The following is a 56475-nucleotide window of genomic DNA, read 5'->3' as shown; positions in this document are numbered from 1 at the left end:
CTTTCCCGACTGGTGGAAGCTGCCGCCCCCGGCCGGAGGTGAAGCCGGATGGCGCCACATCGCGGAGGTCATCGAGCGCTATGACCCGCATTGCCGGGGGGTCCTGCTGCTCGGCCTCGACGCCTCGCTGGCCGAACTGGGCGCCTCGTTCGAGACGGCCCGCCGCCAGAAATGGTGCAAGGGCTTCGCGGTGGGGCGCAGCATCTTCCGCGCCGCCGCCGACGAGTGGTTCGCCGGGCGGAGCGACGACGCCGCGGCGACGGCCATGATCGCCGCCAGCTACAGGCAGGTGGTCGACCTGTGGCGCGCCGCCGGCGCCTGACCTCTCGGTCGGCACCGACCCATGGAAAAGGGGCTCCCGGTCGCCCGGGAGCCCCTTTCGTTTGATCTGGCTGTCGCGTCTATCCGAGGAAGGTCTTCGGAATCCACAGCGTGATCGACGGCACGTAGGTAACCAGCGCCAACGCGGTCAGCATGATGAGATAGAAGGGCCAGAGCTCCTTGACCACCTTCTCCATGGTCAGGCCGCTGACCGCACACCCCACGAACAGCGTCGAGCCGACCGGCGGGGTGATCAGGCCGATGCCGAGGTTGACCATCATCAGGATGCCGAAATGCACCGGGTCGATGCCGAAAGTGGCAATCACCGGCAGCAGGATCGGCGTGCAGATGAGGATCAGGGGCGCCATGTCCATCAGGGTTCCCAGGACCAGGAACATGACGTTGATGAGCATGAGGATGACGTACTTGTTCTCGGACACCGTCAGGAAGGCCTGGGTGATGGCGCGGGGAATCTGCATCATCGCCATCAGGTAGCCGAAACCGGCGGCGAACCCGATGAGGATCATCACCATGCCGACCGTCTTGACGACCCGGTGCACCAGTTGCGGCATGTCGCTCCACTTGTAGTCGCGATAGACGAACATGGTGACGCAAAAGGCGTAAACGCAGGCTACGGAAGCCGATTCCGTGGCGGTGAAGATGCCGGACAGGATGCCGCCCAGGATGATGACGACGGTGAACAGCGCCCACAGGCCATCGCCGACGATGCGCAGCGCCTGGCGGATCGGAACCAGTTCGCCCTTCGGGTAGCCCCGGCGGTGCGCGAAGAACAGGCAGAGCGACATCAGCAAGGTGCCAAGCAGCAGGCCGGGGCCGATGCCGCCTAGGAACAAGGCCGCGATCGACACCGTGCCGCCGGTGGCGAATGAGTAGATGACGGCGTTGTGCGAGGGCGGAATGAGGATTGCCTGTACCGAGCCCGTGACCGTCACGCAGGTGGCGAAAACGCGGGGATAGCCGGCCTTTTCCATTTCCGGGATCATCACCGAGCCGATCGAAGCGGTGTCGGCGATGGCCGAGCCGGACAGGCAGCCGAAGAAAGTGGAGGCCAGAACGTTGACCAGCGACAGGCCGCCGCGGATGAACCCGACGAAAATGCGGGCCAGGTTGACCAGCCGCATGGCGAGCCCGCCTTCCGCCATGATGGCGCCGGCCAGCACGAAGAAGGGAATGGCGAGCAGCGAGAATTCGTCGACGCCATCCGAAATCTTCAACACCACCGCCTCGAGGGGCAGGTCGATGTAGACCGCGCCGGCGACGGCCGCCATGCCGAGGGCATAGGCGATCGGAACGCCGATGGTGACGAGGATTGCAAAAGTACCGAGAAGAACGAGAGGCTCCATGACCGGGTCCGATTCAATCGCCGCTTGCCGGCGTGTGGGTGGGCGAGGCGGAAGGAAAGAATTTACCTGTCCACATGCGTTCGACGATGAACAGGAACGTGATCAGGCCGCCGACGGGCAACGGCACGTAGGTGAGCCCGACCCGGATGGACGGGAATTCCGCGATGAAGTTGCCCCACGTCGCTTCACAAAGCAGGATACCGTAATAGAGGATGAACAGATTGAAGCAGACCATGAGGACCTCGGTCACCCATGCAATGGCCTTCCGCTGGACGTCCGATGCCACGTTGACAAGCAGCATCACGGAAATATGGACGCCTGCCCGATAACAGACGGCGCCGGCGAAGAACGTGAACACGATCATGACCATGATGGCGAGCGGCTCCGGCCAGCTCAGCCCCCTGTTCATGACGTAGCGCATGAACACGTTGATCGGAATGATCGTCGTCAGGACGACCAGGGACAGGCCGGCGATCCACATGCACACCGAGTAAAGCCTGTCCATGGCGGCGATATAGGCTTGCTTCATCAGAGATCTCTTCGTCGCTTTCGCAGACTGCCGGCACGAGGCCCCATCGGGCCCCGTGCCGGCCATTGAAGGTTCAGTCCGTTACTTAACCGCGTTGATGCGCTCGATCATCTTCGCATACTTGGCGCCGTACTTGTCCCACACGGGCTTCACAGCCGCCTGGAACGGAGCCTTGTCTTTGATGTAGTTGACCTCGACGCCGGGCGTCGATTTCATCTTTTCCATCGCCTCTTTGACCTTCTTGTCCCAGAGGACGCGCTCTTCCATCTGGGCTTCGCGGCCGAGCTTCTTCATCAGCTTCTGCTCGTCGGGCGTGAGCGTGTTCCACACCTTCTTCGAGAAGACGAGGATCTCGGGGATCATCAGGTGCTGAGTGAAGGAGTAGTACTTGGCGACGCTGATCAGGTTGAACGAGACATAGGACGGTTCGTTGTTCTCGGCGCCTTCGACGACGCCGGTGGCGATGCCGTTGTAGACTTCGGGCATGCCCATGGCGACGCCGGTGCCACCCAGCGAGTTCATGGTGTCCACATAGAGCGGATTGCCCATCATGCGGATCTTCAGGCCCTTCAAGTCTTCGGGCTTGTTGATCGGGCGGACTTTGTTGAACACCGAGCGGGTGCCGGCGTCCATCCAGCACAGGCCGATCAGGTTGGCCTTCGGATCGGCGGTGATCTTGTCCAGAAGCTCGGTGCCGATCTCGCCGTCGATGACCTTGCGCATGTGCGCTTCGTCGCGGAACACGAAGGGCAGGTTGAAGACGTTGACTTCGTCAACGATCGGACCGACGGGGCCGACCGAAACGCGGGTCATCGCCAGGGCGCCGAGCTGCACCTGCTCGAGGGCTTCCTTCTCGCCGCCGAGCTGCATCGCCGGGAACATCTGGACCTTGTACTTGCCCTTGGTCGCGGCTTCGAGCTTCTTGCCCAGGCTGACAACCGCCTCAACCGTCGGATACCCGAACGGATGAACGTCGCTGGCCTTCAGGATCGTCTCCGCAGAAGCCGTCGACGCCGAACCGACCATCATGGCCGCGGCGATCGCCGGAACGAAAAGTTTTCTCATCTCCATAGATGACCTCCCATTTGCCAAGTCGAAAGTAATGGAGCAGCCTCTCCGCTCCCAGGCGTTATGCCTTAACCAATCTTCTTCTTAATATGCGTGGTCTACAAGGCGATGGAATTCGGGATTGCGTCGGGCGGGCCAAGAACCTCCCTCGACGGGGCGTGTGCCTCATTCCAGCGCAATGTTCCTTATTGTCCTTCCCCGCCGCCCGGATGGCGGCACGCTTTCCCTGTCTTCATTAGGCGCCGGAAAATCCGCCGCCGCTCCCTCGATGGGCCGCCATTTTTTTGCCGGTCAGCCCTAAAGCCACAGTTCCATATCAGGAACTTTGTTCTGTATTTTTAACCTTGGCGAAAACCCGTCCCCGCGTCAAGCGTTTCCCTTGCCGCCGGCCATTCCCGCAAAATCGTCGATGGTGCAGGAATCCGCGCGAAACCACAGGGCGCGCGTCCGACGCCCCGCCGGCCGCTCCCTGGCCACCCCATCTCTTTTTCGCATTGTGCGCTCCAGCTTCCGCAGAAAGGGGAAAAGGCCGTGCCATCCCCACCGGAACGAGATATATTGGCCCTACCACTCTACCAATCGATAAAAATCCCCGCAACGGAAATATGAACGGGTATAAACGGGCAAAAGCCGCGCAGTCTAGGGGAGCATCCATGGCGTTCCAGGCCATCGAACCGCAACGCATGTACCAGCAAATCGCCAATCAGGTCGCCGGCCTGATTCAGGAAGGCCAGTTCAAGCCGGGCGAGCGGCTGCCCCCCGAACGCGACCTCGCCAAGGAATTCGGCGTCAGCCGCAACGTCGTGCGCGAGGCCATGGTCGCGCTGGAGTTGTCCGGGCTGATCGAGGTGCGCATCGGCGCCGGGACCTTCGTGCAGTCGAACCGCGAACGGCCGGTCCGATTCGCGCCGCTCCGCCAGGATGACATCGGACCGGGGCCGTTCGAACTGCTGTCGGCGCGCCGGGTGGTCGAGGGCGAAATCGCCTTCATCGCCGCTCGGACGGCCACCGACGAGCAACTGGCCAACATCCGCGAGGCCCTGATCCGCATGGAGCGGGACCCGATCCCCTACCGCATCAGCCGCAACTGGGACCGCATCTTCCATGGTCGGATCGCCGCCGCCACCAACAACACGGTGCTGGTGTCCATCGTCGACACCATGTGGAAGGCGATGCTCGACCCGATGTTCGAGATCTTTTCCGAGCACAGCCGGCTGCCGGAATACCACCGCATGACCCTGGACGACCACCGCGCCATCCTGGCGGCGCTCGACCAGCGCGACTCGGCCGGCGCCCGCCGGGCCATGGACGACCATCTGATGCATGTCGAAGGGGTGTTGTCGCAGGCCGACGAGTTGGCCATCGCCGGCGACCGCAAGCCGGCCTGACTGGCCGGCCGCGGGCGGGCTGCGATGCCCGCCCGGGTCGGCAAGGCCTAGAGCTTGTAGGCCTTCTTCGGCAGATTGTAGGCGAGGTCGACCGCCACCTCGCGGGCCTCGTCCTCGTGCAGGCGATGATCCGCCACCAATTCGGCCAGATAGGCGCAATCGACGCGGCGCGCCACGTCGTGCCGCGACGGGATGCCGAGGAACGCCCGGGTATCGTCGTTGAAGCCGACGGTGTTGTAGAAGCCGGCAGTTTCGGTGACGTTGCGCCGGAAGCGCATCATGCCCTCCGGGCTGTCGAAGAACCACCACGGCGGCCCCAGGCGCAGGCAAGGATAGGTGCCGGCCAGCGGCGCCATCTCGCGGCTTTGGGCCGATTCGTCCAGCATGAACAGGATGATGGTCAGCTTGGCTTCGTTGCCGAAGCGATCGAGCAGCGGCTTCAGGGCCCGCGTGTACTCGGTCGCGGTCGGGATGTCCGCCCCCATGTCCCGCCCGAAGGTCTTCAACAGGTAGGGGTTGTGGTTGCGCGACGAGCCGGGATGGATCTGCATCACCAGGCCGTCGTCGAGGCTCATGCGGGCCATCTCGGTCAGCATCTGGGCACGGAACAGCTCGGCTTCCTTGGCCGTGAGCTTGCCCTTGAGGACCTTGGCGTACAGCGCTTCGCAGTCCTTCTTGCCAAGGTCGGCGGTCTGTGCCGTCGGATGGCCGTGGTCGGTCGACGTGCAGCCCACGGTCTTGAAGTAGGCGCGGCGCGAAGCCAGAGCCTTGAGATAGCCGTTCCAGGTGGCGATGTTCTCGCCGCTGACGGCGCCCAGGCGGGCCAGGTTGGCGGCGAAGCCGTCGAATTCGGGATCGACCACCGGGTCGGGCCGGAAGGCGGGGACGACCCGGCCCTTCCATTTGCTCTGCTTGATCTTCTTGTGGTGCTTGAGGTCGTCGAGCGGCGAGTCGGTGGTCGACATCGCTTCGATGTTGAACCGCTCGTAGAGGGCCCGCGGCTTGAATTCGGGTTTCTTCAGGCTGGCCTGGATGGTGTCGAAAATCTTGTCGGCGGTGTCCGGCGCCAGCGCCTTTTCGATGCCGAACACCTCCTTGAACACGTGATCGGTCCACATGCGGGTCGGCGTGCCGCGGAAAAGATAGTAGTTCTCGGCGAACAGCCGCCAGATCTTGCGGGAGTCCTTTTCCACCTTCTTCTTGCCGCTCTTGGGCGCGATGCCCAGCGATTCCAGCGGGATGCCGACGCTGTAGAGCATGCGGAAGATGTAGTGGTCGGGCACGATGAACAGCGTCGCCGGATCGGGAAACGGCGTGTCGTCGGCGAACCACTGGGGGTTGGTGTGCCCGTGCGGGCTGATGATCGGCAGGTTCTTGACCTCGGCGTACAGCCGCCGGGCCACGGCGCGGGCCGTCTTGTCCGCCGGGAACAGGCGGTCTTCGTGAAGAACGAGGGGTTTGGCCATGGTTTGTCTCCTCCTCCCCTGGCGCCGCCGGCCGCGGCGTAGCGTGTGCGGGCCAGCCAGTGGCCCAACCAATCTTCTGGCGGTTTACACCAAGCCAGCGGGCCGAGGCAAGCCGTGCCCGATCACTGTTTGACCGGGCGGCCCGTCTTCAGCGATTGCGCCGCCGCGTCGGCCAGCAGCAGGGAACGCAACCCGTCCTCGACGCCGGCCATGGGCGTCGCCTTTTTTTCCAGGCAATCGAGGAAATGATCGAGTTCGATGCGGTAGGCGTCGGCATAGCGTTCGAGGAAGAAAAACATCGGCTTGTCGGTCATGACGCCGGTGCCGTCGGAAACCTCGACGGTGGTGTCGGTGCGGTTGCCGGCACGCAGCATGCCGCCGGCGCCGAAGACCTCGATGCGCTGGTCGTAGCCGTAGACGGCGCGGCGGCTGTTGGTGATCTGGCAGATGGCGCCGCTCGCCGTGGTCAGCGTCACCGCCGCGGTGTCGACATCGCCCAGCTTGCCGATGGCCGGATCGACCAGGCAGCTGCCGACGGCGAAAACCTCGGTCGGTTCTTCGGCCAGCAGCCAGCGGGCCATGTCGAGGTCGTGGATCATCATGTCGCGGAACAGCCCGCCCGACACCTTGATATAGCTGGCCGGCGGCGGACCCGGATCGCGGCTGGTGATGATGACCTGTTCCACCTTGCCGATGCGCCCGGCGCGAAGCGCCTTGTGCAGCGCCGAGAAGTTGGGATCGAAGCGCCGGTTGAAAGCGACGAAGAACAGCACGCCGGCCTTCTCGACCGCCCGCACCACCTCCTTCACCCGGGCCGAGTCGAGGTCCACCGGCTTTTCGCAGAACACCGCCTTGCCGGCCGTGCACGCCGCCTCGACCAGGGGTTTGTGGGTGTCGGTCGAGGACGCGACGATGACGGCGTCGACGTCGGCGTCGGCGAACACCGTTTCGGCATCGGCCACCACCGCGCCATGGGCCTTGGCCAAGGCCTGGGCCGCCGCCTCATCGACGTCGACGACGTACTTCAGCCGGGCGCGCGCGCTGCGCGCCACGTTGGAGGCGTGGATCTTGCCGATGCGGCCGGCACCGAACTGGGACAGGGTAATCATCGCTTCCACACCCCGGCGGTTGCGCCGGGTCCCCTAAGGATGTTTGCGGCTTGTTGCCTCGAATAAAAAACAATATTCTACTCTTCGAAAAATTGGAAAAAAATTTTCAGCGCGTCGGCGACAGGGAAAATGGGGCGGCCCGCGACGACGCCAAGGAGGCCTTCGCGATGACCACCGAGCGATTGACCATGGCCCAGGCCCTGGTGCGCTATCTGGCCGCCCAGCGGGTCGAGATCGACGGCGAGGAAGTGCCGCTGTTTGCCGGCGTCTTCGCCATTTTCGGGCACGGCAATGTGGCCGCCCTCGGCGAGGCGCTTTATGCCGCCCGCGACCGGCTGCCCACCTATCGCGCCCACAACGAGCAGGCCATGGCCCTGACCGCCGTCGCCTACGCCAAGGCCATGAACCGCCGGCGCCTGATGGCCTGCACCACCTCGATCGGACCGGGCGCCACCAACATGGTGACCGCCGCCGCCGTCGCCCACGTCAACCGCCTGCCGGTGCTGCTGCTGCCGGGCGACGTCTTCGCGGCGCGCCGGCCCGACCCGGTGCTGCAACAGGTGGAAAGCTTCGCCGACGCCACGGTGTCGGTGAACGACTGTTTCAGGCCGGTGTCGCGCTACTGGGACCGCATCACCCGGCCCGAGCAGATCCTGACCAGCCTGCCGGCGGCGATCGAGGTCCTGACCGATCCCGCCGCCTGCGGGCCGGTGACCCTGGCGCTGCCCCAGGACGTGCAGGCCATGGCCTTCGACTATCCGCAGAAATTCTTCGCGCCGCGCCTGCGCCGGCTGCGCCGTCCGGGCGCCGACGAGGGGGAACTGGCGGCCGCCGTCCAGGCCCTGCGCCGCGCCAAGCGCCCGCTGATCGTCGCCGGCGGCGGCGTCCATTACTCGCTGGCCACCGAGGCGTTGGCAACGTTTGCCGAGCGCTGCGGCCTGCCGGTCGCCGAGACCCAGGCCGGCAAGGGGGCGCTGGCGTGGGACCACCCCAACCAGGCCGGCGCCATCGGCGTCACCGGGGCGTCCGCCGCCAACACCCTGGCCGCCGAGGCCGACCTGGTGCTGGCGATCGGTACCCGGCTTGCCGACTTCACGACGGCGTCGCATTCGCTGTTCGCCGACCCCGAGGCCGTCCTGGTGCAGCTCAACGTGCAGGCGTTCGACGCCATCAAGCATGGCGCCCTGCCGCTGGTGGCCGACGCCCGGCGCGGCCTGGAGGCCCTGGGGGCGAACGTGGGCGACTGGCGGGCGCCTTCGGCCTGGACGGCCCGCGCCCGCGATCTCGCCAAGGACTGGAACATGGCGGTCGAGCGCGCCACCCGGGCCACCAACGCGCCGCTGCCCTCCGACGCCCAGGTGCTGGGCGCCGCCAATCGGGCGGCCGGCCGGCGCGATGTCGTGGTGTGCGCGGCCGGCGGCCTGCCCGGCGAACTGCACAAGCTGTGGCGCACGCCCGAGGCCGGCGGCTATCACCTGGAATACGGCTACAGCTGCATGGGCTACGAGATCGCCGGCGGCCTGGGCGTCAAGATGGCCGACCCGACGCGCGAGGTGTTCGTGCTGGTGGGCGACGGCAGCTACCTGATGATGAATTCCGAGATCGCCACCTCGGTGCTGATGGGCCGGAAGCTGATCGTCGTCGTCCTCGACAACCGAGGCTTCGGGTGCATCAACCGGCTTCAGAAAAGCGTCGGCGGCGAAAGCTTCAACAACCTGTTCTCATCGGTGCGCGCCGACGGCGAGGTGCCCGCCATCGACTTCGCCGCCCATGCCGCCAGCCTGGGCGCCCTTTCGGAAAAGGTGGCCGGGCTGGCCGATCTGGAGGCGGCGCTGGAGCGCGCCAAGGACGCGGAGAAGACAACCGTCATCGTCATCGAGACCGATCCCGTCGCCACCACCGCCGAGGGCGGGGCCTGGTGGGACGTGGCGGTCCCTGAGGTTTCCGAGCGGCCGCAGGTGCGCTCGGCGCGCGAAGCCTACGTGGCCGCGATACGGAAGCAACGAACGGGAGGATGAGGGAATGGGCGTGCGCATCGGCATCAATCCGCTGACCTGGACCAACGACGACATGCCGGAGCTGGGCGGCGAGACGCCGCTGGAGGTATGTCTGAGCGAAACACGCCAGGCCGGCTACGCGGGCATCGAGCTCGGCAACAAGTTCCCGCGCCAAGCCGACACGTTGAGGCCGATCCTAGCCCGCCACGGCCTCGCCCTCGTCTCCGGCTGGTACAGCGGCCGCCTGCTGACCCGCAGCGTCGCCGACGAAAAGAAGGAGGTGGAGGACCACCTCAGCCTGCTGGCCGCCATGGGCTGCGGCGTCATGGTGTTCGCCGAGGTCTCGGGCTGCATCCATGGCGAGCGCAAGACGCCGCTGTCGCGCCGTCCGATGCTGGCCGCCGCCGACTGGCCGGCCTTCGGCAAGCGGCTGACCGAGATGGCCAAGTATCTGGCCGGGCGCGGCCTGCGCATGGCCTTTCACCACCACATGGGCACCGTGGTGCAAAGCGCCGAGGACGTGGCCCGCTTGATGGAGCACACCGGCGATGAGGTGGGGCTGCTGCTCGACACCGGGCATTTGACCTTTGCCGGGGCCGATCCCGTGCGCATCGCCACCGACTACGCGGCCCGCGTCAACCACGTGCACTGCAAGGACATCCGTGCCGACGTGCTGGCCCGCGTGCGGGCCGAGGACTGGAGCTTCCTCAATGCCGTGCTGGCCGGAACCTTCACGGTTCCCGGCGACGGCTGCGTCGATTACGCCGCCGTGCTGGCGCCCATCGCCAAGGCCGGCTACGCCGGCTGGCTGGTGGTCGAGGCCGAGCAGGACCCGGCGAAGGCCCATCCGCTCACCTACGCCCGCATGGGCTTCGAGTATCTGAAGAAGACGGCTCCCGCCGCCGGCTTGGCGACCTAGCCGCCCGCCACCCCGTTCTGCCCTTTTTCCGGTCAACAGCTGTGCTTTTGGGCGGCTTTTGCCGTTTCCGAAGCGGTCGACCGCCGACGGACGTCGTCGCGCCAGCCCACCACCCGCGATTGACGGCCGCCCATCCCACCGGGGAACAACCATGTTGCGAAACTGTCATAATTCCAATCGGCGATTGCCCGCTAGGATGGCGCGGAACTTGCGATCCGAAGGCCGGAAAAAGGAAACGTCCCATGCTCTTCAAGAAAAGCGACCCCGGTAACGATTATACAACCCAAAGTGACGACCTGCGCACGGCCGGCGCTTCCGGCACCGCGGCGATGGAATGCCTCAAGGCCGTCGCCGAGGGCGACTACGGGCGTCGGCCGCCGGGCAGCGACGCGTTGTCCGTCCTGGTCGACACGGTGGCCGGCAGGCTGGCCGGGCAAGGCGCGCTTCAACTGGCCCGCACCGTCGAATCGTCGATGCAGGCCAGCAACGCCATGACCGCCGTCTCGTTTGCCGCTGGCGACATGCGCGAGATCGACGAGCGGACGCGAGACATTTCCGCCGCCACCGCCGAGATGGTCGCCACCATCAGCCACATCTCCGAAGCGAGTGCTTCGAGCGCCGGCCTGGCCGCCGAAACCGATGAAGGGGTTCGGGCCGGTTTGTCCTCGGTCAAGGCCGCCACCGCAGAGATGGACAGCATTTCCCGGTCGGTCGCGCAGGCCGCCGACAAGGTGGGCACCCTCGCCGGCACCTCCCAGCAAATCGGGGAGATTCTGGGCGTCATCCAGGCGATCGCCAAGCAGACCAACCTGCTGGCGCTGAACGCCACCATCGAGGCGGCGCGCGCCGGGCAGGCCGGCAAGGGGTTCGCCATCGTCGCCAGCGAAGTGAAAAGCCTGGCCCACCAGACCGCCCAGGCCACCGACGACATCCGCGAACAGATCATCTCCATCCGCGCCGTGATGGAGGAAATCACCCAATCGATGACGGCGACCGGCGCCACCGTCGAGAAGGGACAAGCCGCCATCGCCGATGTCGGGACCAAAATGGATGCTGTGGCCGATGCTATCGAGGCGGTAAGCGCGCGCATCGGCGAGACAGCTTCGGCCGCCACGGAGCAGACGGCGGCCATGGAGGAAATCTCGCGGACCGTCCACGAAATCGCCGCGATGAGCGAACGGGGTCGGCGCCACGCCGAGGGGGCGCTCGACGCCGTCGCCGCCTCGGAGAAGGTGGTCAACGACCAGTTCGCCGACCTGGAGCGTCTCAACCTGCGCCACGCCATCCTGTACCGCGCCCAGTCCGACCACTTCCTATGGAAGAAGAACCTCGCGGAAATCCTGGTCGGCCGCAGCCGCAAGGCGGCATCCTCGCTGTCCAGCCATCACGAGTGCCGCCTCGGCAAATGGTACGAAGGCATGCAAGACGCCGCCTATACCCGGCACCCGGCGTTCACCAAGCTGGAAGATCCGCACCGGCAGGTCCACCAGCACGGCAAAAAGGCCGCCGAACTGTTCCTGGCCGGCGACCGCGTCGCCGCATTGGTGGAATTTGACAAGGTCGAAAAGGCGTCGGCCGAAGTGGTCGGCCTGCTGCGCGCCATGCTCGACGACCTGGCCCGCGAGGAGGAGGTTCCCGTCAGTCGATGAAACGGCCGAAGCGCACCGCCGTCTGGCCTGGGAACAGGCGGCGCGACGGCATGACCATCACGCAATTGTCATAGGGCGTGCAGATTTCCTCCTCGCCGTCCCAGCCGATGACGGTGCCCGCCTGGGCGACGACCTCGAGCCCGAGGAAGGGCTGGGCGAAGCGGAAGGCCTGGGTCTTGATGGTCACCGGTGCCGTCACCTGGATCACCTTCTGCGGCGCCGACGGCGCGGCGGGCAGGAAGCGCAAGGCGAAGTCGCGCTTGATCATGTCGAGCGACAGCAGGAAACGGAGCGTGATTTCGCGGGCCACCTCGACACTCTTCTTCTCCCAGTGCTGGCCGCATTCGACCAGCAGGGCGTTCTTGGGGCTGCCCTCGTCGGCGAAGGCGCCATAGTCGCGCAGGCGCCGGCCGGCGGCGTGGCCGGCGTCGCTCATCACGTATTCCGGGCAGCCGAGGGTGCGCGCGAAGCGGCGGCCCTTGGCGGTGGGTCCGCACAGCATCAGGGGCGCCGTCGGGTGCTGCATGGAGTGGAGGTCGAGCAGGAAGTCGACCTGGTCGATGACGGGGCGGATCTCGCGGGCCCGTCTCAACTCGACGCTGTCGCGCGGACCGTCCAGCACGGCGGCATCCCATACCCGGTTGAAATCCTCGTCGACCCAGCGCGATGCCTCCGGCTTCCCGGGATCGAAGGTGGCGAAGGCGGCGACGTTGAGGAAGCCCAGGGTCAGCTTGCCGCGCAGCGGGCGCACCTCGTTGCGCAGCAGGAAGTCGAGCGTGATCGGCCCGCACAGTTCGTTGCCGTGGACCAGCGCGGCGACCATCACATGCGGCCCGAGGCGGCCGCTGTCCAACGTGGTGATGTAGTCGATCCCGGTGTTGCCCTTCCTGTAGGAGGCAATGTCCGGGGCCGAAATTTCGACGGGGTACGGTTGGCTTTGCGTCATGGTTTCCCTTTTCCTCCTGTTCCCCAGCCGCCGCCTCGTCCTACAGGGTTTCGCGGACGCAGAAATCGGCGACGGCGCGCATGAAGGCCTCGCCGCGGGCGACCTCGTCAAGGGTGATGAATTCGTCGGGCTTGTGGGCCTGGTCGATGTCGCCCGGTCCGCAGATCACCGTCGGGATGCCGGCCTCGGTGGCGAACAGGCCGCCCTCGGTGCCGAAGGCGACGCGTCCCGTGCGGGGATTGCCGGCAAAACGCGTGGCAAGGCGAACCACCGGGGCATCGGCCGCGGTATCGAGGCCGGGGAAGGCGCCGATTTCCTGCCAGGAAAAGCCGGTCTTGGGATCGATCGCCTTCATCAGCGGCTCCAGCGTCCGCTCGGCGTAATCCCTGACCTCGGCCAGCAGGACCTCGGGGTCGTCAGCCGGCAGCACCCGGAACTCGAACTCGAACCAGCAGTCGCGCGGCACGATGTTGAGCGCGGTACCCCCCGCGATGCGCCCGACGTGGGCGGTGGTGTGCGGGATGTCGTAGGCGCCGTCGCGGGCGCCGTCGCGCTCCAGCCGGCGGGCCAGCCCCTTGATGAAGGCGATCAGTTCGGCGGCGTATTCGACGGCGTTCACCCCCATCGGCGCCAGCGACGAGTGGCATTCATGGCCGCGCACCGTGACGCGCAGGCTCTTCTTGCCCTTGTGGCCGGTCATCACCGTCATGCGGGTCGGTTCGCCGACGATGCAGAACGCCGGTTTCACCGGCATGCGGTTGATGACCTCGAGCATCGGCCGCACGCCGATGCAGCCCACTTCCTCGTCGTAGGAGAAGGCCAGATGGATCGGCGTCTTGAGGTTGGCGGCCAGGAACATCGGCACATGGGCCAGCACGATGCCGAGAAAGCCCTTCATGTCGACGCAACCCCGACCGTAAAGCCGCCCGTCGCGCACCACGGCGGCGAAGGGATCGGACGACCATGCCTCGCCGTCGACCGGGACCACGTCGGTATGGCCCGAGAGCACGATGCCGGGCCGTCCGGCCGGGCCCACCGTGGCCAGCAGGCAGGCCTTGCCCTCCTCGTCGCCGGGAATGATCCGGCCCTCGACGCCAAGCCCGGCGAGATAGGCGTGGATGAAATCGATAATGTCCCGGTTGGGGTTGCGGCTGACGGTGTTGAAGGCGACCAGGCGGCGGATCATGTCGACGGAAAGGACGTCGGCGGAGCGAAGGTTGTTCATGGGAGCGGCTTCATGTTGTTGTTGGTCGAAACAGGCCTCTGCGGCGACTATACCGGCCGCACCAGGGTGAAACCAGCCCCGTCCGGGCCGAATCGCCCGGCTTGGCGATTCGCGGCAGCGCCATCCCGACACGGCAACGGCGGGCCATCCGCCCCGTCAAAAATTGGGCATTTTTCTGTCTCCCCGCCCAATTTTTGTCCGGCCGCCGAGAAAATATTAAAAAAAAGGCACCCGGAACGCGCGAATCGGGACAAGGCAATTGCAAAACCGGTCCCGTCCCGTCACCGTTCAGGATGTCGGGACGGGAAGCGAGACTGGCCCGGGAATTGATTGTTCCTATTGGGAGGCAAATGCTATGCGAAAACTGTTAGGCGCCATCACCGCCGCGGCAGCCGTCGCCCTGGCGGGGTTGGCCTATGCGGCTGATCTCAAGGTCGGGATCATGGCCGAGCCCAACTCGATGGACCCGCACTACCATACCCTCAGCCCCAACAACATGATGGCGACCGCGGTGTTCGACACCCTGGTCTATCAGGACGAGTTCCAGAACAAGGTCCCGGGACTCGCCGAATCCTGGAAGCAGCTTGCCCCGAACGTGTGGGAGTTCAATCTGCGCAAGGGCGTGAAGTGGCATGACGGCTCGCCGTTCACGGCGGCCGACGTCAAGTTCACCATGGGCCGCGCCGGCAACGTGCCGAACAGCCCCGGCTCGTTCGGCGTCTACACCAAGCTCCTCACCGACGTCGAGATCGTCGACGATTACACCGTCCGCTTGAAGACCAAGAACGCGTTCCCGCTCATGCCCGACTTCATGAGCGTCCTCTACATCGTCTCCAAGAAGTCCGGCGAAGGCGCCACCACCAACGACTACAACTCCGGCAAGGCGATGGTCGGCACCGGCCCCTACAAGTTCGTCGAGTGGGTCAAGGGCGACCGCATCGTCTACACCAAGAACCCCGGCTACTGGGGCCCGAAACCCGAGTGGGACAAGGTCACCGTCAAGCCGCTCACCAATACCACGGCGCGCGTCGCCGCCCTGCTGGCGGGTGACGTCGACTTCATCGAGTTCCCGTCGACCACCGACATGGCGGCCCTCAAGAAGAATCCGAAGATCACGCTGGCCCAGATCGGCTCGAACCGCCTGATCTACCTGCACCTCGATTCGGATCGCGACAAGAGCCCGTTCGTCACCGATGCCGCCGGCAAGCCGATGGACAAAAACCCGCTCAAGGATGTGCGGGTGCGCCGGGCCCTGTCGCTCGCCATCGACCGCAAGGCGATCGCCGACAAGGTCATGGAAGGCCTTTCGGTCCCCGCGGGCCAGCTCATGCCGTCGAACGTCTACGCGACGGTTCCCGACCTCAAGGCCGATCCCTACGATACCAAGAAGGCCAAGGCCCTGCTGGCCGAGGCCGGCTATCCCAACGGCTTCGGCCTCACCCTCCATGGCCCCAACGACCGCTACGTCAACGACGAGAAGGTCAGCCAGGCCGTCGCCCAGATGCTGAGCCGGGTCGGCGTCAAGACCAAGGTCGAGACCATGCCGTCGAACATCTTCTTCCAGAAGGGTTCGGCCCTGGAGTACAGCCTGTTGCTGGTCGGCTGGTCGTCGGGCACCGGTGAGCCGTCGAATCCGTTGAGGGCGCTGCTGCAGACCTACGACAAGGCCAAGGGTACCGGCTCCACCAACCGCGGCCGCTACTCCAACCCGGCATTCGACATTCTCGTCGACAAGGCGGTGAGCGCGTCGACGCGCGAGGAATGGGCCAAGGGCACGCAGGAAGCGACCAAGGTCGTCATGAACGACCTCGGCCTCATTCCCTTGCACTTCCAGGTCAACGTGTGGGCCATGCGCAAGGGGCTGACCTATAAGGCGCGGGCCGACGAGTATACGATGATCCAGAGCATCCACACCGCCAAGAAATAGCCGTCTCGGCGTTTCGAACAGCGTGGCGACCGTGCGTTCCTCCCCCCAGCCGACCGGCCGGCCGGGAGGGGCGCACGGTTCGCCCGAGCCAAGGCCACCCCCCGACCGGACGCGGCCGATTCGCCGGGTTTCCGCCCCCGGAACTCCGGCGATGACGGACGGCCGGCCGCGGATTGAGCAGGGGCCTGCCTTTCTGCCTAAATCTTGACCCGCACCCGTCAGACATGATCAAAAATGAGTCTGAAGATGGGCGGAATTGGGACAAGCCGATTGAAAAACGGATTCCGTTCCGTCATCGTTTGGAAACGTCGAGACGGGGGCGAGCGTCAAACAGAAGACAAATGGGCAACCCGTCTTCGGTTTCGGTTTTTCCCGTCATGGTGCGGCCCCGGCGACACGGGCCGCGGATCGTTTGTTTCTGCTGGGAGGCTTTTTGCGATGCGTAAAATGATTGGCATGGCAGTTGCGGCTGCCGCCATCGCGCTGGCAGGTTCGGCCTACGCCGCCGACATCAAGGTCGGCCTGTCGTCCGAACCGACGTCGATGGACCCGCACTACCACAACGTCGGCCCCAACAACATGCTGTCGAACGCGGTGTTCGACAAGCTGGTGGCCCAGGACGCGGCTCAGAACAAGGTTCCGGGCCTCGCCGAATCCTGGAAGCAATTGGCGCCCAACGTGTGGGAGTTCAAGCTGCGCCAGGGCGTGAAGTGGCATGACGGCTCGCCGTTCACGGCCGCGGACGTCAAGTTCACCATGAGCCGGGCCGGCAACGTGCCCAACAGCCCGTCGTCCTTCAAGCTGTTCACGGGTGTCCTGAGCGAGGTCGAGGTCGTCGACGATTACACCGTGCGCATGAAGACCAAGGACGCCTTCCCGCTTATGCCCGAGTACATGAGCGTCCTCATCGTCGTCTCCAAGAAGCACGGTGAGAACGCCACCACCAACGACTACAATTCCGGCAAGGCGATGATCGGCACCGGCCCCTACAAGTTCGTCGAGTGGGTCAAGGGCGACCGCATCGTCTACACCAAGAATCCGGACTACTGGGGACCGAAGCCGGAGTGGGACAAGGTCACGGTGAAGCCGATTTCCGACAACGCCGCGCGGGTCGCCGCGCTGCTGGCCGGCGACGTCGACCTCGTCGACTTCCCGTCGCCGTCGGACCTTCCCAACCTGAAGAAGAACCCCAACATTTCGCTGGCCCAGGTGCAGTCCACCCGGCTGATCTACCTGCATTACGATACCAACCGCGACAAGAGCCCGTTCATCTTCGACAATTCCGGCAAGCCGCTGGAAAAGAACCCGCTCAAGGACTTGAGGGTTCGCCAGGCGATGTCGCTGGCGATCAACCGCAAGGCGATCGCCGAGCGCGTCATGGATGGCTTGGCCGTTCCGTCGGGCCAGTTGATGCCCCCGAACGTGCTGGGCGCCATTCCGGACCGCAAGGCCGACGAGTTCAATCCCGAAAAGGCCAAGAAGCTGCTGAAAGAGGCCGGCTATCCCGACGGCTTCAAGATCACCATCCATGGCCCCAACAACCGCTACATCAACGACGAGAAGGTGACGCAGGCAATCGCCCAGGCGCTGACCCGCGTGGGCATCAAGACCGACGTCGTGACCATGCCCTCGGGCCCCTTCTTCTCGAAGGGCACCGCGTTGGAATTCAGCCTGCTGCTGGTCGGCTGGAACTCGGGCACCGGCGAGCCGTCGGACCCGCTGCGCGCCCTGGTTTCCACCTATGACAAGGCGACCGGCACCGGCGCCACCAACCGCGGCCGCTACTCCAACCCGGCCCTCGACCAGATGGTCGCCGACTCGCTCAAGGCGCCGAACCGCGAGGAGTGGGTGCGCCTCTCGCAGGGAGCGACCGCGATCGCGATGAACGATCTCGGCATCATTCCGCTCTATTTCCAGGTCAACGTCTGGGCCATGCGCAAGGGCCTCGACTACGTGGCCCGGGCGGATGAGTACACGCAGATCCAGGACATCGTGTCGAAGAAGAAGTAGGCACGGACCGTCCATGAGCACGACCGCGCGTTCCCTCGCCCCCGTAATGCGGCAGGGAACGCGCGGTTCCATTTTCGATTGATCCCTCCGGGAGGGCTTCGTTGACCGTCTTTTTGATCCGTCGCCTGTCGCAGAGCCTGGCCGTTCTTCTGGTCATGTCGCTCTTGGTGTTCGTCGGCGTCTATGCCATCGGCGATCCGGTCGAACTTCTGGTCAGCGCCGAAGCGGACCAGTTCGAGCGCGCCCGCGTCATCGCCGACCTTGGTCTCGACAAGCCGTTGTGGGAACAGTACGGCTATTTCCTGCTGCAATCCTTCAAGGGCGACCTCGGCACCTCGTTTGTCTTCAACCAGCCGGCCCTGCTGCTCATCCTGGAGCGCATGCCGGCCACGCTGGAGATCGCCTTCGCGGCGGTCATTCTGGCCATCTTCATCGGCATCCCGCTCGGCATGGTCGCGGGCCTGAGGCCGCATGCCTGGTATTCGCGCACCATCATGAGCGTCTCCATCCTGGGCTTCAGCCTGCCGACCTTCTGGGTCGGCCTGATGATGATCATGGTGTTCGGCGTGATGCTGGGCTGGCTGCCCGCCTCGGGGCGGGGCACGACCGTCGACCTGTTCGGCGTTCCGGTCAGTTTCCTGACCTGGGACGGCCTTATGCATCTGATGCTGCCCGCCATCAATCTGGCGCTGTTCAAGGTTTCGCTGGTGATCCGCCTGACCCGCGCCGGCATGCGCGAGAACATGCTGATGGACTATGTCAAGTTCGCCTACGCCAAGGGCCTTTCCCATTCGCGCGTGATCTTCGTTCACGTGCTGAAGAACATCCTGGTACCGGTGGTCACCGTCGTCGGGCTTGAACTCGGCAACGTCATCGCCTTCGCGGTGGTGACGGAATCGATCTTCGCCTGGCCCGGCATGGGCAAGCTGCTGATCGATTCGATCTACCGGCTCGACCGTCCGATCGTCGTCGCCTACCTGCTGATCACGGTGGTGATGTTCATCCTCATCAATTTCATCGTGGACGTGCTCTATTCCGTGCTCGATCCGCGCGTCCGATTGGAATCCAAGTCATGACCCCGCCTCTCGATGTCGCGGCCGTCGCCGTCATCGACGAACCGCTGCCCCCTCCGCAGACGCCGTTCCGCCGCTTCGTCTCCGATTTCATGGAGAGCCCGCTCGCAGTGGCCAGCCTGATCGTCTTTGCGATCACCGTGCTGATCGCCGTCTTCGCGCCGTGGATCTCGCCGCAGAACCCGTACGACCTGATGCAACTGGACATCATGAACGGCAAGGTGCCGCCGGGCACCGAGGACATCGAAGGCACCATGGTGTTCTGGCTGGGCACCGACGACCAGGGTCGCGATCTCTTGAGCGGCATCTTCTACGGCCTGCGCATCAGCCTCTTCGTCGGCGTCGCCAGCGCCTTCATCTCGCTTCTCATCGGCGGCGCGGCGGGACTGTTCGCCGCCTACATGGGGGGCCGCTGGGACGCCTTCCTGATGCGGATCGTCGATCTGCAACTAAGCTTTCCGGCCATCCTCATCGCCCTGATCCTGCTGGCCGTGCTCGGCCAGGGCATCGACAAGGTCATCATCGCCCTGGTCGTCACCCAGTGGGCCTACTACGCCCGCACCGTGCGCGGTTCGGCCCTGGTCGAACGCGGCAAGGAATACATCGAGGCCGCCCATTGTCTGGCGCTGGGCACCCGGCGGATCATCTTCTATCACCTGCTGCCGAACTGCCTGCCGCCGCTGATCGTCGTCGTCACCATGCGCGTCGCCTATGCCGTCATGCTGGAGGCCACGCTGTCCTTCCTCGGCATCGGCCTGCCGATCACCGAGCCGTCGCTTGGCCTGCTCATCGCCAACGGGTTCGAGTACATGCTGGGCGGCTATTACTGGATCAGCTTCTTCCCCGGCATTGCGCTCCTGGTCACCATCGTCAGCATCAACCTGGTGGGCGATCACTTGCGCGATATCCTTAACCCGCGCCTGCAGCGATAGGGGAAACGATCATGAACGCGAACACCCCGACGCTCGAGGTCCGCAATCTCAAGACCCACTTCTACACCAAGGCGGGTGTGGTGAAGGCGGTGGACGACGTGTCGTTCACCGTCGGCAAGGGCGAGGTCCTGGGCCTGGTCGGCGAATCCGGGTCCGGCAAGACGGTAACCGGCTTTTCGGTGATGGGGCTGGTCGACCCGCCGGGCCGCATCGCCGGCGGCTCGATCCTGTTCAACGGCTCCGATCTGGCCAAATTGCCGGATTCCCAATGGCGGAACATCCGCGGATCGAAGATCGCCATGATCTTCCAGGATCCGATGATGACGCTGAACCCGGTGCTGCGCATCGACACCCAGATGGTCGAGGCGATCAGGGCGCACGACAAGAGCGTCAGCCGCGAGGAAGCCCATCGGCGCTGCGTCGCCGCCATGGGCCAAGTGGGCATCCCATCGCCCGAGGAACGGCTGAAGGCTTATCCGCATCAGTTCTCGGGCGGCATGCGACAGCGCGTCGCCATCGCCACGGCGCTTCTGAACAAGCCCGACCTCATCATCGCCGACGAGCCGACGACCGCGCTCGACGTCACCATCCAGGCGCAGATCCTTTACGAGGCGCAGAAGCTGGCGCGCGAGACGGGAACGGCGCTGATCTGGATCACCCACGACCTGACGGTGGTGGCCGGGCTGGCCGATCGCATCTGCGTCATGTATGCCGGCCGCATCGTCGAGGAGGGCAAGGTCGACGAGGTGCTGGACAATCCCCTGCATCCCTACACCCGTGGCCTCATCGGCTCGGTGCCCAGCCGCAACAGGCGGGGCACGGCGCTCTATCAGATTCCCGGCATGACGCCGTCCCTGATCCGCCTGCCCAAGGGCTGCGCCTTCCAAGAACGCTGCAGTCAGGCCGAGGAAAAATGTTGCGAGCCGCCAGCGATCACCTATCCCGCGCCCGGCCGCGCGGTCCGTTGCTGCTGCTGCCCGACGGTCGGAGAGTCCCGATGAACAAGCCTGCCCTTATCGAAATCGACCGCGTCTCCAAGCGCTTCGTCAAGCACCTGGACTTCGCCGGCCGCATGGCCCAGCGCATGGGCTCCAAGATCCGCGAAGAGGTGGTGCGCGCGGTCGATGACGCCAGTTTCTCGGTGCGCGACGGCGAGGTGGTCGGCCTGGTCGGCGAATCCGGATGCGGCAAGTCGACCCTGGGCCGCATGGTGGCGGGCATCATGCACCCCAGCGAGGGGACCATCCGCTATCGCGGCCAGGACATCTACAAGATGGAGGGCGACGAGGCCCGGCAGACGGCGCTGAAGACCCAGATGATCTTCCAGGACCCGTTCGCCTCGCTCAACCCGCGCATGCGCATGCAGGACATCGTCGGCGAGGCGGCGCTGGTGCACGGCATCACGACGCGCGGCAAGTTCGACTCCTACGTCGACGAGGTGCTTTCCCGGGTTGGCCTCGACCCCGAGTTCAAGCGCCGCTACCCGCACCAGTTCTCGGGCGGCCAGCGCCAGCGCATCGGCATCGCCCGGGCCCTGGCGGTGAACCCCGAATTCATCGTCTGCGACGAATCGGTGGCGGCGCTCGACGTCTCGATCCAGGCGCAGATCCTCAACCTCTTCATGAAGCTGCGGGCGGAACTGGGGCTGACGTATCTTTTCATCAGCCACGACATCGGCGTCGTCGAGCACATCTCGGATCGCATCGTCATCATGTACCTGGGGCGCATCGTCGAGATCTCGGATTCCGAGGAGCTGTTCAAGAAGCCGAACCATCCCTACACACAGGTCCTGTTGCGCGAGGTGCCCCGCCTCGAGGAGCGCCACCACCAGTTCCGCCCCGTGCAGGGCGAAATTCCGTCGCCGCTCGATCCGCCGTCGGGGTGCTATTTCCACCCCCGCTGCACGTTCGCCACCGAGCGCTGCCGGCAGGAAAACCCGATCCTGCGCGAGATTGCGCCCGGCCACACCTCGGCCTGCCACCTCAACGACGCCTGAGGCCCCATGAACCGACGCATTCCCGGCGTGCTGACCCTCGAAGCCCCGACAGCGCCCGAGGTTCCCGTCGTCTTCGATTCGCCGCACAGCGGAACCGTCTACCCCGACGATTTCGACTATGCGGCGCCCGAGCATGTCGTGCGCACCGGCGAAGACACCTATGTCGAGGAATTGTACGCCGCGGCGCCCCGCTTCGGCGCCGCCTTCCTCACGGCCCATTTCCCGCGCGCCTACATCGACGCCAACCGCGCCACCGCCGACATCGACCAGGAGCTTCTGGACGCGCCGTGGCCGGGCCCGGTGACGCCCAGCGTCAAGACCACGTCGGGCATCGGCCTGATCTGGCGGCTGGTCCGGCCGGGCTGCCCCATCTACACCCGCAAGCTGACGGTGGCCGAGGTCAAGACGCGCATCGACACCTACCACCAGCCCTACCAGCAAACCCTGATGGAAACGGTAAACCGCGCACACCGGCGGTTCGGCGGCGTGTGGCACGTCAATTGCCACTCCATGCCGGCCGTCAGCGACGAGCGCTCGCCGGAAGGCGCCGGTATCCGCCGGGCCGACTTCGTGCTGGGGAACCTCGACGGCACCACCTGCGGCCCCGACTTCATCGCTTTCGTGGCTGGCGAAATCCGCGCCCTGGGCTATCGCGTGGCGCTGAACGATCCCTTCAAGGGGGTCGAACTGGTGCGTATGGTCGGCGCCCCGGCCAAGGGCCGCCACAGCCTGCAGATCGAGATCAACCGCGATCTTTTCCTCGACGACGCCACCAAGGTGAAGACGGCCGGCTTCGGGAAACTCAAGGCCGACATCACCACCCTGATCGGCAGGATCTGCGATTTCGCCAAGGAGCGGACGAAGGCCGCCTAGCGCCGTCCCTAAAGTACGGCGCCGCGCGCCGCCACCGGCCACACCGCCTCGACCGTGCCGTGCCGCACGCCGACGATCCAGTCGTGCAGGTTGATGGTCGGGTCGCAATGGCCCGGCACCAGGCGCAATTTCTCGCCCAGATGCGGCGCGTTGCCGCCGGTCGCCACCTTGATGGCGCCGTGCTCGTCGGCCGCCGACACGTAGGTCAGGCCCGGCCGCTCCCACACGGTGGGCATCGCCTGGTCGATGTTGCCGGCCTTGACCCCGGCGTCAACCACCGCGAAATCGGCGAAGTTCCGGCTCATCACCGTGGTCAGGATGAACAGGCTGTTCTCGAAGTCGGCAACGAAGCCGCCCTCCGAGTCCCGGTTGAGGCCATAGTCGGCGTCCATGACGGCGTAGGAGCCGGGCTGGATCTCGTTGAAGACGCCGCTTCTGCCCTCGAAAGCGTGGGTGCCGGTGCCGGCCCCGGTGACGAGTTCGCAGGAGAGGCCGTTCTCGGCCAGCAATGTCTTGGTGGCGGCGACGGCGGCGATCCATCGTTCGCTGGCCTCGCGCCGCTCGGCGAAATCGCGGATGTGCTGGGCCCCACCCTGATAGGCCTGGAGCCCGGCGAAGTGCAACGCCGGCTCGGCGACAATGCGGCGCGCCAGATCGAGGGCCGCCGGCCCCGGATCGACGCCAGCCCGGACGGCGCCCGATCGCAGTTCGACTAGTACCGCCAACTCGGCCCCGAAGCGCCGCGCGGCGGCGCCATAGGCGGCCACCATGTCGGGATGGTCGGCCAGCACCGTGACGCGAACCTGGCGGGCCAGGGCGGCCAGCCTCGCCACCTTGGCCTCGCCGACGATCTCGTTGCTGACCAGGATGTCGCCGATGCCGCCCGCCGCCATCGCCTCGGCCTCCGACACCTTCTGGCAGCAGACGCCGACGGCGCCCAAGGCGATCTGCCTAAGCGCGATCGGCGGGCACTTGTGGGTCTTGGCGTGGGGCCGCAGCCTAACGCCGGCCTTGCTGGCGAAGGCGGCCATCTTTTGCAGGTTGCGCTCCAGCGCGTCGAGGTCGACGAGCAGCGCCGGGGTGTCGACGGCGGCGACGGGGTCGCCGACGCGGGCGGGGGGGCGGGTCGTCATGGCGGCTCCTTGGCTTACATCGCCGCTTCGATCAGGTGCGGCCCCGGCTCGGCGACGGCTTTCCCGATCTCGCGCACCAGGTCCTCGGCCCGCTCGACCCTGACGCCGGGCACCCCGTGGCCGCGGGCCAGTGCCACCCAGTCGAGCGGCGCATCGCGGAAATCGGCCAAGGCGTTGGCCCGCGGGCCGGGATTGTCGATGCCGGCGCGGGCCAGTTCGGCCTTGATGATCTCGTAGGTGTTGTTGGCGTAGATGACGGTGGTGACGTTGAGGCCCTCGCGAGCCTGGGTCCACAGCGATTGCAGCGTGTACATGCCGCTGCCGTCGGCCTGCATGGCGATGACCGGCCGGTCGGGGCAGGCGACGGCGGCCCCGGTGGCGCCCGGGAAACCCCAGCCGATGGCGCCGCCCGACACCAGCATGTAGGTGTGGCGGGGCGCCCCGGCGGTGGCGGCATAGAGCGGCGGGCTACACGAGATCGACTCGTCGACCACGATGGCCCCTTCCGGCAGCGCCCGGGCCAGGGCGGCGCCGATGGTTTCGGCGGTCAGGCGTCCGGTCGGGCTGGCCGGCAGCGGCGGCAGCGATTCCGCCGGCGCCTCGACCGGCGCCCCCAAGGCGTCGGCGACGGCCACCAGCGCCGCCACCCCGTCGTCGCCGGGCCGGGCCAGGACATGGCGGCGGCAGGCATCGGGAGCGAAGCGGCTGGGCTGGCCCGCATAGCCGAAAAAGGCGACCGGCTCGGCGCCGCCGACCAGCACGAGGTCGGCCAGGCCCGCGAGCGCCGCCACCCCGGCTTCCGGAAAGTAGGGCACCCGCTCGACGGCGGGCAGGCCGGGACCGCGCTCGACGCGCGGCACGAAGGTGTCGCACAGAAGCCGGCAGCCGGTCGCGGCGCGGATACGGGCGGCGGCCTTGAGCCCGGCTTCCTGCAAGGCGAGGCCGCGCAGCAACAGCGCCGCCGACTTCGAGGCGCGCAGGGCAGCGGCGACAGTTGCGACGACGCCGGCATCGACGGCGGGCGCGACCGGCCGCGGTCGCGGGTTGGCGGGGCCGACGACGTCTTCCCACAGCGAGTCGAGCGGCAGGATGAGATGGGCGATGGCGCCGCCCTGCGCGGCCTCCGCCGCGTCGGCCATGTCGGCGGCGACCCGGCCGGCCACATCGGCGCGGCGGATCCACGGCGAGGACCAGCCGGCGATGGCGTCGAGATCGGAATTGAGCAGCGGATCGAACGGGCGGTGCCAGGTCGGCTGATCGCCGATCAGGTTGATCATGGGCGAGCCGGCGCGCCGGGCGTTGTGCAGGTTGGCCGAGGCGTTGGCGACGCCGGCGCCGGCGTGCAGAAGGGTCATCGCCGGCCGGTTGGCCATGCGCGCGTAGCCGTCGGCGGCGCCGGTGCAGCCGCCCTCGAACAGGCAGAGGATGCCGCGCACGCCGGGCACCGAATCCAGCGCTGCCACCATCGGCATCTCGGAGGTGCCGGCGTTGGCGAAGCAGACGTCGATTCCGGCCGCCACGGCGGTCTTGAACAGGCTTTCGGCGCAATCCATCGGATCGGTCCCCCTTTCTTGGATCTTTCCCTAGATAGCCGTTTCCGCCCCGCCGGGGGGAGAAAAATCTTCACCACGGCTGTTCCGCCGGTGCCCCGACAAAGGGGTGTTGCGCCGCCGCGCCCCCTGCTATGGTCGGGCCGAAAGGGCGAAAAATGAACAAGAATCGCCGGCCGGAAACGTCCGCCTTTCTCGCTCCCGCATTCCGTCCCTGGGCGGTGTGGAGTGTCGGCGCGCTGTTCTTCTGTTACGCCTTCTTCCAACGGATGGTGCCCAGCGTCACCGTCGCCGACATCATGCGCGACTTCGGCGTCGGCGGCGCGGTCCTCGGCAACCTTGCCGCCTTCTATTTCTACGCCTATGCCGGCCTGCAGATTCCGGTTGGCGTCACCATCGACCGCTTCGGGCCGCGCCGGGTACTGGCCGCCGCCGCCGTCCTCTCCGGCGCCGGCAGCCTGATGTTCGCGCTGGCCCCGACCATCGGCGTCGCCTACATGGGCCGCCTGCTGGTCGGCGCCGGGGCCGGTTTCGCTCTGATCGGCACCCTGAAGCTGTGCGCCGTGTGGTTCCCACCCGAACGTTTCGCGCTGGTTACCGGGCTCACCACCATGTTGGGGGCGTTCGGTGCCATCAACGGCCAGGCTCCCCTGGCCGCCGCCATCGGCGCCGTCGGCTGGCGGGCCACCATGGTCGTCGCCGCCCTCGTCGCGGTCGCCATCGGCGGCCTGATCTGGGCGATCGCGCGGGACCGCCGCGACGACGCGCCGCCTCCCGCCATCGACGTCCGCCCGTCCGTGTTCAGGGGGATCGGCGGCCTGCTGGCGACGCCGGCCAACTGGGTTCTGCCGCTGATCATGGGCTCGATGGCAGTCCCCATGCTGGCCTTCGCCGGCTTGTGGGGGGTGCCGTTCATGATGGAGGCCTACGGGCTGGAACGGCCGGCCGCCGCGGCGACGACCTCGATCTTCCTGGTCGGCCATGCCATCGGCTCGGTCCTCATGGGCTGGTTCTCCGACCGCATCCGCCGGCGCAAGCCGCCGATGGTCATCGGCACCGCCGTCACCACCTGCGCCACCGCCGCCCTGGTCTTCCTGCCCGGCCTGCCGCTGCTGGCGGCCCAGGCGCTGCTGCTGGCCGGCGGCATCGCCTCGGGGGCCACCCCGGTCGGCTTCGCCTTCACGCGCGAGCACAACCGGGCCGAACGGGCGGCCACCGCCATGGGCCTGGTCAACCTGCTGAACATGGGCATCGCCGCCGTCTTCCAGCCGCTGCTGGGCTGGCTCCTGGACCTCAACTGGGACGGCCGGCTGATCGAGGGCGCCCGCATCTATTCGGTCGCCACCTTCCGCACCGCCTTCCTCAGCATGGTCGTGCTGGGCGTGGCCGGCATCGTCGCCGCGCTGCTGGTGCGCGAAACCCGCTGCCAGCCGCTGGAGGATCGCGGATCAATTTCGGTGACAGTGCACTAAATTCGGAAGCGAGGGTTTCCTGCAACCAGCCGAAGACTCAGAATTTAGTGCACTGTCACCGAAATTCTGTCACCGAAATTCCTGTCACCGAAATTCCGCCCAGCCTAGGCGGCCACCTTCGCCTCGTTCCACAGGGCGGCGAACACCTCGAGCGCGCGGTCGACGTCGGTCTGCGCGACCTGGCGGTGAGTCACCATCCGCATATGGGGCGTATCGTTGCCGCGGGCGCGGATGCCGTGGCGTTCGAAGCCGGCGGCGAACCATGCCGACGGCCGGCCCGCCTTGGCCAGGTCCAGCATGACGATGTTGGTCTGAACGTTGGCGGGATCGACGATGCCGGGGTAAACGGCGTGGAGTCCGCGGGCCAGCCTCTGGGCATTGGCGTGGTCCTCGGCCAGGCGCTCGACCATCTGCTCCAGGGCGACGATGCCGGCCGCCGCCAGGACGCCCGATTGGCGCAACGTGCCGCCGATCATCCGGCGCAGCAGGCGGGCCCGCCCGATGACGGCGGCCGGCCCGCACAGCACCGAGCCGACCGGCGCGCTCAACCCCTTCGACAGGCAGAAGCCGACGGTGTCGGCGTATTTGGCGATCTCGCGGGCCGGCACGCCCAGGGCGACGGCCGCGTTGAAGATGCGGGCGCCGTCCATGTGGACGGGAACGCCGAATTCATTGCCGATGCCTTGCACCGCCGCCAGGTGATCCAGCGGCAGGGCATAGCCGCCGGAGAAGTTGTGGGTGGTCTCGACCTCGATGAGCGCGGTCGGCAGCGTGCCCAGGGCCAGCTTGGGATGGATCTCGGCGCGCAGGGCGTCCAGGTCCATCGCCCCGCGCTCGCCGGGGATGGCGGTCGAGAACAGCCCCGCCAGGGTGCCCAGACCGCCCATCTCGGCCCTCAGGATGTGGGAAAGCTGGTGCGCCAGCACGATGCCCCGTTCGGGCGCCACCGCCAGCAGGGCGACCAGGTTGGACGCCGTACCGCTGACCACGAACAGGCCCGCCTCCTTGCCCAGCATGGCGGCGGCCATGTCCTCCAGGCGCTGCGTCGTCGGGTCGCGCCCGAGTCCGTCGTCGTCCACCTCGGCCCGCGCCATGGCCTCGCGCATGGCCTCCGTCGGCTGGGTTACCGTGTCGCTGCGCAAGTCGATCAGGGCCATGCTGTCCTCCATCATCCGGTTCGGCGTCCGCGGCATCGCTCGCCGACGTCCGGCGAAAAATACGCCGCCGGCCGGATATCGCCAATGGCTTTCAGGAGGGGGACGAAGGGAAGTGACATTTCCCCTGCGCCCCCTGGGGGGGCAGGAGAGATTTTGTTTCGATCCGCCTTCTGCGATTCGTATGGCGGGGGCCCTTGCACCGATTGCGCCGAAGCCCGTTTGGCCCTATGTCTAGGGCGCTAGCGGGGCGCGCCGGCGCCCCTTGTGATCGGGAGGATACGCCATGCCGGAAAAGGATCAGGAAAAGAAGACCGAGAAGCCCGCCAAGGAGCGCGGCAACGAGCGCCCGGCGTGGGCGACGCACGACAACCCGGGCAATCCCGGCAAGGGGCCCGGCGGCCGCAAGGGCGCGGCCTTCGTGCAGAAGATCAAGAAGGGCAGCGCGCGGGGCCGCTGATGGCCGGCGTCACGGCAAGGGCGGCGCCTACAGCCAGCCCTTGCGCTTGAAGTACAGGAACGGCAGCACCGCGGAGAGCACCATCAGCCCCAGGGCCAGAGGGTAGCCGAACGGCCATTCCAACTCGGGCAGGACGCGGAAATTCATGCCGTAGATGCTGGCGATCAGCGTCGGCGGCAGGAAGGCCACCGCGGCCACCGAAAAAATCTTGATGATGTTGTTCTGCTCGATGTTGATCAGCCCGAGGGTGGCGTCGAGCAGGAAGGTCACCTTGCTGGCCACGAAGGTGGCGTGCTCGGTGATCGACAGCACGTCGCGCGACAGCGTCTTGAGGCGGGTCCGCGTCTCCTTGCCGACCCGCGTCTGGGCGGTCAGGAACAGCACCATGCGATTCAGGCTGAGCAGGCTGTCCTTGGCCTTGGTCGCCAGGTCGCCGACGCGGCCGACCCGCCGCAGTACCAGCTTGTGGTCGCGGCTGCCGTCATCGCCGAACACCTCGCGCGAAATGGCTTCGAGGTCGGCGACGCAGGCTTCCATGATGTCGGCCAGACGGTCGACGATCTGCTCCAGAAGGCCCATCAGGATCGTTTCGGCCGAACCGCCGCCGAGGCCGGGGCCGCGCTCGATCTTGCGGGTCAGGGCCTGGAAGGGCAGGGGGTCGGCGTAGCGCAGGGTGACCAGCGTGTCCTTGGCCAGGATGAAGGTGACGGCCGAACTCTCGGGGGCGTCGGTGGTCGCCTTGTGGAGCACGCTGACGGTCATGAACAGCGCCCCGTCTTCCTCGTAGAGCCGGCTCGACGCCTCGATCTCCTGCATCTCCTCGTGGGTCGGCACGTCGATGCCGAGCGAGGCTTCGACCTGGCGCTCCTCTTCCGGCGACGGCTCCATCAGGTCGATCCAGACCGGGCGGGCGCTATCGCCGGGCGATGGAACAAGGCCATCGCGACAGACCAGGCGACCGTCGGCGGTGCGGAATTCCTTGAGTACCATTCTCTTCCTCCACACAGGAACGGCGCCCGGGAAGGAGGAGCGGAAGGGCGGGCGTCACGGTCCCATACGCCCGGCCCCGCCGAGCGTCAAGGCGGGAAAGCTCCCGGCGCCGCGGGCGGCGCGGTCCCGGGACCGCGCAGGGCCTTGCGCAGCGGGCCGAACTGCCGCCGGTACTGGGCTGGCGTGACGGCGACCTCGCGGCGGAACAGCCGCCGGAAGAAGCTGCCGTCCTCATAGCCGACCTCCTGGGCGACCGCTTCGATGGACATCTCGGTGGTTTCCAGCAACTGCTTGGATTCCTCGATCCGCACGGTGTGCACGTAATCGAGCGGCGACATGCCGGTCGCCGCCCGGAAGCGGCGCTTGAAGGTGCGTTCGGTCAGGCCGCAGAGCGCGATCATGCCGGCCACCGGATTGGAGTCGGCGTAACGCTCGGCGATCCATTCCTGGCAGGTGCCGATGACCGCGTCCTCGCCTTGGACGCGGCGGGCCAACGAGGCGAAGGGCTGCTGGCCGACGCGATGCCAGTCCAGCAAATAGAGCTTGGCCAACCGCATCGCCTCCTCCTGGCCGAGGAAGCGGGCGACCAGGAACAGCGCCATGTCGTACCAGGTCGAGCCGCCGCCGGAGGTGACGACGCGCTGGCCGTCGCCGGTGGCCACCAGGGCGCGCGACGCGCTGACCCGGACGAGGGGATGGCGCTTGGCCAAGGCCTCGCAATAGGCCCAGTGGGTGGTCGCCTCGCCGCCGTCCAAAAGCCCGGCCGCGGCCAGCAGCATGGCGCCCGAGCACGCCGAGGCGACCGTCGCGCCGGCGGCGTGGCAGGCCTTCAGCCAATCGATGGTGGCGGCGTAACGGCGGGTGACGTCCTCTTCCGGCGCCAGGAAAAGATCGGACACGCAAACGATGTCGGGGGCGGGGAAGTCGGCGAAGGAACAATCGGGCTTGAGGCAGATGCCGTTGGCGGCCTTCAGCGTGGCGGCGCTCTCGGCGACGATGCGGGGTTCGATCTTCTGGACCCCCGGCTTGCCGTTGACGACGAAGTCCCAGTCGCGCCCGGCGGAACAGAACAGGTCGTACATGCCGTAGACCGTCGACGCCGTGGTTTCCGGCGTGGCGAGCAGGGCGACCTTCAACTTCGGCGGGTCGGTCATGGCCCGTTCATCCCGTTGGTGTCCCAAACGGCCTTCTCCTTGACCAGATTGTCCTTCTTTTGTCCTTTTCAACTCTGGATGCGAGTGCGTCGCGGTATTAATTGTCGGCCGCTCCCATCAACGCTGGCAAAGGACGACCGACATGGCGAAGTACCGGCACGATCTTCCGCAGAATTCCGGGCGCGTCTTCCTGTCCGACGGCGGGCTGGAAACCACCCTCATCTTCCATGACGGCTTCGATCTGCCGCGCTTCGAGGCCTTCACCCTGCTGGACAGCGACAAGGGCATGGAAGCCTTGCGCGCCTATTACCGCCGCTACGCCCGGATGGCGCGGGCCCGCGGCGTGGGCTTCCTGCTGGAAACCCCGACCTGGCGGGCCAACCCCGAGTGGGGCGCCAAGGTCGGCTATTCCGAAGAGGCGCTGGCCGATATCAACCGCCGGGCCGTCGATCTCATGCTCGAAATCCGCTTCGAATATGAAACGACGCAAACGCCGATGGTCATCAGCGGTGCCATCGGGCCGCGCGGCGACGGCTACGACCCCGGCACCCTGATGACCCCCGATGAGGCCGAGGCCTATCACGTCCGCCAGATCGGCATCCTGGCCGCCACCGAGGCCGACATGGTGACGGCCTTCACGCTCACCAACTCGCCCGAGGCCATCGGCATCGCCCGCGCCGCCCGGGCGGCGGCCATGCCGGCGGTGATCTCCTTTACGCTTGAAACGGACGGCCGCCTGCCGACCGGCCAGTCCCTGGGCGAGGCCATCGCGGCGGTCGACGCCGCCACCGCCGGCGGACCCGTCTACTACATGATCAACTGCGCCCATCCGACGCATTTCGAGGACGCGCTGGAAACGGGGGCGCCGTGGCTTTCCCGGCTGCGCGGCATCCGCGCCAACGCCTCGATGCTGAGCCACGCCCAGCTTGACGAATGCACCACGCTGGACGCCGGCGATCCGGTGGATCTCGGCCACCGCTACCGTCGACTGCGTGCCCGCCTGGGCCACGTCAACGTGGTCGGCGGCTGCTGCGGCACCGACCACCGCCACATCGAGGAAATCGGCAACGCCTACGGCAAGGCGGCGTAGGAGGGGCGTCCGCGCCCCTCCCCGTTCACCATGCTTTCAGAGACGCCGCTCGAAGCGGATCTTGCGATCGACGCTGTTCCAGAAGACCGCCTCGAAGCGGCCGATCAGGTTCTCGTAGGGCATGAAGCCAAATTCCGCGACTCGGCTGTCGAGCGACCAATCCCGATTATCGCCGAGCACGAAGTAATGGCCGTCGGGTACGGTATAGACCGTTGTATTGTCGAGGGGCCTGTCGTCACTCTCTTCAAGGATGAGATGGCGCCGCCCGTTGGGCAGCGTTTCTTCATAGCGGACAAGCTGGCGGACGCTCCCATCCCGCCCGGTCATGGTTTCTGTGCCAACCGGTTCACGGGCGACGGTACGGTCGCTGATATGGAGGCGCCCCTGGCGCATCTGGATCCGCTCGCCCGGCAGGCCGATGACGCGCTTGATGTAGTCGACCGGCCTTCCGTCCATTACCACTTTGAACAGGACGACATCGCCGCGCTGGGGCTCTCGACCGAAGACCCGCCCGGAGACCACTGGCGGAGCGAACGGTAGGGAGAACCTTGAATAGCCGTAGGCGTATTTCGACGCCCAAAGGTGGTCGCCGACCACCAGCGTGGGCTTCATGGAGCCGGCCGGAATGTAGAACGGTTCCCAGAGGAGGCTCCGAACCACGACGGCCAGCGCCACCGGTGAGACCAGGACAAGGCCACTAATCGCATACCAGCGGGCGAACCAAGCCTTAGGCTGTGTTCCCGCAATGGGCTTGGCGATGACGTAGCCATGGAGCGCTCCGGGCAAATGGAGGGACCAAAGCAGGAGATCGCCAACCAGCTTCGGATCGGCATCCAAAACAGAAAAATAAGCGGCGGCCCAAGGCGCGGCGTAGGCAAGTAGGGACGCGGAGAAATACGCCAAGGCAAGGCGGCCCTTGCCGAGGTAGAGCATGCCGACGACTGGGCCGAGAAAGAGAAAGACGACAACCGTCGCCCACCGCCGCCGCTTCACGAACGCCGAAAACATGCCGTGCCCCCCCAAAGGTCATGACGGGTTTTCCCTCCGCTTCTGTACCTCAGGATAGCATTCGGGCGGGAGAACCGCCAATTGGCAACGCGGCCTACGCCTTGAGCGAGATCCAGATCTCGATCTCGGCGTCCTTGGTGTGCACGGCGCGCTCGTCGTAAAGCTCGAAGTCGCCGGAAAACGCCCGCTCGCCGCCCAGTTGCCGGGCCGTCATCGCCCAGATTTCGCTCCAGGCGTTTATCACGATGTCGGGCATCGGGCCGCGCGGGCTGGTGAAGACGGCGTAGCGGGCCCCCGGCACGTCGCGGGCGACCAGCGTGCCGGGTGCCTTGGCGCCGGCCTTGACCTCGCAGCCGACCAGCAGCGTGTAGGCGCCATCGGCGCCGCCGTCGAAATCGCTATAGAGCCCGTAGATGATGCCGGGCGTCGGCTGGTAGGGAATGTGGCCGGGCAGGCTTTCGAAGGAGAAACGCTCCCACAGGCCGGGAATCTTCGCCGTCGCCGGGTCCATCTCGAGGGCGTTGCTGGTGCGGGCCGCGATGCCCATCAGGCGGAAGGCGGGCCGATCGACGATTCTGGGCGGCTGCATGGCGGTTGCTCCGGCGGCTTCGGGCGGGCCCGCAAGATGCCAGAGCGGCCGCCAGGGTGCAACCGGTAGGAGGGTCTCTATTTTGGGGACACCATGCCTCTATTTTGGGGACACCATATTTAATTCTAGTCGAATTAAATATGGTGTCCCCAAAATAGCAATGGTGTCCCCAAAATAGCAGGGCGTCAATCCGCCAAGCCCCCCGGCTGCCAGAAGGCGGCCTTGGGGTCCATGGTCCAGCGGTGCTCGGGCGTGAACTCGGGCACCGTGTAGCGGTTGCCCGGCAGGTGGCGGATCACCCAGGCGTAGTACATGGCATACCCCGGCGCGGCCACCTGGGCGTGGTCGTTGGGGCCGAAGATCTTGACCGTGTCGTTGGGCCGCACCTTGAGCACGGCGTCGCCCAGCTCGGCATGCCCGAAACCGCGCGGATCGGTGAAGCGGTAGTGGTAGATCTCGGGCTGCGGGTGGTGGTGCGGCGGATAGCTCGACCACTTGCCCGGCAGGGTGATCACCTCGCCCAGCACCATCTCGCTGTTGGCATCGGAGTTGGCGCCGTCGAAGATGGTGCGCACGAAGCGCAGGCAGGCGCCGCCCGCCTGGCCGGCCCCGCGGTGCTCGTTGGGCACGTCGTCGGGCGTGAACAGGCGGGGCGCGAAGGGCTTGGCGTTGGCCACCGCGTAGACGGTGAATTCGCAATCGCTCTCGCAGGCGAGTTTCACGCGGGTGCCGGCCGCCACGTGCACGCAGCTGGCGCTCTCGTCGAAGAGCGAGGTGCGCGCGAAGGTAGCCGTCAGGTCGCCCGCCGTCACCGTCGCCCGCCCCGCCATCAGAAGCCAGGCGGTCTCGCGCCCGGCGACGGTATCCAGTATTTCGCCGGCGGCGAGCCTGAGCATCGAGAAGGCGATGCCGGTGTCGTCCTCGGCCTCGCCGATGCGTGTGATCTCGGTCAGGCCGGGGCCGAAGCCGGCGCGGTGGTCGGTCAGGTGCAGGGCCATGGGAAGCCTCCTTCGGCCAAAAAAAGAATTTCCAATTGACTCCATATTTGGAAATTTCTTTACTCGTGTCAACGCGGCCACGCGGTCGCGGCCAAACGGGGGGGACACCGGCATGAGCGCGCCCCAGCGCATCGCGCCCGTCATCGATTTCAAGAAGGAGCTGGCCGGCCTGTTCGACATGGCCGGCAAGGTCGTCTACATGCCGGGCGGCTACGGCGGCATCGGCGAGGCCTGCGCCTGGGCGCTCTGCATGCAGGGCGCCGCCGTGGTACTGGGTGGGCGTTCGCTGGAGAAGGCCGAGGAAATGGCCGCCGCGCTGACCGCGGCCGGCTATCGCGCCCATGGCCTGGCGGTCGACGTGACGTCGGTGGAATCGATCCGCGCCTCGGTCGAGCGGGTGGTCGAATGGGGCGGTGGCCTCGACGTCCTGATCAACTGCACCGGCCTGCACATCGAGCAGCCGATGCTGGAGGTGACCGAGGAGGCCTTCGACGCCGTCTACAAGGTCAACCTCAAGGCCTCGATGTTCCTGGGCCAGGCGGCGGCCCGCCAGATGGTGGCCGCCGGGCGGCCGGGCCGCATCGTCCATTTCCTGTCGGTGCGCTCGCAACTGGCGTTGCGCAACCGCGGCTATTCGGCCTACTGCTCGACCAAGGGCGGCCAAGTGATGATGGTCCGGCAGCACGCCGTGGAACTGGCCCCCCACGGCATCACGGTCAACGGCGTGGCGCCGACCTTCGTCTATACCGAGCAGATCCGCCACGTCATGGAGAACCCCGAGTTCCGCAAATACCTCCAGGAGCGCATCCCCCTGGGGCGCATCGCCGATCCCAAGGACATCGTCGGCCCGGTGCTGTTCTTCTGCTCGCCGGGGGCCTCCTTCGTCACCGGCCAGGTGATGTACGTCGACGGCGGCATCACCGCCAGCCAGTGACGGCGGGCGGGCTCAGTCGTTCGTCACGATCACGAAAACCGGCTCGCGGCTTTCCAGCATCGGCGTGATGTCGTCGCGCCAGCCCGGCATGTAGGGCATGTCGGAGTGCGCCTTGATCGCCGCCTCGTCCTCGAACAGCTCGTAAAGATAGACCGTGTTGCCGCCCTTCTCGGGGACCAGCACGTCGCAGCGGATGCAGCCCGGCTCGCTGCGCACGATGCCGGCGTGGCGCTGGGCGCGACGGATGAACTCCGCGCGGCGCGTGGGCTTGCACTCGGCCTTGAACACGATGGCTCGGTGACTCATGCGTTCGCTCCCTGTGGTTGTCTGCGGGCGTCGGACTGACGGTATCACGTTTCGTCGGGTGGCGGCGCCACCACCGTATCGTAGGGATGGCGGACCTTGATGGCGCCGGCGAGGAGAAAGACGTCGAGCGCCGTTTCGTAAGCCGGCCTTGGAATGTGCACGTCGCGCGGCCAGCAGCCAAGGGCCTGGTAGGTGGCGATGGTGCGGGTGAGCACGCTGGCGTCGATGCCGGGAAAGAACCGGTCCTCGGCCTTGGCGATGACGTCGGCCGGGACGTCGTTGACGTAGATGCGGGCCTTGCGGTAGGCGCGCATGAAGGCCTTGGCGGCGTCGGTGGCCAGCCAGCGGCGCGACGCCAGCAGGCTGCTGAAGGCGACCGGGCCGATGACCTCGCCGATGGAGGCCAGCACGTGGGCGATGCCTTCCTTTTCCATCTGCTGGGGGGCCGGACCCTGGAGGTGGACGTAGTCGGCCCGGCCGCCGCGGAAGGCGGTCTCCATGGCGTCCGGCTGGCCGGCGTCGATGGCCCCGATGTCGGCGTAGTTCACGCCCTGGCGATGGGCGGCGTACTTGAACATGGCGAGCGGCTGGCCGAAGTGGTCGACCAGCACCTCGCGGCCGGCCAGCTTGTCCCACGTGAAGGCGGGATCGGGTCGGCGCCCGGCGATGAAGAAACCGTCGCGCTGGTTGATCTCGGCGAAATGGACGAAGTCGTGCCGCTCGCCGCGCTCCAACGGTCCCCAACTCGCCGACACCGCGCTCTGGGCGACGTCGGCGGTGCCCTCCTTCAAGGCATGCCAGGCCGTGCGTCCGGCGCTGGCCACCTCGTAGTCGGCCTGCAGGCCCTCCTCGGCCAGGAAGCCGGCGGAGATCGAGGCCAGCAACGGGCTGTAGAAGGCCGAATGGCGGGAAACGATAATGCGGATGCGGGCCATGGCGTCTCCTCCCTGTCGGATGGCGCGGCGGCGGACTTGTCCCCGGGAAAGAATGTAGTGTCGACGACGCCCCGGGGCAAACGGTCGGCGGTTGTCCCTCACTCCTCGGCGAAGTCGGTGACGATGCGGGCCCTGTCCTCGTCGAGGCGGGGCACCCGCGAGCGGGTCGGCGGGTCGGCGAAGGCCGACATCTTGATCGGGTTGCCGGCCATGCGCAACGGCCGGCCCGATGCCCCCTCGGCGCTGACCACCATGGCGCGGGCCGCCACCTGGGGGTCGGCCACCACCTTGTCGACCGTGTTGATCGGCCCGCAGGGCAAACGGGCGGCGCCGAGCGCCTCCAGCCATTCGGCGGTGGGTCGCAGACGCAATGCCTTTTCCATCTCGACCTTCAAGGCATCGACGTTGGCGGTGCGCTCCTGGTTGCTTGCGAAGCGCGGATCGTCAGCCAGGTCTGGCCGGCCCACGGCTTGGCACAGGCGGGCGAACAGGGCGTCGTTGCCGGCGGCGACGACGATGTAGCCGTCGGCCGTGGCGAAGGCCTCGAAGGGGGTGATCGAGGGGTGGCGCGTGCCCATCGGGCCGGGCACCTGCCCGGTGGCGAAATAGCGGGCCAGCGCGTTCTCCAGCACCGCCACCTGGCCGTCCATCATGGCGACGTCGATCATCATGCCCTGGCCGGTCCGCTGGCGCTGATGAAGCGCGGCGGCGACGCCGACGGTGGCGAACAGGCCGGCGGTGATGTCGCCGATGCTGGTGCCGACGCGGGCCGGCGGGCCGCCCGGATGGCCGGTCAGGCTCATGATGCCGCCCATCGCCTGGGCCACCAGGTCATAGGCCGGGCGCTGGCTGTAGGGGCCCGAATGGCCGAAGCCGGAGGCGGCGGCGTAGATCAGCCGGGGAAACCGTTCGTGCAGGGCCTCCCAGCCATAGCCCAGGCGAGCCATGGTGCCGGGCCGGAAGTTCTCGACCACGACATCGGCCCTGGCCAGCAGCCGCTCGAACAGTGCGCGGTCGGCCTCGGCCTTGAGGTCGAGCGCGATGCTCTCTTTGCCGCGGTTGAGCGAGGCGAAATAGGCGGATTCACCGTCGACGAACGGACCGTAGTGGCGGGAATCGTCGCCCCCCGGCGGCTCCACCTTGATGACCCGGGCGCCGAGGTCGGAAAGCACCATCGTGCAATAGGGGCCGGCCAGCACGCGGGTGAGGTCGACGACGGTGATCCCGTTGAGCGGGCCGGCCATGACGGCCGTGGGTCGTTGACTGTCGGTGGTGGACATCGACGCGACCTCGCGGGACCGTTCATATTTTCGTCACCGACCCATATATACACGGGAAACGGGATCGCTAGAATAGGTCCTCGCTCGGCAATCAGGGGACGAGGAAAATGAAGGACGATCCGGACTTTTCGGCACCGCAATGGGAACGTCGGGCGCTGCCCGGGGATGGCGCCGCCGGCACGCTGGTCGGGCGGGCCTGGGCGCCGGCCACGAAGGACAACCCGGTGGCCGGACCGGCCGTCGTCGTCGTTCGCAAGGACGGCGTCTACGACATCGGCCGCACCGCCGCCACCATGGCCGATCTGATCAACGCCACCGACCCGCTGGCCCTCATCGAGGGGGCGAGGGGCGCCGTCCGCCTGGGCTCGGTCGGCGAACTCCTGGTCAACAGCTTTCCTGAAAGCCGCGACGCCACCAGGCCGTTCCTGCTGGCGCCCATCGACCTGCAGAGCGTCAAGGCGGCCGGCGTCACCTTCGCGGCCAGCCTGATCGAGCGGGTCATCGAGGAGCGGGCCAAGGGAAATCCGGCCCAGGCAGCGGCCATCCGCGCCGATTTCTCGGCCCGCATCGGCACCGATCTGTCGGCCGTCAGGCCCGGTTCGGAAACCGCCCGGCGGCTTAAGGAAACCCTCATCCAGGAAGGCCTGTGGTCGCAGTACCTGGAGGTCGGCATCGGCCCCGACGCCGAGGTCTTCACCAAGTGCCAGCCGATGTCTTCCGTCGGTTTCGGCGCCGACGTCGGCGTGCGCTCGGATTCCACCTGGAACAACCCCGAGCCCGAGATCGTGCTTATCGTCGACGCCCGCGGCCGCTGTCTGGGCGCAAGCCTGGGCAACGACGTCAACCTGCGCGACTTCGAGGGGCGCAGCGCGCTGCTGCTGGGCAAGGCCAAGGACAATACCGGCTCGTGCGCCATCGGCCCCTTCATCCGCCTGTTCGACGCGACGTTCACGCTGGACGACGTGCGCGCCTGCGACGTGACGCTGGAGATCGAGGGCGCCGACGGCTTCGCGCTTTCGGGCGTCAGCTCGGTCAGCAGGATCAGCCGCGACCTCCTCGACCTAGTCTCGCAGACCATCGGCGCCTCCCACCAATACCCCGACGGCTTCGCGCTGTTCATCGGCACCATGTTCGCGCCGACCCAGGACCGCGACGCGCCGGGCAAGGGCTTCACCCACAAGGTGGGCGATACCGTCAGCATCGCGTCGCCGAAGCTGGGAACGCTGGTCAACCGGGTCGAGCATTGCGAGAAGATCGAGCCCTGGACCTTCGGCGTTTCGGCGCTGATGCGCAACCTGATGGCGCGCGGCCTCTTGTAAGGCGTGTGCCGGACCATACCTTTTGGCTCGATTCGAGATGGCAGAGAAAGGGAGGAGTTCCATGACCGTGCATGGCAATTACGTGGCGGGCGAGTGGATAGCGGCGGGCACGCCGCGCGATAATGTCAATCCGTCCGACCTTTCCGATGTTGTCGGCGCCTACGCCTATGGCGACAAGGCGCTGGCCGAGGCGGCGGTGGCCGCCGCCAAGGCGGCCTTCCCGGCGTGGAGCGTCAGCACGCCCCAGCAGCGCTTCGACGTGCTCGACGCGGTCGGCACCGAAATTCTGGCCCGCAAGGAGGAACTGGGCCGCCTGCTGTCCCGCGAGGAGGGCAAGACGCTGCCCGAGGGCATCGGCGAGGCGGCGCGGGCCGGCTACATCTTCAAATTCTTCGCCGGCGAGGCGCTGCGCGTGCCCGGGGAAACGATGGCCTCGACGCGTCCCGGCATCGGCGTCGAGGTGACGCGCGAACCGATCGGCGTCGTCGCCATCATCTCGCCGTGGAACTTCCCGAGTGCCACGCCCGCCTGGAAGATCGCCCCGGCACTGGCCTTTGGCAACTGCGTGGTCGCCAAGCCGGCCGATGCGGCGCCGGGCTCGGCCTGGGCGTTGGCGGAAATTCTGTCCCGTTCGGGATTGCCGGCCGGCGTCTTCAATTTGGTGATGGGCCGCGGTTCGGTGGTCGGCGAGGCGCTGATCACGCATTCCGACGTTGCCGGGGTCAGTTTCACTGGTTCGGTGGCGACGGGCGGCCGGGTGGCCGAGGCCTGCGCCAGGCGCGGCGCGAAGTTCCAATTGGAGATGGGCGGCAAGAACCCGCTGGTGGTACTGGATGACGCCGATCTTTCCACGGCCGTTTCCTGCGCCGTCAACGGCGCCTTCTTCTCGACAGGGCAGCGCTGCACGGCCTCCAGCCGGCTGGTGGTGACGGAAGGCATCCATGACCGGTTCGTGGACGCGGTGATCGAGCGCATGAAGGCGTTGAAGGTAGACGATGCGCTGACCCCAGGCACCGATATCGGCCCGGTCGTCGACGAGGGCCAGCTGGCCCAGGACATGGAATACATCGACATCGGCAAGAAGGAAGGCGCCAGGCTGGCCTGGGGCGGCCAACGGCTGAACCGCGCCAAGGAAGGCTACTACCTGCAGCCGGCGCTGTTCACCGAAACCACCAACGCCATGCGCATCAGCCGCGAGGAGATTTTCGGCCCGGTCGCCAATGTCATCCGCGTCAAGGACTACGACGAGGCCCTGGCGGTGGCCAACGACACGCCGTTCGGCCTGTCGTCCGGCATCTGCACGGGGTCGCTGAAATACGCCAGCCATTTCAAGCGCCACGCCCAGGCTGGCATGGTGATGGTCAACCTGCCGACGGCCGGCGTCGACTACCACGTGCCGTTCGGCGGCCGCAAAGGGTCGAGCTATGGTAGCCGCGAGCAGGGCCGCTACGCCGTCGACTTCTACACCACGGTGAAAACCGCCTATACTGCGCCCTGAACGAGAGGTCTCCACGACCGAAGGGGGCGGAATCATGCGCTTGGTGCAATTCACCGCCGGCGACGGCAAGGTCGCCGTCGGCCGGGTCGACGAGGGACAGGGAACGCTGAGCGTGCTGTCCGGCACGTCCGGCACCTACCATCTGGCCCAGGATGCCATCGCCGCCGGCCGGCCGCTGGCCGATCTGGCGGCCGAACGGGCCGGCCGCGAAACGGTGGACTATGCCGCCGTCGTCGCCGACGGGCGCCTGCTGGCGCCGCTGCTGCATCCCGACCCCGCCCACCTGCTGGTGACCGGCACCGGGCTGACCCATCTGGGCAGCGCCAGCGCCCGGGCCGCCATGCACCAGGGTACGGTGAAAAGCGAGGACGACCTTACCGATTCGATGAAGATGTTCCGCTGGGGCCTGGAGGGCGGCAAGCCGGAACCGGGCCGCGCCGGCATCCAGCCGGAATGGTTCTACAAGGGCGACGGCGGCATCGTTGCGGCGCCCGGCCATCCGCTGGCGATGCCCGATTTTTCGCTCGATGGCGGCGAGGAGCCGGAGATCGTCGGCCTTTACGTGGTCGGTCCCGACGGCACGCCGTTCCGCCTCGGCTTCGCGCTCGGCAACGAATTCTCCGACCACGTCACCGAGCGCCAGAACTATCTCTATCTCGCCCATTCCAAGCTCCGGCCCTGTTCGTTCGGGCCCGAGTTGCTGGTCGGCTCGCTGCCCGGCCACGTTGCCGGCAAAAGCCGCATCCGGCGCGCCGGCAAGGTGCTGTGGGAGGCCGAATTCGTCAGTGGCGAGGACAACATGTCGCATTCCATCGCCAACCTCGAGCACCATCACTTCAAGTATCCGCAGTTCCGCCGGCCGGGCGACGCCCACTGCCATTTCTTCGGCACCGCGACCCTCAGTTTCGCGGCCGGCATCAAGGCCATGCCGGGCGACGTCTTCGAAATCGAGGCGGCGGGTTTCGGCCTGCCGCTGGCCAATCCGCTGGCGGTGGCCGAGGGTGGCGCGCCGCCGACGATCCGCGCCCTCTGACGGCAGGCCGTAAGGACTGGGATCGTTGCCCCCGTTGGGCTAAGATCGAACCATAACAGCGGCACACCATGAAGCCGCGAGGGAAGGAACGGCGATGGCGGTCCTGAGGATCTTGCTGGCGGCGATGCTTTTGTTTGGCGCGACGGGCTATGGCGGCCCCGTGGCGGCGGAACCGGCGCTTAGGATCGGCGGTACCGGATCGGCCCTTGGCGGCGTCCAGCTCCTGCTCGATGGCCTGACGAAACGGCACCCGGAGATCACCGGCGTCGTCCTGCCCAGCGTCGGCACGTCGGGAGCGGTCAAGGCGGTGGCGGCCGGCGCGCTCGACATCGGCCTGACCTCGCGGCCGTTGAAGGTGGCGGAACGCGGCCTGGGCCTAGCCGTCCACCCCTACGGCGCGACGGCATTGGTGTTTGCCGTGCGGCGCGACAATCCGCGCAATACCATCCGCAGCACGGAAATCGTCGACATCTACGAGGAAAAGATCACCGCGTGGGGCGACGGCACGCCGATCCGCTTTATCCTGAGGCCGCCGTCCGACGGTGACACCGAAATCCTGCTGCGGTTTCTTCCCCGGCTGGCCTCGGCTTGGCAGGCGGCGGCCGAGAAAAGGATCGTGCCGGTGGCCTACACCGATCAGGAAGCGGCGGAACTGATCGAGACGATACCGGGCGCCATCGGCCCCAACTCGCTTTCCCTGATTCTCGCCGAGAGGCGGCCGATCAGGGCGTTGGCGCTGGATGGCGTTATGCCCACCGTCGAGACCATCCGCGACGGGACCTACGATCTGACCAAGACGTTCCACTTCGTCACCCGCCCCGAGCCCGAGCCGGCGGTGCGGGCCTTCATGGAGTTCGCGGCGTCGCCGGAAGGGCGCGACATCCTGGAGGCCACCGGGGTCGTGCCGCTTAGGGAAGGAAAGTAGGCCACCGATGCAACGGCAAGTCTATGGCAGTGTCAGAAGAACGATCGTCCGGTCGGCGACGGCGGTCGCCGTCGGCGTTGCCGTCCTCGCGCCGCTGGTTTTCGGCATCGCCTCCTATCGAGGCGAAGCGCGGTACCTGGGCAACCAGACCGAATTGATCGTACAGAACCTGACCCGCTTCATATACCGGTTTCCCGACACCTGGACGTTTCAGGCCGAACGCCTTGGCGATGTGGTTTCCACCGCGCTCTTTTCCGGCGGCGCCCGCGTTCGCGTCATGGACGCCGGTGGCGGTCTCGTGCGGACGGTGGGTGGGGACCCGGCCTTCCCCGTCCTCACCCGGACCCGCAACTTCGAGGATGGCGGGCGGGTGATCGGCCGCGTCGAAACCGCCATCAGCCTGCTGCCGATCGTTCTCGAAACCGTGCTGGTGTTCGCCCTCTCCTGCGGGCTGGCCGGCGCCGTTGTGGTTGTCCTGCGCAGAATTCCCCTGCGCGCGCTTGACGAGGCCATCGCGCGCCTCGACGACATGTTCGCGACCCTCGAGCAGAGCGAGAGCCGCCTGAAGGAAGCGCAGCGCATCGCCCACGTGGGGTCGTGGAGTTACGACTATGCGGGCGGCCGGATGAGTTGGTCGCGGGAGGTCGGAAGCATCCTGGGGCTGGCGGCGGAGGCGCCGATGTCCATCGACGTCCTCATCGAGGCGGTCCATCCCGAGGATCGCGATCGCGCAAAGGAAGCCTTCGCCCTGTTGACGAAGATGGGACAGAACCTCGACGTCGGGCAATTGCGGGCGCTGCGGCCGGATTGGGCGGTCCGCCATCTGGAGATCAGCAGCGAGATCGAGAGAAGGCCGGATGGGACGCCGGTGCGGGCCAACGGCATCGTGCACGACGTGACCGAGCGCCGCAACGCCGAGGAAAAGCATCGGCAACTGGCCCTGGAACTGGCCCGCGTGTCGGGCCGCAGCAGCACCGAGGAGATCGCCACCAGCCTGGTCCGGGATCTGAAGCCGCCGCTGACCGCCATTGCCGCCCGCGCGCGCGAGGCGAAGCGCCGCCTGGCGTCCCCCTCGGCGTCGACGGGGGACGCGGAAGAGGCGTTCGACTTCGTTCTCCAGCAGGCGACGGTGGCGGGCGAGACCGTCGATTGGGTTCGCCGGGTCGTCGGCAAGGAAACGGCCAAGCGGGCCGTCGACCTGAACCAGATCATCCGCGACGCCGTCGACCTGGTGCGGCGCGAGGCCGACATCGTGGTCGACCTCGACCTCGCGGGGAATCTGCCGCGGGTGACGGCCGATCCCATGCAGATCGCCCAGGTGGTCATCAGCCTGGCGCGCAACTGCGTCGAGGCGATGGCCGGCGTCGAAAGCCCGCAGCGGGCGCTCCGGGTCGGCACCGGCCGGCGCAACGGCCGGCGCGTCTGGTTCCAGGTCGAGGGCACGGGGATAGGTCCCGGCGTCGGCATTTCCGGCGCGGCCCGCGACCGCCTGTTTTATCCCTATGTCTCGACGAAACCCGGGGAACTGGGCTCTGGCCTGCTGATTTGCCAGCACATCGTCGAGGCCCACGCCGGGGAATTCAGCATCGGCGACAAGATGGGGGGCGGCGTGGTGGCGTCGTTCACGCTGCCGATCGCCGAGGATGGCGGGCCGGCGGTCTGACGAAAAAAGAGGCCGCCCGCGGGCGGCCCCTCATTTGCCGGCCGGCCGACGCGGCTGGATCAGTTCGGAACCCCGTTCGGATAGATCGCGCTTTTGAGCGAGCCGTCGCGATAGGCGCCCTGGCGCTCGAACAGCGAGACGGCATCTTCCATCGCGCCGTGGTGCGTGATGATGGCCTTGACGTTGATCATGCCGCGGCGCACCGCCTCGATGGCTTCCGGATAGACCTCGCTCATGCGATTGCAGATCTTGATGGTCGGTTCCTTGGAGCGGAACGGCATGGCGTCGAAGGCATTGTAGTTGACGCCGGTGGGAATGCCGACCAGCACGATGCGCCCGGCCGGCCGGACCATGGCGATGGTCTCGGCCATGGCGTTGGGCGAGGTGGTGGCGTCGATGGCGAGGTCGACGCCACGGCCGCCGGTCATTTCCACGATGTCCTTGTAGCTGGCTCCCACCTGGTCGGCGCCCAATTGCAGGGCCTTCTTGGCGCGGTATTCCAGCGGGTCGGCGCAATAGATGGCGCCGGCGCCATGGGCGCGGGCCAGCTGCAGCAGGACGAGCCCGATCGGCCCGCAGCCCAGGATGGCGACGCTGTCGGCCAACTGCAGGTCGGCCTTCTTGAGCGCATGGATGCCGATTCCGACCGGTTCCAGGAAGGCCACCTCGTCGGCGGTGAAGCCCTCGGGAACGGGGATGATCGATTCGCGGGGCGCGGTGATGAACTCGGTCATGGCGCCATGGTTGGGCGGCGAGCCGCGGAAGCGCAGGTTCTTGCACAGGTGCGGCAGGCCGCGGCGGCAATATTCGCATTCGCGGCAGAAGTGCGACGGCTCGACCGCCACCAGCTGACCCTTTTTCAGGCCGACTTCCTCGGCCCGGTCATCCCACATCCAGGCGGCGAATTCGTGGCCGGGAACATGGGGCTTCTGGATGCGCCGGGTGCCGATGCCGCCTTCCAGGTAATAGTGAAGGTCGCTGCCGCAGATGAGCGCGCTGGCGACCTTCAGCTTGTATTCGCCGGGCTTCGTCTCCGGTTCGGGCAACTCGCCCAGCCGCAGGTCCTTCTCGCCGTGAATGAATAAGGCACGCATGTGCTTCCGTATCCCTTGCTGTCGATGTTCGTTCCCCGGGAACTTCGGTAATGGCGCACAACGGGACGCCGATCAAGCCTCGTGTGCGGTGCGACTTTTCCACCCGTGAAACGATCCGGTTCCATCCTTGAAAATTAGTTCCGAAACGGCCCGGAATCCGCCGCAGTCCGATCCACTCCTAAGTCAACGCCCTGCTAAAGCAGGAATCAAAAAAATTGGCGGTCCGCTAGTTGATCATGAAGGTCGATATCTCCGGTACGAGCAGCACCGCGACGAGCACGATGATCTGCATGATGATGAACGGCCATACGGCGCGGAAGATATCTGTCAGCTCGATGCCCGGGGGCGCCACGCTTTTCAGGTAGAAGGCCGCGGGGCCGAAGGGTGGGGTCAGGAACGACACCTGCATGTTGATACAGAACAGCACGCCGAACCAGATCGGGTCATACCCGAGGTCGACGATGATCGGCACGAAGATCGGCATGCACAGGAGCGCGATGCCGATCCAGTCCAGGAACATGCCGAGGAATATCAGGACCAGCATCATCAGGAGAACGACGACGATGGGGGCGACGTCCTGGCTGACGATGAGATCCTTGACGAACTTGTCTCCGCCCATGAGGTTGTAAACGCCGATGATCATGGTGGCGCCGATGCCGACCCAGATGATCATGCCAACCGTGCGCATGGTGTGCTTCAGGGCATCGTAAACGATCGCCACCGACAGTTCGCGGCGATAGAGCGCCGCCACGAAAACCGCCGCCACGCCGACGCAGGCCGACTCCGTGACCGAGGCGATGCCGCCGTAGATGCTGCCGAGTACCCAGAGCGCGATCAGGGCCGGAATGGCGATGTCGCGGGCCATCCTGACGAAGTCGGCGCGGGTCATGCTTTGGAGTTCGCCGCGCTTCATGGGTGGGCCGTACTCGGGCCGCAGGAAGCACAGGACGAGGATATAGATGATGTACAGCCCCGCCAGCAGGAACGCGGGCGGGAAGGAGGCCAGGAACAGGTCGCCGACCGAGACGTTGGCGGACAGGCCATAGACGATCAGCACGATGCTGGGCGGCACCATGGTGCCAAGCGCTCCGCCGGCAACCACGGTGCCGATCGCCAAGTTCTGGTTATAGCCCAGTCGCAGCATCTGCGGCAGGGCGACCAAGCCAAGAAGCACCGTCTCGCCGCCGATGATGCCCGACATCGCGGCAAGCAACACCGCGACCGCCATGCTCTGCACGGCGATGCCACCGGGAAGCCGCCCGGCGATGATCCGCATGGCGTTGTAAAGGTCCTTGGCGATCCCGGTCTTGTCGAGCATCGATGCCATGAGCACGAACATCGGTACCGCGACGAAGGTGTAGGACGTGGTGAAATCGACGATCCGGCCCGCCACCATGTGCAGCACGTTGGCGTCACCGAACCAGAGATAGGCGACTCCGACCGCGATGAAGCCGGTCAGGAATCCAAGCGGCATGCCCAGAGCCAGCAGCATGATCATCGTGCCGAAGATGAGGATCGTGGCCGGCCCGATGCCGATCGCGCTCAACACGGGCGTCACTCCTTCCCGACGTGGGGCGGTTCGACGTAAGTGCCGTCGAAGACTGCCTTCGCGATGGCCAGATGGCGCACGTAATGCAGGATCGCGAGCCCCACGAGGATCACGCAGCAAACCAGCAGGAAGGCCTTGCTGATCGCCGGGAACGGCGTGTCGAGGCCGGTTCCCGAGGTCTGCATGCGGAAAGTCCCGTTCGGCCGGATGAAGGCGTCCCACGCCGAGAAGAAGGCGCCGTGAAGCAGCATGGCGAAAAAGATCAGGACGCAGTTGTGGGTGATGAAGTCGACGATCCACCGACCCCGGGGGCCGAAGGTGTCGCGGATGAACCGCATGCAGATGTGCCTGTCGGCCGCATAGCAGTGAACGCCCCCGTAGACGAGACAGAGTCCGATGACGAAAGTTGTGGTTTCGTGTACCCAGCTGGTTGGAGAATTGAACAGGTAGCGCGCCATGACCTCGTAAAAGGCGATACACACGACCCCGAAATAGAGCACGCTGGCCGAGTTGCCGATCCGCATGACGGCCCGGTCGACCTTTTCGATGAAATCGAGCACGGTTCCTCCCATGGCGAGGGCCGTTCGGAAGAAGGCCGCGGGCCGGGCCGGAGGCGCGTCCCGCGGCGGTTTCCAGGTTACATCTGCCCCTGGGCCTTGAGGAAGGTCATCAGGGTATCGAGGAACTTCTTGCCGATCTCCGACTTGGCCGCGATCTCTTCCCAGATCTTCTGGGCGTGCTGGCGCACTTTCGCTCGCTCTTCGTCGCTCCAGGCGATCGGCTGCACGCCCTTCTTGAGGGCCTGGGCGACCGCGACGCGATCTTCGTAATGGGGGCGGATCAGCGAATCCATGGCCAGGCCCTTGAAGTAGGACTGCAGGAAGACCTGGTCGTTCTTTCCGATCTTTTCCCACTCCTTCAGGTTCATGATGATGTGAACCGTGGGCGAGGAATGGAAGCCGGGATAGATCGGGAACTTGGCGATGTCGTTCACGCCCTGCTTCTGGTTGCTGGCGAAGGTCGAATAATCCGCCGCGTCGATCACGCCCTTGTCGAGCGAGGTATAGACCTCGGAACTCGGCAGGCTGACCGGCGCCGCCCCGAAGGCGGAGAACAGCTTGTGCACCGGCCCGGTCGGCGCGCGCAGCTTCACGCCCTTGAATTCCTCGATCGTCCGGATGGGCTTCTTCGAGACGAACGATTCCGACCCCGTGAGCGAGATGCCGATGAGCTTGACGCCCCAGCCGCTCATGATGCCGTCGACGACCTGCATGCCGCCGCCGAGGTAGTAGAACTTCAGGATGTCCTCGTCCGAGCTCCACGCGCTGATCGGATCGCCGATGAGGCCAAAGCCCGGGTCTTCGCCTGCGTAGTGGGCGCTGGTGGCCATGGCGCCGTTGATGACGTTGTTGCGCACGCCGGTCAGAATGTCCGAGGACTTGACCACCGCGTCCAGCGGCAGGAGGTCGATCTTGAAGCGTCCGTTCGAGGCCGCCTCGAGCCGGTCGGTCCATTCCTTCTGAATTTCATAGACTTGGCTGCCGGCGGCATCCGAGCTTTCGAACTTGAATGTGGTTGTCGCGGCGGCGGCGGTGGTGGTTGCCAGTGCCGTGGCGGCGATGGTCGCGATGATTCTGTGCATGCTTTCCTCCCTATGGGTGTTCCGTCTGCTGCTCGATCTCGCCGCTCAAGCGATGGCCGCTCGTTGAGCGCGCAAGGGATGATGTCGATCAGGTTCTGGTCAATTGGTTTTTTGGTTTTATTGGCGAGCATAACTGGGATATCCCTTGTAAGTCAACCATGGCATCCTTGACATGACTGAGGGATGCCGATAAATTGGTTCTGAAAATACCAAATATGGCGGAGGCGCTCCATGCTTGAAGATGACACGGACGTGTGCGGGTATCTGAAGCGCATCCGTGTGAAGCGCCCGGCCGACGTCATTATCGAACAGGTCAGCCAGCTGGTGACGAACGGCGTGCTGAAGCCCGGCCAACGGCTTCCGTCGGAGCGGGCTCTCATGGAGCGGTTCGAGGTGGGCCGCGCCCATGTGCGCGAGGCGCTTCACAAGCTGGAGCTTTACGGCATCGTCCGGACCTTTCCGCAAAGCGGAACGGTCGTCGAGAAGATCAGCGTCCAGACGCTTGAGCGGCTGGTCCGGGGCGTACTGGTGATGGAAGACCTGACGCCGCAGATGCTGACCGAGGTTCGCGGCGTGCTGGAGATCTTCTCCGCGGAATTGGCGGCGACGAGAGCGACGCCGGAACAGATCGCCGACATCCGCAAAGCCTGCGAGGACCTGGCCGAGCAGGTGCAGAAGGGCGGCGATACGCTGGGGGAGGACAGCCTGTTCCACATCCGCGTGGCGGAGGCCACCAACAATGTGCTGCTGCGGTCCCTCATCGGCCTGATCCAGGCGGACGTGCAGCGGGTCTCACAGCAGCACGGCACATACAAGCATGGCCGGCCCCAGGAGGCGGCCAAGGAACATCTGCGCATCCTCGAAGCGATCGAAAAGCGCTCGCCGGCGATGGCGGTCGAGGCGATGCGCCATCATATCGAGATGGGACGCGCCCAGTTCCACGAGGATTGAAGCGGCGCCAGCCGCCCTCAGCCGGTGGCGCCGAGTGCCGCCTCCCGGCCGAAGCGGTCCTCGACGTAGCGGGTCAGAAGGGCCAGGCCTTGGGGGATGGACAGGGCGGCGGTGTCCACCGTCAGGTCGGGAGCTTGTGGCTCCTCATACGGAGCCGATATTCCGGTGAAAGATGCGATTTCGCCGGCCCGCGCCTTGGCGTAGAGCCCCTTGGGATCGCGCGCCTCGCAGACCTCCAGGCCGGCCTTGACGTGGATCTCGTGAAAGCCCGGGCCGACGATCTCGCGGGCCCGTTGGCGGTCCTCGCGGGAGGGCGAAATGAAAGCCGAAATCACCACGAAGCCGGCGTCGGCGAACAGCCGTGCCGTTTCGGCGACGCGGCGGATGTTTTCGGCCCGGTCGGCGGCCGAGAATCCGAGGTCGCGGCAGAGCCCGCCCCGCACGTTGTCGCCGTCCAGCACGTAGACCCCATAGCCGCGATCGAACAGCTGGCGTTCCAGCGCCATGGCCAGGGTCGACTTGCCGCTGCCCGACAGTCCGGTCAGCCACAGAACCCCCGCGCCGTGCCCATAGGCGCGGGCCCGCTCCTCGCCGCCGACGGCGTGGGCGATGGCGGTCAGGTTGCGGCTTGCCTCGGCGGGTCCCTGGACGACGTAGCCGCCGACGACGCGATGGTCGAGATCTCTCATCGGCGGTCGTCTCCGTGGGTGGCGGCAAGCTGGGGACGGTGGATGCCGCATTCGGTCTTGGCCAGGCCGGCCCAGCGTCCCGAGCGGACATCGCCTCCCGGCTGCGGGCGGGCCGTGCAGGGCACGCAGCCGATGGACGGGAAGCCTTCGGCTTCGAGGGGATGACGGGGCAGATTCTCGCTCTCGAGGTAGGCCTCGATACGGCGCCGGCTCCAGTCGGCCAGCGGATTGATCTTGATACGGCCGTCGGCGGCCTCGATGGCATCCAGGCCCGCCCGCTCGCCGCCGTGCATGCGCTTGCGCCCGGTGATCCAGGCGTCGAAATCGCGAAGCGCGGTTTCCATCGGCGCGACCTTGCGGATGCGGCAGCAAAGGTCGGGATCGAAGCGCCACAACGTGCCGCCGGGGTCGGCCTCGGCGAGCCACGCCTTCTCGGGCTTCGCCTCGATGACGCCGGTCAGGCCCAGGCGCGCCACCAGGGCGTCGCGGTAGCGTAGCGTCTCCTCGAACAGCTTGCCGGTGTCGAGGAAGATGACCGGCAGGCCGGCATCGACCCTCGACACCATGTGCAGAAGAACGGCCGATTCCGCGCCGAACGACGAGGCCAGCGCGATGCGCCCCGGAAGTTCCCGGATCGTCGCGCGGATAAGGTCGATGCCGTGGAGATGGCCGTGGCGCGCGGCAAGGTCCGCCGCCCGCTGGGCGGCGCCGGCGGCGAGAGGAGGGGTGTCGTGTCTCGGTTCGCTCATGGAGAAGGTCCCGGCTGTCGTTTGTCATGAATATGTGTACTATCGATAGAAAATAATCAAGAAAAACGTATTATTAAATTTATATACATGATAAAAACGTTAAATAAGGGAGTGGCCGCCTTCGGGCGAGGCCGCGCCCCCGCGACCTTCGATTGAGGTTGACAGGCGGTTGCGGCGGCCCACCATAGGGGAGGAGAGCCCCATCGGGGCAGCAAGGGGAGAGAGGCATGCAACCGGTCGCCTGGGGAATCGTCAGTACGGCCAAGATCGGCCGCGAAAAGGTCATTCCCGCCCTGCAGGCGGGCCGGCTCACCCGCGTAGTCGCCATCGCTTCGCGCGATTTGGCCGCCGCCAAGGCGGTGGCCGCCAAGCTGGGCATCCCCAGGGCCTATGGGACCTACGAGGAACTGCTGGCCGATCCCGAGATCGAGGCCGTCTACAACCCGTTGCCCAATCATCTGCATGTGCCGGTCAGCATCCAGGCGGCGGAGGCCGGCAAGCACGTGCTGTGCGAGAAGCCGATCGCGCTCACCGCCGAGGAGGCGCGCTCGCTGATCGCCGTGCGCGACCGCACCGGGGTGCGCATCCAGGAAGCCTTCATGGTGCGCCACCACCCGCAATGGCGGCGCGCCCGCGACTTGGTGCGCGAGGGCCGCATCGGCCGCTTGCGGGCCATCCAGGCGTTCTTCAGCTACAGCAATGTCGATCCCGTCAACATCCGCAACAAGGCCGACATCGGCGGCGGCGGCATTTACGACATCGGCTGCTATCCGGTGGTGACGGCGCGCTTCCTGTTCGGCGCCGAGCCGACCCGCGTGGTGGCGCTGATCGAGCGCGACCCGGCGACGAAGGTCGACCGGCTGACCAGCGCCATCCTCGATTTCCCCGAGGGGCAGGCGACGTTCACCTGTTCGACCCAGTTGATCCCCTACCAGCGGGTGCAGATCCTGGGCACCGCCGGGCGCATCGAGGTGCGCGTCCCCTTCAATGCGGCGCCCGCCGAACCCAGCCGCATCTTCGTCGACGCCGAAGGCGCGCTCGGCGACATCTCGGCAAAACCCGAGGAATTTCCCATGGTCAATCAATACACCCTCCAGGGCGACGCTTTTTCCGAGGGCATCCGCACCGGCAAGCCCGCCGAGTTCCCGCTCGAGGATTCGGTCAGGAACATGCGGGTCATCGATGCCCTGTTCCGCTCCGGCAAATCGGCACGGTGGGAGGCGCTATGACGGCGGACCATGCCGGAGGGGCGCCCTGCGCCGTGGTCTTCGATTTCGGCGGCGTGCTGATCGAGTGGAATCCGCGCCACCTTTTTCGCAAGATCTACGGGCCGGGCGAGGAGGCGGCGATGGAGCGCTTCCTCACCTTCGTCTGCTCGTCGTCGTGGAACCTGATGCAGGATGCCGGGCGTACCTTCGACGAGGGGGTCGCCGAGCTGACCGCCCGCTTCCCCGGGGAGGCCGAGCGGATCTCCGCCTACCACCACCGCTGGGCCGAGATGGTGACGCACGCCTTCGAAGATTCCGTCGAGGTCCTGGAAGGGCTGAAGGAGGCCGGCGTCCCCCTCTATGGCATCACCAACTTCTCGGTCGAGAAGTTCGCTGAGGCCCGCCGGCGCTTTCCCTTCTTCGAGCTGTTCGACGGCATCGTGGTGTCGGGCGAGGTGCGCCTGATCAAGCCCGATCCGGCCATTTTCCTGCATTTCCTCGAAACCTACGGCCTGACGGCCGGCGAGTGCGTCTTCATCGACGATTCGCCGGTCAACGTCGCGGCGGCCCGGCGCCTGGGTTTCCACGGCATCGACTTCTGCGGGGCGGAGGATCTGCGAATCCGCCTCGATGCGTGGGGGCTGCTGGCGCCGGCGTCGGCCTAGACCCCGGAAACGGAAAGCAGGTGATACAGTGCGACGACACGGCTCAGCCCCCCCACCTCACCCTCCCGCTGCGCGGGTCCCTCCCTCTCCGCCCCGGGGGGCGGAGAGGGCCGGGGAGAGGTGGGGCGAGCCCGGGATCGACGAGGGCGGATGCGGGGCACCCGTCCATTCGAGCCAACAGGAGGGACCGTCCATGAACCATCGCCAATTCGGCCGCATCGGCCGCGTCTCCGAAATCGGCTTCGGCGCCTGGGCCATCGGCGCCGATTGGGGCAACGTGGACGACGCCGACGCCGTGGCGGCGCTCCACGCCGCGCTCGACGCCGGGGTCGACTTCATCGACACCGCCGACGTCTACGGCGACGGGCGCAGCGAGCGCCTCATCGCCCGCGCGCTCAAGGAACGGGGCGGGCGCCAGGGCGTCTTCGTCGCCACCAAGGCCGGCCGGCGGGCCAGCCCGCACGTCGCCGAGGCCTACAACCGCGACAACCTCACCGCCTGGATCGAGCGCAGCCTGAAGAACCTCGAAACCGACGCGCTGGACCTGGTGCAGCTGCACTGCCCGCCGACCGAGGTCTACTACCGGCCCGAGGTGTTCGAGGCGCTGGACGACCTCAAGGAAGCCGGCAAGATCCGCCACTACGGCGTCAGCGTCGAGAAGGTCGAGGAGGCCATCAAGGCCACCGAATACCCCGGCGTCGAGACGGTGCAGATCATCTTCAACATCTTCCGCCAGCGCCCGGCGGAACTCTTCTTCCGCCTCGCCCGCGAGCGCCAGGTCGGCGTCATCGTGCGGGTGCCGCTGGCCAGCGGGCTGCTCTCCGGGCGCATGAGCCGCGACACCGCGTTTTCCGCCGACGACCACCGGCTGTACAACCGGCATGGCGAGGCCTTCGATGTCGGCGAGACCTTCTCCGGCGTGCCCTATGAAACCGGCCTCGACGCGGTGGACGACATCCGCGCCCTGGTGCCGGAAGGCATGACGATGGCGCAGTTCGCGCTGAAATGGATCCTGATGCACGACGCCGTCGGCACCGTCATTCCCGGCGCCAGGAACGCCGAACAGGCCCGGGCCAACGCCGCCGCCTCGGTGCTGCCGGCGCTGGCCGAGGAAACCATGCGCCGCCTGCGCAAGCTCTACGACGCCCGCATCCGCGCCCACGTCCATCACCGCTGGTAGGGGAGGGCCTCCTATGTACCTCGGCATCGATCTCGGCACCTCGGGCGTCAAGGCGGCGCTGGTCGACGACGCCCAGGCGGTGATCGGGCAGGGCGCGGCCCCGCTCGACGTCGCCCGCCCGCATCCCTTGTGGTCGGAGCAGGACCCCGAGGCCTGGTGGCGGGCGACGCTCGCCGCCCTCGCCGCCCTCAAGGCCAGCCACCCGAAGGAACTGGCGGCGGTGCGCGGCATCGGCCTGTCCGGCCAGATGCACGGCGCCACGCTGCTCGATGACAACGATGCCGTGCTGCGCCCGGCCATCCTGTGGAACGACGGCCGCTCGGCGGCCGAGTGCGCCGAGCTGGAGCGCCGCGAGCCGGCCTCGCGCAGGATCACCGGCAACCTCGCCATGCCCGGCTTCACGGCGCCCAAGCTTTTGTGGGTGGCCGGCCACGAGCCCGATGTGTTCAAGCGCGTCGCGAAGGTGTTGCTGCCCAAGGACTATTTGCGCCTGCGCCTGACCGGCGAGCATGTTTCCGAGATGTCGGACGCCGCCGGCACCCTGTGGCTCGATGTCGCCGGCCGCGCGTGGTCGGAAGCCATGCTGGCGGCCACCGGGCTGAGCCGCGACCACATGCCCCGCCTGGTCGAGGGCAGCCAACCCGGCGGCACCCTCAAGCCCGAACTCGCCGCCGATTGGGGCATGGGCGCGGGCGTCGTGGTGGCCGGCGGGGCCGGGGACAACGCGGCCGGCGCGGTGGGCGTCGGCACCGTGGCGCCGGGCCGGGCGTTTCTCTCGCTCGGCACCTCGGGGGTTTATTTCGTCGCCAACGCCGCCTTCTCGCCCAACCCGGAACAGGCGGTGCACGCCTTCTGCCACTGCCTGCCCGGCACCTGGCACCAGATGTCGGTGATCTTGAGCGCGGCGTCCTGCCTTTCGTGGGTGATGGCGCTGACCGGCGCCGGCAGCGAAGCGGCGCTGGTGGCCGAGATCGAGGCGGCCGGCGATGCCCGGGCCTCCGTCGCCTTCCTGCCCTATCTGGCCGGCGAGCGTACGCCGCACAACGACCCCGCCGCCAAGGGCGTGTTCTTCGGCCTCACCTTCGATGCCGACCGCGCCGCGCTGGGCAGCGCCGTGTTGGAGGGCGTGGCCTTCGCCTTCGCCGACGGCCAGGACGCGCTGCTGGCGGCGGGGGCCGAAATCGACACCGTCTCGGTCATCGGCGGCGGCGCCCGCAGCCGGCTGTGGGGGCGCATCCTGGCAACCGTGCTCGGCCGGCCGCTCACCTATCATGCCGGCGGCGAAATCGGCCCCGCCTATGGGGCCGCCCGCCTCGGCCGCCTGGCGGCGACGGGCGAGGACCCGCTGGCCGTCTGCACGCCGCCCGCCGTCGATCATGTCGTCGAGCCCGACCAAGCGCTCGCCGCCGCCTATGGCGAAAAACTGGCCCGCTACCGCCGCCTCTACCGCCAGCTCAGGGAAGAGTTCGCCCGGGGGTGAGGGGAGGGGAGCGGAGCGGAGGACGCCGGCGCCGCCTGGGCGGCGACGAATGATGATTATTCGGCACCGCTGATATGACTTAAGTCCTTGACGGACCGGCGGAAATCGCCCGCCGCGCCGTAGGATTGTCATCGAACGTCGTCGAATGTCATCATTTTGCCGATTTCTCGTTTGGTTTCAGGAGGTTGTGTTGTGGACGGCGGGGCGGCGGAGCCGCCCATCGGCCGCGCCGGTTCCCGCGTCGGCGGTAATGGAGGGACGCGCCGCGACAAGCTTGGCGCGCCGAATTGAGCCTATTTACCATTCAAAGAGCGAATAGAGGAATAAAAGCATATTTCGCCGGAAAAATCAAGGTTGGCGAGAATGGGGCATTGCGGCATGTGCGATGCGTGGTTCCGGATTGGGCCGGGGAACGAACCCGCTGCGCGGGAGGGGTGCGAGCGGTGAGGTAGGCGGCAGGCCGTCGATCATCTGGTCTCGATTGAGGATCGCCCGGCCGGGGTGGACCATTTTGGCTCCTTTCAACCAAGAGGAGCCAGACGATGAACGAGTCCATTTCCGCGGTCCCTGTCAGCCCGCTGCGCCAGCGGCTGATCGACGACATGAACATGCGCCGGTTCTCGCCGGAGACGCAGCGCAACTACCTTCGCGACGTGGGCCGGTTTGCCACCTTCGTCGGGCGGTCGCCTGATCGGGCGACGGCGGAAGACCTGCGCCGGTTCCAGATCGAGCAGGGCGAGGCCGGGATGCCGGCGCCGACCATGAACAGCATCGTGTCGGCGCTGCGCTTCTTCTTCACCCATACGCTCGATCGGCCCGACCTTGCCCGCAAGCTTGTGCGGGTGAGGCATCCGCGCAAGCTGCCCGTGGTGCTGAGCCGGGACGAGGTGGCCCGTCTGCTCAACGCGACCACCTGCATCAAGCACCAGGCGGCGCTGTCGGTCGCCTACGGCGCCGGCCTGCGCGTTGCCGAGGTCTCGATGCT

51 protein-coding genes (1 of these 51 only partly in view) are annotated in these 56475 nt (G+C 66.8%); 27 read left to right on the top strand and 24 right to left on the bottom strand.

Translation table 11 applies throughout. From position 1 onward, the window contains the following. On the top strand, window positions 1–322 hold the 3' end of the coding sequence (locus tag ODR01_RS15310) for a bifunctional 5-dehydro-2-deoxygluconokinase/5-dehydro-2-deoxyphosphogluconate aldolase (protein ID WP_316978555.1). It extends 1583 nt beyond the left edge of the window; only the last 322 of its 1905 coding nucleotides appear in the window; its start codon lies off the left edge, out of view; its stop codon occupies window positions 320–322. A 79-nt stretch (window positions 323–401) separates the two neighbouring features. On the opposite strand, the gene ODR01_RS15305 is transcribed toward ODR01_RS15310, so the two are convergent. The 3 genes from ODR01_RS15305 to ODR01_RS15295 all read right to left on the bottom strand — a co-directional run bounded on the left by ODR01_RS15305 (window position 402) and on the right by ODR01_RS15295 (window position 3279). Next, window positions 402–1685 (bottom strand): TRAP transporter large permease, encoded by a 1284-nt coding sequence (locus tag ODR01_RS15305; protein WP_316978554.1) that lies wholly within the window; start codon window positions 1683–1685, stop codon window positions 402–404. A gap of 13 nt (window positions 1686–1698) precedes the next feature. Next, entirely contained in the window at window positions 1699–2214 is a 516-nt protein-coding gene (locus ODR01_RS15300) for a TRAP transporter small permease (RefSeq protein WP_316978553.1), read from the bottom strand. A gap of 81 nt (window positions 2215–2295) precedes the next feature. Next, window positions 2296–3279, bottom strand: coding sequence for a TRAP transporter substrate-binding protein (locus tag ODR01_RS15295; RefSeq protein WP_316978552.1), 984 nt, complete (start codon window positions 3277–3279; stop codon window positions 2296–2298). A 656-nt stretch (window positions 3280–3935) separates the two neighbouring features. Between ODR01_RS15295 and ODR01_RS15290 the strand changes: the two genes are divergently transcribed. Beyond that, window positions 3936–4670, top strand: a complete 735-nt coding sequence (locus ODR01_RS15290) for a FadR/GntR family transcriptional regulator (protein ID WP_316978551.1) — start codon at window positions 3936–3938, stop codon at window positions 4668–4670. Window positions 4671–4717: 47 nt separating this feature from the next. On the opposite strand, the gene uxaC is transcribed toward ODR01_RS15290, so the two are convergent. Both uxaC and iolG read right to left on the bottom strand, forming a co-directional pair. Next, the gene (uxaC, locus tag ODR01_RS15285) at window positions 4718–6136 is read right to left on the bottom strand and encodes a glucuronate isomerase (RefSeq protein ID WP_316978550.1); all 1419 of its coding nucleotides are present in this window, start codon (window positions 6134–6136) and stop codon (window positions 4718–4720) included. Between the two features lie 122 nt (window positions 6137–6258). Beyond that, complete coding sequence (gene iolG / locus ODR01_RS15280; protein WP_316978549.1) at window positions 6259–7245, bottom strand: inositol 2-dehydrogenase; 987 nt, start codon at window positions 7243–7245, stop codon at window positions 6259–6261. A gap of 92 nt (window positions 7246–7337) precedes the next feature. Between iolG and iolD the strand changes: the two genes are divergently transcribed. The 3 genes from iolD (at window position 7338) to ODR01_RS15265 (ending at window position 11810) form a co-directional block, all read left to right on the top strand. Beyond that, a complete protein-coding gene (gene iolD, locus ODR01_RS15275; RefSeq protein ID WP_316978548.1) occupies window positions 7338–9263 on the top strand; it encodes a 3D-(3,5/4)-trihydroxycyclohexane-1,2-dione acylhydrolase (decyclizing) in 1926 nt (641 codons plus the stop codon). 4 nt (window positions 9264–9267) lie between these two features. Continuing rightward, on the top strand, window positions 9268–10161 hold the full coding sequence (gene iolE / locus ODR01_RS15270) for a myo-inosose-2 dehydratase (RefSeq protein ID WP_316978547.1): 894 nt from the start codon (window positions 9268–9270) through the stop codon (window positions 10159–10161). 242 nt (window positions 10162–10403) lie between these two features. Beyond that, window positions 10404–11810: a methyl-accepting chemotaxis protein gene (locus ODR01_RS15265; protein ID WP_316978546.1), complete on the top strand. Its 1407-nt coding sequence runs from the start codon at window positions 10404–10406 to the stop codon at window positions 11808–11810. Here the strand turns inward: ODR01_RS15265 and ODR01_RS15260 are convergent. Both ODR01_RS15260 and argE read right to left on the bottom strand, forming a co-directional pair. Next, on the bottom strand, window positions 11800–12756 hold the full coding sequence (locus tag ODR01_RS15260; RefSeq protein WP_316978545.1) for a M14 family metallopeptidase: 957 nt from the start codon (window positions 12754–12756) through the stop codon (window positions 11800–11802). The two genes, ODR01_RS15265 and ODR01_RS15260, sit on opposite strands and share 11 nt — an antisense overlap. Window positions 12757–12796: 40 nt before the next feature. Continuing rightward, window positions 12797–13981: an acetylornithine deacetylase gene (gene argE / locus ODR01_RS15255; protein ID WP_316978544.1), complete on the bottom strand. Its 1185-nt coding sequence runs from the start codon at window positions 13979–13981 to the stop codon at window positions 12797–12799. Between the two features lie 355 nt (window positions 13982–14336). Between argE and ODR01_RS15250 the strand changes: the two genes are divergently transcribed. The 7 genes from ODR01_RS15250 (at window position 14337) to ODR01_RS15220 (ending at window position 22792) form a co-directional block, all read left to right on the top strand. Further along, window positions 14337–15908: an ABC transporter substrate-binding protein gene (locus ODR01_RS15250; protein ID WP_316978543.1), complete on the top strand. Its 1572-nt coding sequence runs from the start codon at window positions 14337–14339 to the stop codon at window positions 15906–15908. 438 nt (window positions 15909–16346) lie between these two features. Continuing rightward, a complete protein-coding gene (locus tag ODR01_RS15245; protein ID WP_316978542.1) occupies window positions 16347–17918 on the top strand; it encodes an ABC transporter substrate-binding protein in 1572 nt (523 codons plus the stop codon). Window positions 17919–18019: 101 nt separating this feature from the next. Next, window positions 18020–18994, top strand: coding sequence for an ABC transporter permease (locus tag ODR01_RS15240; RefSeq protein ID WP_316978541.1), 975 nt, complete (start codon window positions 18020–18022; stop codon window positions 18992–18994). Further along, a complete protein-coding gene (locus ODR01_RS15235; protein WP_316978540.1) occupies window positions 18991–19923 on the top strand; it encodes an ABC transporter permease in 933 nt (310 codons plus the stop codon). The genes ODR01_RS15240 and ODR01_RS15235 overlap by 4 nt, the downstream gene beginning before the upstream one ends. An 11-nt stretch (window positions 19924–19934) precedes the next feature. Then, window positions 19935–20924 (top strand): ABC transporter ATP-binding protein, encoded by a 990-nt coding sequence (locus tag ODR01_RS15230; protein ID WP_316978539.1) that lies wholly within the window; start codon window positions 19935–19937, stop codon window positions 20922–20924. Further along, the gene (locus ODR01_RS15225) at window positions 20921–21919 is read left to right on the top strand and encodes an ABC transporter ATP-binding protein (RefSeq protein WP_316978538.1); all 999 of its coding nucleotides are present in this window, start codon (window positions 20921–20923) and stop codon (window positions 21917–21919) included. The genes ODR01_RS15230 and ODR01_RS15225 overlap by 4 nt, the downstream gene beginning before the upstream one ends. A gap of 6 nt (window positions 21920–21925) precedes the next feature. After that, complete coding sequence (locus ODR01_RS15220; protein WP_316978537.1) at window positions 21926–22792, top strand: N-formylglutamate amidohydrolase; 867 nt, start codon at window positions 21926–21928, stop codon at window positions 22790–22792. 8 nt (window positions 22793–22800) lie between these two features. On the opposite strand, the gene ODR01_RS15215 is transcribed toward ODR01_RS15220, so the two are convergent. Together ODR01_RS15215 and ODR01_RS15210 are read right to left on the bottom strand one after the other, a co-directional pair. Then, on the bottom strand, window positions 22801–23925 hold the full coding sequence (locus ODR01_RS15215; protein WP_316978536.1) for a DSD1 family PLP-dependent enzyme: 1125 nt from the start codon (window positions 23923–23925) through the stop codon (window positions 22801–22803). Window positions 23926–23939: 14 nt separating this feature from the next. Continuing rightward, window positions 23940–25478, bottom strand: coding sequence for an acetolactate synthase large subunit (locus tag ODR01_RS15210; RefSeq protein WP_316978535.1), 1539 nt, complete (start codon window positions 25476–25478; stop codon window positions 23940–23942). 155 nt (window positions 25479–25633) lie between these two features. Here ODR01_RS15210 and ODR01_RS15205 point away from each other — a divergent pair, with 155 nt between their 5' ends. Continuing rightward, the gene (locus ODR01_RS15205) at window positions 25634–26947 is read left to right on the top strand and encodes an MFS transporter (protein WP_316978534.1); all 1314 of its coding nucleotides are present in this window, start codon (window positions 25634–25636) and stop codon (window positions 26945–26947) included. A 104-nt stretch (window positions 26948–27051) separates the two neighbouring features. Here ODR01_RS15205 and ODR01_RS15200 read toward each other — a convergent pair whose 3' ends face one another. Beyond that, entirely contained in the window at window positions 27052–28104 is a 1053-nt protein-coding gene (locus ODR01_RS15200; protein ID WP_316978533.1) for a threonine aldolase family protein, read from the bottom strand. Window positions 28105–28387: 283 nt separating this feature from the next. Between ODR01_RS15200 and ODR01_RS15195 the strand changes: the two genes are divergently transcribed. Beyond that, complete coding sequence (locus ODR01_RS15195) at window positions 28388–28561, top strand: hypothetical protein (protein ID WP_316978532.1); 174 nt, start codon at window positions 28388–28390, stop codon at window positions 28559–28561. A gap of 27 nt (window positions 28562–28588) precedes the next feature. Here ODR01_RS15195 and corA read toward each other — a convergent pair whose 3' ends face one another. Continuing rightward, window positions 28589–29551, bottom strand: coding sequence for a magnesium/cobalt transporter CorA (corA, locus tag ODR01_RS15190; protein WP_316978531.1), 963 nt, complete (start codon window positions 29549–29551; stop codon window positions 28589–28591). 86 nt (window positions 29552–29637) lie between these two features. Beyond that, a complete protein-coding gene (locus ODR01_RS15185) occupies window positions 29638–30705 on the bottom strand; it encodes a GlxA family transcriptional regulator (RefSeq protein ID WP_316978530.1) in 1068 nt (355 codons plus the stop codon). 142 nt (window positions 30706–30847) lie between these two features. Between ODR01_RS15185 and ODR01_RS15180 the strand changes: the two genes are divergently transcribed. Next, entirely contained in the window at window positions 30848–31795 is a 948-nt protein-coding gene (locus tag ODR01_RS15180; RefSeq protein ID WP_316978529.1) for a homocysteine S-methyltransferase family protein, read from the top strand. 36 nt (window positions 31796–31831) lie between these two features. Here the strand turns inward: ODR01_RS15180 and lepB are convergent, their stop codons facing one another. The 3 genes from lepB to ODR01_RS15165 all read right to left on the bottom strand — a co-directional run bounded on the left by lepB (window position 31832) and on the right by ODR01_RS15165 (window position 34390). Further along, window positions 31832–32803 (bottom strand): signal peptidase I, encoded by a 972-nt coding sequence (gene lepB, locus ODR01_RS15175; protein ID WP_316978528.1) that lies wholly within the window; start codon window positions 32801–32803, stop codon window positions 31832–31834. Window positions 32804–32897: 94 nt separating this feature from the next. Then, on the bottom strand, window positions 32898–33392 hold the full coding sequence (locus ODR01_RS15170; protein WP_316978527.1) for a GyrI-like domain-containing protein: 495 nt from the start codon (window positions 33390–33392) through the stop codon (window positions 32898–32900). Window positions 33393–33577: 185 nt separating this feature from the next. Next, on the bottom strand, window positions 33578–34390 hold the full coding sequence (locus tag ODR01_RS15165) for a 5-deoxy-glucuronate isomerase (protein ID WP_316978526.1): 813 nt from the start codon (window positions 34388–34390) through the stop codon (window positions 33578–33580). Between the two features lie 112 nt (window positions 34391–34502). Here ODR01_RS15165 and ODR01_RS15160 point away from each other — a divergent pair, with 112 nt between their 5' ends. After that, complete coding sequence (locus ODR01_RS15160; RefSeq protein WP_316978525.1) at window positions 34503–35324, top strand: SDR family NAD(P)-dependent oxidoreductase; 822 nt, start codon at window positions 34503–34505, stop codon at window positions 35322–35324. Window positions 35325–35336: 12 nt separating this feature from the next. Here ODR01_RS15160 and ODR01_RS15155 read toward each other — a convergent pair whose 3' ends face one another. The 3 genes from ODR01_RS15155 to ODR01_RS15145 all read right to left on the bottom strand — a co-directional run bounded on the left by ODR01_RS15155 (window position 35337) and on the right by ODR01_RS15145 (window position 37845). Next, window positions 35337–35630 (bottom strand): putative quinol monooxygenase, encoded by a 294-nt coding sequence (locus ODR01_RS15155; protein WP_316978524.1) that lies wholly within the window; start codon window positions 35628–35630, stop codon window positions 35337–35339. Between the two features lie 44 nt (window positions 35631–35674). Further along, the gene (locus tag ODR01_RS15150; RefSeq protein WP_316978523.1) at window positions 35675–36565 is read right to left on the bottom strand and encodes an ABC transporter substrate-binding protein; all 891 of its coding nucleotides are present in this window, start codon (window positions 36563–36565) and stop codon (window positions 35675–35677) included. 98 nt (window positions 36566–36663) lie between these two features. After that, the gene (locus tag ODR01_RS15145) at window positions 36664–37845 is read right to left on the bottom strand and encodes a CaiB/BaiF CoA transferase family protein (RefSeq protein ID WP_316978522.1); all 1182 of its coding nucleotides are present in this window, start codon (window positions 37843–37845) and stop codon (window positions 36664–36666) included. Between the two features lie 107 nt (window positions 37846–37952). On the opposite strand from ODR01_RS15145, the gene ODR01_RS15140 reads away from it, so the two are divergent. The 5 genes from ODR01_RS15140 (at window position 37953) to ODR01_RS15120 (ending at window position 44283) form a co-directional block, all read left to right on the top strand. Beyond that, entirely contained in the window at window positions 37953–39164 is a 1212-nt protein-coding gene (locus ODR01_RS15140; RefSeq protein ID WP_316978521.1) for a fumarylacetoacetate hydrolase family protein, read from the top strand. Between the two features lie 61 nt (window positions 39165–39225). Further along, window positions 39226–40662, top strand: a complete 1437-nt coding sequence (locus tag ODR01_RS15135) for an aldehyde dehydrogenase family protein (RefSeq protein WP_316978520.1) — start codon at window positions 39226–39228, stop codon at window positions 40660–40662. A gap of 34 nt (window positions 40663–40696) precedes the next feature. After that, window positions 40697–41695: an AraD1 family protein gene (gene araD1, locus ODR01_RS15130; RefSeq protein ID WP_316978519.1), complete on the top strand. Its 999-nt coding sequence runs from the start codon at window positions 40697–40699 to the stop codon at window positions 41693–41695. Window positions 41696–41789: 94 nt separating this feature from the next. After that, entirely contained in the window at window positions 41790–42620 is an 831-nt protein-coding gene (locus ODR01_RS15125; RefSeq protein WP_316978518.1) for a PstS family phosphate ABC transporter substrate-binding protein, read from the top strand. 7 nt (window positions 42621–42627) lie between these two features. Beyond that, window positions 42628–44283, top strand: a complete 1656-nt coding sequence (locus ODR01_RS15120) for a sensor histidine kinase (protein ID WP_316978517.1) — start codon at window positions 42628–42630, stop codon at window positions 44281–44283. 59 nt (window positions 44284–44342) lie between these two features. On the opposite strand, the gene ODR01_RS15115 is transcribed toward ODR01_RS15120, so the two are convergent. The 4 genes from ODR01_RS15115 to dctP form a co-directional block, all read right to left on the bottom strand. Beyond that, the gene (locus tag ODR01_RS15115; RefSeq protein WP_316978516.1) at window positions 44343–45377 is read right to left on the bottom strand and encodes a zinc-dependent alcohol dehydrogenase; all 1035 of its coding nucleotides are present in this window, start codon (window positions 45375–45377) and stop codon (window positions 44343–44345) included. Between the two features lie 226 nt (window positions 45378–45603). Next, entirely contained in the window at window positions 45604–46926 is a 1323-nt protein-coding gene (locus ODR01_RS15110; RefSeq protein ID WP_316978515.1) for a TRAP transporter large permease, read from the bottom strand. Window positions 46927–46931: 5 nt separating this feature from the next. Further along, window positions 46932–47486 carry a TRAP transporter small permease subunit gene (locus ODR01_RS15105; protein WP_316978514.1) on the bottom strand — a complete coding sequence of 185 codons (555 nt, stop codon included), beginning with the start codon at window positions 47484–47486 and terminating at the stop codon, window positions 46932–46934. A 77-nt stretch (window positions 47487–47563) separates the two neighbouring features. Next, a complete protein-coding gene (dctP, locus tag ODR01_RS15100; RefSeq protein WP_316978513.1) occupies window positions 47564–48568 on the bottom strand; it encodes a TRAP transporter substrate-binding protein DctP in 1005 nt (334 codons plus the stop codon). Window positions 48569–48799: 231 nt separating this feature from the next. Between dctP and ODR01_RS15095 the strand changes: the two genes are divergently transcribed. Then, entirely contained in the window at window positions 48800–49519 is a 720-nt protein-coding gene (locus ODR01_RS15095) for a FadR/GntR family transcriptional regulator (RefSeq protein ID WP_316978512.1), read from the top strand. Between the two features lie 17 nt (window positions 49520–49536). Here ODR01_RS15095 and cysC read toward each other — a convergent pair whose 3' ends face one another. After that, complete coding sequence (cysC, locus tag ODR01_RS15090) at window positions 49537–50208, bottom strand: adenylyl-sulfate kinase (protein WP_316978511.1); 672 nt, start codon at window positions 50206–50208, stop codon at window positions 49537–49539. After that, a complete protein-coding gene (locus ODR01_RS15085) occupies window positions 50205–50957 on the bottom strand; it encodes a phosphoadenylyl-sulfate reductase (protein WP_316978510.1) in 753 nt (250 codons plus the stop codon). Before ODR01_RS15085 ends, cysC begins: the two co-directional genes overlap by 4 nt. A gap of 227 nt (window positions 50958–51184) precedes the next feature. On the opposite strand from ODR01_RS15085, the gene ODR01_RS15080 reads away from it, so the two are divergent. The 5 genes from ODR01_RS15080 to ODR01_RS15060 all read left to right on the top strand — a co-directional run. Further along, the gene (locus ODR01_RS15080) at window positions 51185–52186 is read left to right on the top strand and encodes a Gfo/Idh/MocA family protein (protein ID WP_316978509.1); all 1002 of its coding nucleotides are present in this window, start codon (window positions 51185–51187) and stop codon (window positions 52184–52186) included. After that, window positions 52183–52830, top strand: coding sequence for an HAD family hydrolase (locus tag ODR01_RS15075; RefSeq protein ID WP_316978508.1), 648 nt, complete (start codon window positions 52183–52185; stop codon window positions 52828–52830). Before ODR01_RS15080 ends, ODR01_RS15075 begins: the two co-directional genes overlap by 4 nt. 193 nt (window positions 52831–53023) lie before the next feature. After that, window positions 53024–54010, top strand: coding sequence for an aldo/keto reductase (locus tag ODR01_RS15070; RefSeq protein ID WP_316978507.1), 987 nt, complete (start codon window positions 53024–53026; stop codon window positions 54008–54010). 13 nt (window positions 54011–54023) lie between these two features. Continuing rightward, entirely contained in the window at window positions 54024–55490 is a 1467-nt protein-coding gene (gene xylB, locus ODR01_RS15065) for a xylulokinase (protein ID WP_316978506.1), read from the top strand. A gap of 542 nt (window positions 55491–56032) precedes the next feature. Then, a partial coding sequence (locus tag ODR01_RS15060; protein WP_316978505.1) for a tyrosine-type recombinase/integrase occupies window positions 56033–56475 on the top strand: 443 nt, incomplete at its 3' end.

Source organism: Shumkonia mesophila, assembly GCF_026163695.1.
GTDB lineage: Bacteria > Pseudomonadota > Alphaproteobacteria > Rhodospirillales > Shumkoniaceae > Shumkonia > Shumkonia mesophila.
Note: the sequence above shows the minus strand (reverse complement) of the source record. Positions and strands in the feature narration are given on the sequence as shown.

Bases quoted from the DNA above. Each gene is read 5' to 3' on its own strand.
- ODR01_RS15305 (WP_316978554.1), bottom strand. From the start codon at position 1,685: ATGGAGCCTCTCGTTCTTCTCGGTACTTTTGCAATCCTCGTCACCATC.
- ODR01_RS15300 (WP_316978553.1), bottom strand. From the start codon at position 2,214: ATGAAGCAAGCCTATATCGCCGCCATGGACAGGCTTTACTCGGTGTGC.
- ODR01_RS15295 (WP_316978552.1), bottom strand. From the start codon at position 3,279: ATGAGAAAACTTTTCGTTCCGGCGATCGCCGCGGCCATGATGGTCGGT.
- ODR01_RS15290 (WP_316978551.1), top strand. From the start codon at position 3,936: ATGGCGTTCCAGGCCATCGAACCGCAACGCATGTACCAGCAAATCGCC.
- uxaC (WP_316978550.1), bottom strand. From the start codon at position 6,136: ATGGCCAAACCCCTCGTTCTTCACGAAGACCGCCTGTTCCCGGCGGAC.
- iolG (WP_316978549.1), bottom strand. From the start codon at position 7,245: ATGATTACCCTGTCCCAGTTCGGTGCCGGCCGCATCGGCAAGATCCAC.
- iolE (WP_316978547.1), top strand. From the start codon at position 9,268: ATGGGCGTGCGCATCGGCATCAATCCGCTGACCTGGACCAACGACGAC.
- ODR01_RS15265 (WP_316978546.1), top strand. From the start codon at position 10,404: ATGCTCTTCAAGAAAAGCGACCCCGGTAACGATTATACAACCCAAAGT.
- ODR01_RS15260 (WP_316978545.1), bottom strand. From the start codon at position 12,756: ATGACGCAAAGCCAACCGTACCCCGTCGAAATTTCGGCCCCGGACATT.
- argE (WP_316978544.1), bottom strand. From the start codon at position 13,981: ATGAACAACCTTCGCTCCGCCGACGTCCTTTCCGTCGACATGATCCGC.
- ODR01_RS15250 (WP_316978543.1), top strand. From the start codon at position 14,337: ATGCGAAAACTGTTAGGCGCCATCACCGCCGCGGCAGCCGTCGCCCTG.
- ODR01_RS15245 (WP_316978542.1), top strand. From the start codon at position 16,347: ATGCGTAAAATGATTGGCATGGCAGTTGCGGCTGCCGCCATCGCGCTG.
- ODR01_RS15235 (WP_316978540.1), top strand. From the start codon at position 18,991: ATGACCCCGCCTCTCGATGTCGCGGCCGTCGCCGTCATCGACGAACCG.
- ODR01_RS15230 (WP_316978539.1), top strand. From the start codon at position 19,935: ATGAACGCGAACACCCCGACGCTCGAGGTCCGCAATCTCAAGACCCAC.
- ODR01_RS15225 (WP_316978538.1), top strand. From the start codon at position 20,921: ATGAACAAGCCTGCCCTTATCGAAATCGACCGCGTCTCCAAGCGCTTC.
- ODR01_RS15220 (WP_316978537.1), top strand. From the start codon at position 21,926: ATGAACCGACGCATTCCCGGCGTGCTGACCCTCGAAGCCCCGACAGCG.
- ODR01_RS15215 (WP_316978536.1), bottom strand. From the start codon at position 23,925: ATGACGACCCGCCCCCCCGCCCGCGTCGGCGACCCCGTCGCCGCCGTC.
- ODR01_RS15210 (WP_316978535.1), bottom strand. From the start codon at position 25,478: ATGGATTGCGCCGAAAGCCTGTTCAAGACCGCCGTGGCGGCCGGAATC.
- ODR01_RS15205 (WP_316978534.1), top strand. From the start codon at position 25,634: ATGAACAAGAATCGCCGGCCGGAAACGTCCGCCTTTCTCGCTCCCGCA.
- ODR01_RS15200 (WP_316978533.1), bottom strand. From the start codon at position 28,104: ATGGCCCTGATCGACTTGCGCAGCGACACGGTAACCCAGCCGACGGAG.
- ODR01_RS15195 (WP_316978532.1), top strand. From the start codon at position 28,388: ATGCCGGAAAAGGATCAGGAAAAGAAGACCGAGAAGCCCGCCAAGGAG.
- corA (WP_316978531.1), bottom strand. From the start codon at position 29,551: ATGGTACTCAAGGAATTCCGCACCGCCGACGGTCGCCTGGTCTGTCGC.
- ODR01_RS15185 (WP_316978530.1), bottom strand. From the start codon at position 30,705: ATGACCGACCCGCCGAAGTTGAAGGTCGCCCTGCTCGCCACGCCGGAA.
- ODR01_RS15180 (WP_316978529.1), top strand. From the start codon at position 30,848: ATGGCGAAGTACCGGCACGATCTTCCGCAGAATTCCGGGCGCGTCTTC.
- lepB (WP_316978528.1), bottom strand. From the start codon at position 32,803: ATGTTTTCGGCGTTCGTGAAGCGGCGGCGGTGGGCGACGGTTGTCGTC.
- ODR01_RS15170 (WP_316978527.1), bottom strand. From the start codon at position 33,392: ATGCAGCCGCCCAGAATCGTCGATCGGCCCGCCTTCCGCCTGATGGGC.
- ODR01_RS15165 (WP_316978526.1), bottom strand. From the start codon at position 34,390: ATGGCCCTGCACCTGACCGACCACCGCGCCGGCTTCGGCCCCGGCCTG.
- ODR01_RS15160 (WP_316978525.1), top strand. From the start codon at position 34,503: ATGAGCGCGCCCCAGCGCATCGCGCCCGTCATCGATTTCAAGAAGGAG.
- ODR01_RS15155 (WP_316978524.1), bottom strand. From the start codon at position 35,630: ATGAGTCACCGAGCCATCGTGTTCAAGGCCGAGTGCAAGCCCACGCGC.
- ODR01_RS15150 (WP_316978523.1), bottom strand. From the start codon at position 36,565: ATGGCCCGCATCCGCATTATCGTTTCCCGCCATTCGGCCTTCTACAGC.
- ODR01_RS15145 (WP_316978522.1), bottom strand. From the start codon at position 37,845: ATGTCCACCACCGACAGTCAACGACCCACGGCCGTCATGGCCGGCCCG.
- ODR01_RS15140 (WP_316978521.1), top strand. From the start codon at position 37,953: ATGAAGGACGATCCGGACTTTTCGGCACCGCAATGGGAACGTCGGGCG.
- ODR01_RS15135 (WP_316978520.1), top strand. From the start codon at position 39,226: ATGACCGTGCATGGCAATTACGTGGCGGGCGAGTGGATAGCGGCGGGC.
- araD1 (WP_316978519.1), top strand. From the start codon at position 40,697: ATGCGCTTGGTGCAATTCACCGCCGGCGACGGCAAGGTCGCCGTCGGC.
- ODR01_RS15125 (WP_316978518.1), top strand. From the start codon at position 41,790: ATGGCGGTCCTGAGGATCTTGCTGGCGGCGATGCTTTTGTTTGGCGCG.
- ODR01_RS15120 (WP_316978517.1), top strand. From the start codon at position 42,628: ATGCAACGGCAAGTCTATGGCAGTGTCAGAAGAACGATCGTCCGGTCG.
- ODR01_RS15115 (WP_316978516.1), bottom strand. From the start codon at position 45,377: ATGCGTGCCTTATTCATTCACGGCGAGAAGGACCTGCGGCTGGGCGAG.
- dctP (WP_316978513.1), bottom strand. From the start codon at position 48,568: ATGCACAGAATCATCGCGACCATCGCCGCCACGGCACTGGCAACCACC.
- ODR01_RS15095 (WP_316978512.1), top strand. From the start codon at position 48,800: ATGCTTGAAGATGACACGGACGTGTGCGGGTATCTGAAGCGCATCCGT.
- cysC (WP_316978511.1), bottom strand. From the start codon at position 50,208: ATGAGAGATCTCGACCATCGCGTCGTCGGCGGCTACGTCGTCCAGGGA.
- ODR01_RS15085 (WP_316978510.1), bottom strand. From the start codon at position 50,957: ATGAGCGAACCGAGACACGACACCCCTCCTCTCGCCGCCGGCGCCGCC.
- ODR01_RS15080 (WP_316978509.1), top strand. From the start codon at position 51,185: ATGCAACCGGTCGCCTGGGGAATCGTCAGTACGGCCAAGATCGGCCGC.
- ODR01_RS15075 (WP_316978508.1), top strand. From the start codon at position 52,183: ATGACGGCGGACCATGCCGGAGGGGCGCCCTGCGCCGTGGTCTTCGAT.
- ODR01_RS15070 (WP_316978507.1), top strand. From the start codon at position 53,024: ATGAACCATCGCCAATTCGGCCGCATCGGCCGCGTCTCCGAAATCGGC.
- xylB (WP_316978506.1), top strand. From the start codon at position 54,024: ATGTACCTCGGCATCGATCTCGGCACCTCGGGCGTCAAGGCGGCGCTG.